Origin of the sequence: Amycolatopsis sp. lyj-112 (assembly GCF_046549055.1) — a bacterium.
Lineage (GTDB): Bacteria > Actinomycetota > Actinomycetes > Mycobacteriales > Pseudonocardiaceae > Amycolatopsis.
Map to the genome: position 1 here is coordinate 506697 of NZ_JAJPWS010000001.1, position 55387 is coordinate 562083.

Below are 55387 nucleotides of genomic sequence, written 5' to 3' on the forward strand. Positions count from 1 at the left end.
ATACGTTCGACAGCGTTAAATGTTCACTGGTTCGGTGCACTCAACGGCGAGGTTCGTCCAATTCCCCGAGCCGGGCGATATTCACCGATTCCTCGGGGTCCGGAGCGATACCGGAAAGAAACGTCGCGGTGATTTCGACGGCGACGTCGGGGGAGAGCCGTTTGAGGCTGAGTGCCAGCACATTGGCGTCGTTCCACTTGCGCGCGCCTTCGGCGATCCACGCGTCCCAGGCCAGTGCCGCGCGCACGCCGGGGACCTTGTTCGCCGCGATGGCCGTGCCGGTCCCGGTCCAGCACATCACGACGCCGAAGTCGGCCTCGCCGTCGGCGACCGCCTTGCCCACCGCCGCGCCGATCTCCGGCCAGGCGTCCGACGTCGCCGGGGAGAGCGCGTCGTGACCCGCCTCGGCGAGGAAAGCCCGGACAGCGTCCGTGGTGGCGTTCCGGTCGTCGCTCGCGAAGGCGATCTTCATGGCCCGGATCGTACGCCGGGCGGCGTCATAACAGGTGTCGGAGCGCGACTCGTGGGAGGATCACCGACGTGGACTCGTCTGCGGAGGCGCACCAGTACGAGCGCGAGCAGATCCAGCGTGACCAGGAGATCGCCAGGACGCGGATCTTCGACACGGCTGCGCGCCTCATCGGCGAGGCCGGATTCGCCCGGCTCAAGATCGGCATGATCTGCGCCAGGACCGGCTATCCGAGCGGCGTCGTCTACCAGCTGTTCGGCTCCAAGGAAACGCTGGTGCAGCGGCTGGTCGAGTTCGCGGCGGAGAAGTTCGCCGACGTCTTCAGCGCCGCCGTCGCCGCCAGGACCGGCGGCCTGACGGCGAGCCCGATGGACATGCTGCGCGCGCTGCTGGACATCTTCTTCGAGCTGCTGACCGACATGCCGCCGCTGAACCGGGCGTTCGTCGTGCTGTGGACCGACGCGACCGTGGGCGATCCGGCGGTGCGGTCCGCGATGACCGAGGCCGACCGCCGGTACCGGTTCGCCATCGCGCAGACCGTCGCCGCGGGGATCGCGGACGGCTCCATCTCCGGTGTCCGCGACCCCGACGCGTATGCGGCGGCGCTGGTCGGGCAGCTGCGCGGGGTCGCCGTGCAGACGATCATCGACCCCGGCGGCATCGATCTGCGTGCCGTCCGCGCGGAGATGGAATACGCCGTCGACCGGCTCGCGATGCGCTAAGCGCTCTTGGTGAGCGCCGCCGCGCCGAAGGAGACGTTGAACCGGTCGCACCAGATGGTCACGCTCGAATACCGCGCCGGATCGACGCCGGCGGGCAGGGTGTAGTTCTGGCTTCCCTTGTTGCCCTTGAGTTTCCCGGCGCTCACGTGCTCGCCGTCATCGAACACGAACCAGCCGTCCTTGCCCGGCAGGACCGGCGCGTCGGTGAGCCAGACCCGCAGATCCGGGCCATTGCTCGTGTCGAGGTTTTCCAGGCGCAGCACCAGGGATCCGTCGGCCGCGCGCAGGATCCGGACGCTGCCGCTGGTCGCGTGCTCGTGGCTGATCAGTTCGCCGGTCGCCACCACCACCGGCTCTTTCGGCGCGGGGGAGGCATTCTTGGGGACACCAGTGGAGACTTCAGTGGAGGGTTCCGTGGTGGACTCCGCCGAGGTCTGGGCGACAGGCGAGGCTTCCTGCACGGTTTCGTTCACCCAGAGCTTCCAGGGCTGGAACCAGTACAGGCTCGCCGCCACTACCACCACCAGCCCGGCCGCCAGAACGGTGAGCACCCGCTTGCGTTTCATGGCCGTCATTCAACCGTGCGATCCGTCCGGAATGCCCGATCGGCACGGTTACCGAACTCTTACGGCGTGAGCACGACCTTGCCGGCGACCGTCCCGGATTCGGCCAGCCGCACGGCTTCCGCGACCCGGCTCAGCGGCAGCCGCGCCGCGACCTGCGCGGTGATCTTCCCGTCCCGCAACGCCGCGAACACCTGGGTGAGGTCGTCGCGCAGGTGGGCTCGGAACCTGTTCTTGGCGAAGGACCGGCCGGCCCAGACGTTGAAGAAGTACGCGCTCCGGCCGTTGGGCAGGCTGTTCCACAGCAGCACGCGGCCGAGGATCTTGAGCACGGGCAACTGCTTGGAGCCCTCGTCGTCGCGGGTGGCGGCGCTGCCGTAGGAGACGAGCGTGCCGCCGCGGGCCAGCAGCCGCCACGACGCGGGCACGCTGGCGCCGCCGACGTGGTCGAAGACGGCGTCCACACCCTCGGGCGCGAGTTCGCGGACCCGGGCGGAGACGTCCTCGTTGCGGTAGTCGATCGGCATGACTCCGAGGCGCCGCAACGCTTTGTGGTGCCGCTCGGAGGCCGTGCCGATCACCTGCACCCCCGCCTGGACGGCGAGCTGGACCAGCAGCGAGCCGACCCCGCCGTTCGCGCCGTGGACCAGGATCGTCTGCCCGGCGCGCACCTGTGCCTTGCGGTGCAGCATCTGCCAGGCCGTGATGCCGTTGACCACCGCGGTTTCCGCCTCCGCGGCGCCGAGGCCGTCCGGGACGGGCACGACGTCGGCGGCGTCGAGGACCACGTGGCTGGCCCAGCTCCCGACCTTCGTCAGCGCGGCGACGCGGCGTCCGATGAGCGAGCGGCCGACGCCGTCGCCGGTGGTGAGCACCGTGCCGACCAGGTCGTAGCCGGGGACGAAGGGGAAGGGCGGCTGGTCGTAGTACTTGCCGCGGCGCATCTGCTGTTCGGCGAACGAGACGCCGGTCGCCTCCATCGCGATCACGACCTGGCCGGCGCCGGGGGCGGGAAGCGGGCGCTCCCGCAGCTCCAGGCCCTCCGGCTCGACCTTGCCCGGCAGTACGACCTCGGTCAGCGTGGTCATCTGGTCCTCCAGAGTGTCAGGTTTGTTAGAAGCTATAACCATAGTGAGCAGTGCTCTCGCAAAAGTCAAGAGGGGTCACGCCTGGGTTTCGGTGCCTTGACGGTGCTGCCCGCGCTTGACACGATTTGCCGATCTGAAAACGGCATATCGGACGGAGGGCCCGGCGATGGGTTCGGCGATGTTTTCGGTTCTCCTGCCAATCGCGCTGGCGCTGGTCATGTTCGGGCTGGGGCTGACCCTGACCGTCGCCGACTTCACCCGGGTGCTGAAATACCCGAAGGCGGCCGTGATCGCGCTGATCTGCCAGATGATCGTGCTGCCTGCCATCTGCCTCGGCCTGGTGCTGTTGTTCGGGCTCGAGGGCGTGCTCGCGGTCGGGATGATGCTGCTCGTCGCGTCGCCCGGCGGCACGTCGGCGAACCTGTTCAGTCACCTCGCCGGCGGTGACGTCGCCCTCAACGTCACGCTGACCGCGATCAACTCCGTGCTGGCGGTGTTCACGCTGCCGCTGGTGGTCGGCCTGTCGATGGCGAACTTCCTCGACGACGGCGCCTCGGTGGGGCTTCAGCCGGTGAAGTTCATCCAGGTGTTCGCGATCGTGCTGATCCCGGTCGTGATCGGGATGGCCGTGCGGCACCGGTTCACCGGCTGGGCCGAGCGCATGCGCAAACCGGTCAAGATCGCCTCGGCCGTGGTGCTCGTGCTGGTGATCATCGCCGCGACCGCCCAGGAATTCCAGACCCTGGTGGACAACATCGGGACGCTGGGCCCGGTGGCGCTGTCGTTGTCCGTGCTCAGCCTCGCGATCGGGTACTACGTGCCCCGCCTGTTCCGGGTGGATCGCGGGCAGTCGATCGCGTCGGCCATGGAGATCGGCATCCACAACGCCACCCTCGCCATCGCCGTGGCGATTTCCGTGCTCGGCAGCGAAGTGATGGCCGTACCCGCCGGGATCTACGGCGTCTTGATGTTCTTCCCCGCGGGGATCGCGGCCTATCTGCTCTCCCGCACCAAGGAGAGCACGGCGCCGGTGCAGGTCTGAGCTAGTTTGGGAGCGTGAAGCGGGCTCCCATCGGCGACATCATCGACGTCGATGATGTCGCCGTGCATGTCCGGCAGGACGGTGCCGGGAAGCCTTTGGTGCTGCTGCACGGGTATTGCGGTTCGGTGCACTGGTTCGACGGGCTCACCCGGCGGCTGGCGGAGGACCACCACGTGATCCGCGTGGATCTCCTCGGCCACGGTTGCACCGGTGGTTCCCTTGGTCTCGACGCGGTTTCTCAAGCGCGAATGGTCGCCGCCGTTCTTTCCTCGCTGGGTTTGACCGAGGTCGCGGTCGCCGGTCATTCCTTCGGTGCGGACGTCGCACTCGCGCTGGCCGGAATTTCGCCGCTGATCGGCGAAATCATCGTGATCGGGCAGGCTCCGGATTACAGTTACGCGACCTTTCCGCCGGGCAGTTCGGTGTTACTGCCGATGGCCGGTGCGGTCCTGCGGAGGATCGCTTACTGGCGTTGGGTCCACTTTGCTCTGCGATTCCGTCGTGGTGCTTTCGACGATCCCGTGCGGGATTTGATCGATCACGCGGCTACTTCGCCCGCCATGGCGCGGGTTGTTCTCGCCGATCGGGCACTGCTGCTGGCTGCGCGGCCGTTGGATGCGCAGATGGCCGCGCTGGGGCTGTCTTGTCTGGTGATCCTCGGCCGTCGGGACCGGTTCTATGACTGTGACAAGACTTCCGCGCGGTATTCGGCTGTGGGGGCGCGGGTGGAGGTCGTAGAGGGTGCGGGGCACTCTCCGTTCCTGGATCAGCCGGACGAGGTGGCTCGGTTGTTTCGGGAGTTTTTGGCTTCCTGTAAGGGATAGCGCGGTTGGAGGCCGTGCGGTACCCCGTGATGATGGCCGGACACGGCTATCTTCCCGCCGAGCTCGGCCGTCACATCGCTGCTGGGCCCGATACCGTGCTGCGGCGGATCATCGCCGACCCGTTGAGCGGACAGGTGCAGGATTTGGGCCGCACTCGGTACCGCCCTGATGCGGCGACGGCGGAATTCGTGCGGGTGCGGGATCGTGAGTGTCGAAGACCGGGATGCTCCCGAGCCGCGCAGGCCTGCGAGCTGGACCATTCGATCCCCTGGCAGCACCAGGGTGAGACCACTGTGGACGATCTGGTCACCTACTGCAAACGGGACCATCGGTTGAAGGATGAGCCTGGCTGGATCTATCGGCTGGATCCCGATGGAACGTTGACCATCACCACGCCGACTGGGCAGACCTACCGCAGTGCGCCGCCACCGTTGCACGATCCGCGGCCGGAACCGCCGCCGTTCTGAGCCGTTGCCGGATTTCGGCAATGCTGTGGTCGGAACCGCCGCTGTTGTCGCTGCCGTACCTGTTGGTTGATGCTTTCGTCGATTTCCGGCAACGGTGGACACGGCTGGTCGTTGCCAAGAACCGGCAACGCACCCATCGGCCGATCCGACCCGACCGTGGCCAGGCCGTCGCCGAAATCCGGCAACGGCCCAGCACCCAGCCGAACTACCTCAGTCCAGCCCGTCGCCGATTTCCGGCAACACCGGCAAACCGGCAACAACCCTCAAAGCCCAAAACGAGCGCAAGCATCCCCGATGGCCTCGTCCAGCACCGCGAGCCCTTCCGAAAGCTCCTCCTCGGTAGCCGTGAGCGGAGGTGCGATCCGGAAGACCCCGCCCATCCCGGGCAACTGCACGATGTTCATGTGCAGTCCCAGTTCGAGACAACGCCGGGTCACCATCGCGCCCAGCTCGTCGGAGCTTTGTTTCGTCGAGCGGTCCACGACGAGTTCCAGCCCGGCCAGGAGACCTCGGCCCCGGATGTCCCCGACGACGGTGTGCCGCTCGGCGATGGAGTCGAGGCCTCGGCGGAGGAAGGCGCCCAGTTCGGTCGCGCGTTCGTCGAGGCGGTCGCGGGTGAGGACGTCGAGCACGGTGTTCCCGACCGCGGCCACCAGCGGGTCCGCCACGTGTGTGGTGAAGAACAGGTAGCCGCGTTCGTGTGCTTCCTCTTCGATCTCCGCGCTCGTGATCACGGCTGCGAGCGGGAGTCCGGCGCCGAGCGTCTTCGAGAGCGTGAGGATGTCGGGGACGACGCCGTCGCGTTCGAAGGCGTACCAGTTTCCCGTGCGGCACAAGCCGGTCTGGGCCTCGTCGAGGATCAGCAGCATCCCGCGCTCGCGGCACTTTTCCCGCAGGGCGGCGAAATACCCGGGCGGAGGTTCGATGACGCCGCCCGAGCTGAGGATCGGCTCGACGAGGCACGCGGCGAGACTGCCGACCGACTGGGCGTCGATCATTTCGAAGCTGAAGTCCAGTTGCCGCCGCCAGTCCAGTTCACCGTCGGACCCTGCGAAATCCGGTCGGTAGGCGTTCGGCGCGGGGATGGCGAAGTTGCCCGGTGCCGCGGGGCCGTAGCCCTTGCGGCCGGCGCTGTAGGTGGCGCTCGCCGCCGCTTGGGTCATGCCGTGCCACGAGCGGGCGAACGACACGATCTCATGCTTCCCGGTGACGAGTTTCGCCATCCGGATCGCGGCCTCGTTCGATTCGGCGCCGGTGGTCAGCAGGAGCGCCTTTTCCAGCGGTGCGGGCAAAGTCTCGGCGAGCCGCCGGGCGAGGTCGACGACGGGACGGCTCAGCATCCCGCTGAACAGGTGGTCGAGTGAGCCCACCTGCCGTCGCACGGTTTCCACGATCTCGGGATGCGAATGCCCGAGGATCGCGCTCATCTGCCCCGACGTGAAGTCGAGGATCCGCCTTCCGGATTCGGTGTACAGATAGCTTCCGGCGGCGTGGTCGATGATCTCGCGGGTGAAGTCCCCGGCCCCGGCATAGCGCACGAGGTGTCGGTCGGCGTCGGCCCAGAAACGGGCGGTGGTCGAAGCTTCAGTGGTCGGAGCAGCCATGTCTCGACGGTAAGGCCACTCCGAGCAACACGTCCAGCTCACAATTCCAGCTTTGCTGTTCGCCTGATCCGTACAATAATGGCCGCATGCTCAATCCCTGGAGGCTCAGCCTGCTGAGCCGGCTGGACACGCTCGGCACCGTCCGAGCGGTCGCGAAGGCGGCCAATCTGAGCGCGTCGAGCGTGTCCCAGCAGCTCGCGGTCCTCGAAGCCGAGACACGGACGCAACTGCTCGAACGCACCGGACGCCGGGTCCGGCTGACCCCGGCCGGGCTGATGCTCGCCCGCCGCGCGAGAGCGATCCTCGACCACATGGACACCGTCGAGTCCGAGCTGCGCAGCCTCGGCGAAGAACCGACGGGGCTGGTGCGGCTTGGCGCCTTCCAGAGCGCGATCCACACCATCGCCGTCCCCGCCGTGACCCGGCTGGCGCGGGCGCATCCGCAGCTGGACGTCGAGCTGATCGAACTCGAGCCGCACGAGAGCATGCCCGCACTGCGGGTGGGGGACGCCGACGTCATCATCACGACCACGGATTTCGTCGAGCAGCCGCTGGGTCCCGACGTCGACCTCGTACCGCTCGCGACCGACCCGATCGTGCTCGTCGTCCCGCAGGGCCATCCGGCGGCGGGTCGCGGCCCGGCCGATCTGGCCGCCTACGCGAGCGAGCCTTGGGCGTTCGACATGCCCCAGTCGTATATGGCGAACCTCGCCACCCGGCTTTGCCGCGAGTCCGGATTCGAGCCCCGCGTGGTGTGCCGGTTCAGCAACTACATGATGACCTTGCAGCACATCGAGGCCGGGCTTTCCATCGCCTTGCTGCCCGGCCTCGCCGTGGACAAGCGCTACCGCGTCGCCACCCGCGAACTCTCGGTACCGGTCACCCGCTCCATCACCGCGGCCATCAGGCGCGGGTCTCCGCCTCGCGCCGCTGTCGACCTGGTTCTCGAGGCGATCCGGAGTCATCCGGAGCTGCCACTGTGAACCCGTGCCGGCGCGCCACCAGCACCACGGCCAGCGTCGGCACCAGCAGCACCAGGACACTCCACGGGAACGACGCGGCGCCGAGGCCGTCGAGCAGCACCCCGCCGGCGACCCCGCCGGCCGCCATCGCGGCGTTCCACAACGTCACGAGCATGGCCTGCGCGATGTCCGCCGCGCCGCCCTTGTCGCCCGCCTGGGCCGCGGCGGTCTGCAGCAGCGTCGGGATACCGCCCCAGCCGAGCCCCCACAGCGTCACCGCGACATAGACGAGCGCCGGGCTTTCGCTCAGCAGAGCCAACATCGTCGCGCCGAGGGCGACGAGAAGAGTTCCCGCGACGGTCAGTGCCCGCAGCCGCCGGTCGATCCGCGCGCCGACGATGCCGATGCTGACCATCGAAGCCAGCCCGAACACCAGCAGGATCAGGTCGACGGCGCCGCCCATCGACACGTGGTCGAGGAAGGTGGCGATATAGGTGTAGAGGATGTTGTGCGCCAGCACGAAGGTCAGCGTGACGAACAGGACCGCGCCCACCCCCGGCACGGCGAGGGTCCTGCGCACCGGGAGCCTGCCGCCCTTGTCCTGTCCCGGGAAATCGGGGACGGCCAGTGCGATCCAGCCGAGCAGGCCTAGCGCGACCACCGACATGATCGAGAACGTGACCTGCCAGCCGAAGACGCCGCCCAGGAACGTCCCGGCGGGGATGCCGAGCGAAAGCGCGAGCGGGATGCCGGTCATCACGATGGCGATCGCCTTGCCCTGCACCGGTTCCGGAGCGAGGCGGCGGGCATAACCGGCCAGCAGCGCCCAGACCACGCCCGCCGCGATGCCGGCGACGAACCGCGCGCCGAGCGTCAGCGGATAGTTCGTCGACAACGCCGTGACCGTGTTGGCGACGGCGAAACCGGCCACACCGGTCAGGAACAGGCGTTTGCGCCGCCAGCCCGCGGTCGCGGCTGACAGGGGGATCGCGGTGAGCGCGGTGCCGATCGCGTAGACCGTCACGAGCTGCCCGGTGGCCGCTTCGCCGACGCCGAGACCGGCGCTCATCGCGGGCAGCACCCCCGCTGGGAGTGCTTCGGTGAGGACGGTGATGAACGCCGCCGTGGTCAGCGCGAGCAGCGCGCCGAGGGGGAGTTTCGGACTCATGCTCCGTATGCTCGAACCATCACACAGGTGTGAAGGTCAAGCCGGACGGGGTGAGGTGGCGCACATGCGGATCGGAGAGCTGGCGGAGCGAACGGGGACGTCGCGCCGATTGCTGCGGTACTACGAAGAACAGAGTCTCATCGTGTCCGAGCGGAGGGCCAACGGCTACCGCGACTACGACCAGTCGTCGGTCGACAGGGTCATCCAGGTCCGGGGCCTGCTCGACGCCGGGCTGCCCACGCGGATCATCAAGCAGATCCTCCCGTGCCTGGACAAACCCCGGCAGATCTACTTCCCGGACGCGACCCCGGAAATGCTCGAGACGCTGGAATCCGAACGCGACCGGATGACCCGGCGCGCCGAATGCCTGCTCCGCAACCGGGACGCCATCACCGAATACCTCGCCGCCGTCCGGGCCTACGACCCGGCCCTTCCTTGACGGGCCCCTTCCTTGACTGACGACGGTTGATCGTTATCCTCTGCTCAAACGGTCAAACGAACAGGCCGGGAATGAACAGGCAGGGGTATGCGAGAGCTGGGTGGCGACCGACGCCGGAGGATTCTGGCGGCCGTCGAGGCGCGTGGGGAGGCACGGGTCACCGACCTCGCCGCCGAACTCGAGGTCTCCGTGGTCACGGTGCGCCGTGACGTCGAGGATCTCGCCCGCGAGGGCAGGCTTCGGCGCGGGCACGGGGTGGCGAAGTCGCTGGTGCCACGTGCCACGACCCAGCCGGCGGTGGAGGCCGGCGGCGGCGCGGTCGCGCTGGTGGTCCCGGAACGGCACGCCTACCTGAACGAAGCCGTGCACGGTGCGAGGTCCGCGCTCGAAGAGGCCGGGATGCGGGTGATCCTGCACATCGCGCCCAGGGCCGAAGGCGGCGCCGAGCACTCGATCGTCGAGCGTGCACTGGCGGACGACGTCCGCGGCCTGCTGATCGCGCCGCGCTGGCGCACCGTCGAGTCGGAAGAGGCGGACTACCGCTGGATCGCCGGCGTGCGGGTGCCCACCGTGGTGATGGAGCGGCGGCCGCGTCCCGGCAGTGTCCTGCACGCGACGGACTCGGTCTGCACCGATCACTGGTACGGCGTCCATCTCGCGGTCGATCACCTCATCTCGCTGGGGCACAAGCGGATCGTGCTCGCCGCGAGGGACGACAGCCCCACGGCGCGGGCGTTGCGGGCCGCCTTCGCGGAGATCGTCGCGAGCCGGCCGGAGATCGAGGAGCACGCCGTGCTCCTCAGCGCCCCGGACGCCGGGCCCGACCAAGATGTTCCGGCGGAAGAGCAGCCCGAACTCGCCGAGCTTGTCCGCGAGCGCGGCTTCACCGGCGCCGTCCTGCACGGCGACGTCGACGCGCTGATGCTGGTCGAACGGCTCGCCGAGGCCGGGCTTCAGGTGCCGCGGGACTGTTCGGTGGTGGCGTACGACGACGTCGTCGCGGCGCTCGGCAGCACTCCGCTCACCGCGATCGCACCGCCGAAAGCCGAGGTCGGGCGGGTGGCGGCCGAGCTGCTGATCCGCAGGCTGACCGGCGGTGCGCAGGCGAGCAGGCGTCCGCAGCGCATTCAGCTGATGCCGGAATTGAAGGTCCGGGGCTCGACGAAGTTGATCTGATCGATTGACCGTGTTAAGCGAAACTATTGACCGTAAAACGCTCAGGTGATCAGAATGCGATATCCGAATCGCAGGAGGCATCGATGCCTGGTCGACCGAGCCGCCGGTCCGTGCTCGCCGCGAGCCTGGCGCTCCCACTGGGAGCGGCACTCGCCGGGTGCACCGCCTCGACACCGCAGGCGGCACAGAGCACCGGCAGGGCGGCCAGGATCGTCTTCTGGTCCGCGCTGCGCGGCAGCCAGCAGGTCGTCGACGCGTTCAACAAGTCGCAGAACAAGATCCAGGTCGTCTTCCAGCAGATCCCGTCCGGTGACTTCGGCGGCTACGCGAAACTGAGCAACGCGGCCCGCGCCGGCAACTCGCCCGACGTCGCGACGATCGAGTATCCGCAGGTGCCCGGCTACGCGATCGACGGCGTGGCAAGCGATATCACCGATCTCGTCAGTGACTCCCTCCGCGCGAAACTCCTGCCGCAGGCCCTGGGGCTGACCACGTTCGCGGGCCGGGTGTTCACCGTTCCGCTCGACGTCGAGCCGATGGTCCTGCACTACCGCAAGGACGTGTTCGACGAGTTCGGTTTCCAGGTCCCGCGGACCTGGGACGAGTACGCCGCACTCGCCCGTGCCGTCCGGGAAAGGCTGCCCGCCGCGCGGCTGGGTGTGTTCGCCACCGACGGCGCGCCGCAGTTCGCCGCGTTCGCCTGGCAGGCGGGCGCCCAATGGTTCGGCACGCGGGGCGGCGCGTGGAACGTCTCCCTCGCCGACGCCCCGACCCGCAAGGTCGCGGACTACTGGCAGCGCCTGAACGACGACGGCGACCTGTTCGTCAACGCCGCCACCGGCAGGCAGTACGACGCCCAGCTCAGCCAGAACCTGGTGCTCACCAAGCTCAGCGGCGCCTGGGACGCGGGCGCGCAGATGAAGTCGCGGCCAGGCCAGAAAGGACGCTGGGCGATCGCGCCGATGCCCCAGTGGGATCCGGCGAAACCGGTGGTCGGCACGCACGGCGGATCGACCTTCGCCGTCTCCAAAGACAGCCAGAACCCCGAAGCCGCCATGGAATTCATCGAATGGCAGGTCTCGCATCCCGACGCCTTGCGAGCCCGGCTCTCCAGCGGGGCCAGCAGCCAGTACCCGGTCGCATCCGCGCTCGTCGACGTCGGCAGGCAGGCCTTCGACCGGGCCTACTACGGCGGCCAGGACATCTACACGCTTTTCGCCGCGGAGGCGGAAAAGATCCGTGACGGCTGGACCTGGGGGCCGCGGATGACCGCGACCAACCGGGTCATGCAGGACGGTTTCGCGAAGGCGAGCGGTGGCGACGGGACGATCCTCGACGCCGTCCGTGACGCGCACAACGGCACCATGCCGGATCTCGCGGCGCTGGGCCTGGCCACCACCGAACACAGTTCCTGAACCGCCGGAAGAGAAAGGTGGTGACCCCTCGATGACCGCGACCCTGTCCCCGCCGGAAACACGACGGCCCGCGCAGGCCGGGCCACGCGTGAAAGCACGGCGCCGTGAGCATTTCGCCGCCGGTGTGCTGATGACACCGTTCTTCGTGCTGCTCATAACGGTCTTCCTGATCCCCGTCGGCACCGCCGTCTGGCTGAGCTTCTTCAGCGACGACCAGCCGGGCCTCGGCTTCGGCCCGGAAGCCACGGTGTTCGCCGGATTCCGCAGCTACGCCGCCGTTCTGTCCGATCCCACCTTCCTCAGTGGACTCGGCGTCGTCGTCCTGTACTGCCTGATCTACATTCCGCTGCTGGTCGTCGGCTCGCTCGTGCTGGCGCTGCTGCTGGACTCCGGCGCGGCGCGGCTGCGCGCGTCGGCGCAACTGGCGCTGTTCATGCCGCACGCGATCCCCGGCATCATCGCCGCGCTGATCTGGATCTACCTCTACACGCCGGGGCTCAGCCCGGTGGTGGACCTGCTGGGCAAGGCCGACATCGAGGTGAACTTCCTCGGTGTGCACGGTGTCGTGCCGTCGATCGTGAACATCGCGCTGTGGAGCAATCTCGGCTACAACATGGTGGTCTTCTATGCGGCGCTGCAAGCGATCCCGCGTGAGGTGATCGAGGCCGCGGTGGTCGACGGCGCCGGACCGGTCCGGACGGCGATGCGCATCAAGGCGCCGCTGATCCGCTCGTCCGTGGTCATGGTGGTGCTGTTCTCCCTGATCTGGGCGCTGCAGTTGTTCACCGAGCCGATGCTGCTCAGCCAGTCCACGCCGATGGTCGGCGCCCGGTTCTCACCGAGCATGTACATCTACGACGCCGCCTTCAACCGCAACAACTACGGCCTGGCCGCGGCGGCGTCGGTGATCCTCCTGGCCTGCACGATCGCGCTGTCCTACGGCGTGACGCGCTGGTCCAACCGAGACCGGGAAGAGGCCGTCTGATGAGCGCTCCCGCACTGCGGCCCCGGTTGCTGGGCCGCTCGGCCGTCAACGTCGTCGTCGGCATTTCCGTGCTGTACACCGTTCTGCCCATGCTGTGGCTGGTGCTCGCCGCGTCGAAGGACCGGGATTCGCTCTTCGGCAGCGATCTCTTCTCCGCCAAGGGGTTCGCGTTCTTCCAGAACGTGGGCGACCTGTTCTCCATGGACAACGGGATCTACGGCCGCTGGTATGCCAACAGCCTGCTCTACGCCGTCATCGGTGCCGCGATCAGCTCGCTGGTGAGTGTCGCCTGCGGGTACGCCTTCGACAAGTATCAGTTCCGCCACAAGGAAAAGCTGTTCGGCCTGGTGCTGGCCGCGGTGATGGTGCCGCAGACGGTCCTCGCGCTGCCGCTGTACCTGATGGCGTCCGAAGCCGGGCTGGTCAACACGTTCTGGTCGGTGTTCATCCCGGTGCTGTTCAACCCGTTCGGGGTGTACCTCGGCCGGATTTTCAGCCAGGGCTACGTTCCCGGCGAGGTCTTGGAGGCCGCGAGGATCGACGGCGCCGGTGAACTGACCATGTACCGGAAGGTCGTCCTGCGCATGCTGGCGCCGGGCGTGGTCACGGTGTTCCTCTTCCAGCTCACCGCGATCTGGAACAACTTCTTCCTGCCGATGGTCATGTTGTCGGACCAGAAGCTCTACCCGGTCAGTCTCGGGCTCTACTCCTGGAACAGTTCGGCCTCGGTCTCGCCGGAGTACTATCCGGTGGTGATCATGGGTTCGCTGCTCGCCGTCGTCCCGCTGGTACTCGCTTTCGCTCTGCTGCAACGCTTCTGGCGTTCGGGGCTGACGGCGGGGGCGGTCAAGTGACCGTGCTTCCCCGTGCCGCGCTGGCGATGAGCAAGGAGGCCGCCGCGGCCGTGCTCACCCCGGAACCGCTGGCAGAGCTGAGCCAGGTCTGTGTACTCATCGCGGATCCGGTGCTCGACGACTTCACCACTCCCGAGGCGCTCGACGTGCTCAGGGACGTGGAGGTTCTGGTCACCGGCTGGGGATGCCCGCCGCTCGACGCCGCCGCGCTGGCCGCGGCGCCGCGGTTGCGCGCCGTCGTCCACACCGCCGGTTCCGTGCACGGGCACGTCACCGAGGAATGCTGGGACCGGGGGATCGAGGTCGCGTCCGCCGCCTCGGCGAACGCGTTGCCGGTCGCCGAATACACGATGTCGATGATCCTCCTGACCGGGAAGCGCGTGCTCGAAAACGCGCGCGAATACCGCGCGGCCCGCGACCGGAAGGACTGGCTCTCGACTCCGCCGGACGTCGGCAACTTCGGCCGTACGGTGGGGATCCTGTCGGCGTCGCTGATCGGGCGGCGGGTGATCGAACTGCTGCGGCCGTTCGATTTCCGTGTCCTGCTGCACGATCCCTACGTGACCGGCGCGGAGGCCGCCGCGTGGGGAGTCGAAGCGGTCGGGCTCGGCGACCTGTTCGAGCGCAGCGACGTCGTCAGCGTGCACACCCCGCTCCTGCCGGCCACGCGTGGCCTGGTCAGCCGGGAACTGCTCACTTCGATGCGCCCGGACGCCGTCCTGATCAACACCGCACGCGGGGCCGTCGTCGATCAGGACGCGCTCGCCGACGTCACCGGCGCCGGGCGGATCAGAGCGGTCCTCGACGTCACCGATCCCGAGGTGCTGCCCTCGGATCATCCTTTGTGGACCAGCGACAACGTCTTGATCACCCCGCATCTGGCCGGTTCGCAGGGCAACGAGTGGCGGCGGCTCGCCGATCTCGCCGTCGCCGAGGTCGCCCGCTGGGCTTCGGGCGAGAGTTTCGCCCATCCGGTCCGACGGGACAGCCTGGGAAGGATCGCATGAACGTCCCCGACGACGACAGGAAGCTGAGCCCGCGCACCGGATACACGCGGCAGCATTGGGAGGCGGCCGCAGACGGTCTGCTCGACGCGGCGTGGCGCTGGGCGAGCCCGCGCGGCGCGTTCCTCGATCTGCCGGGCAGGCCGTCCGCCAGCGGCGTTCGCTCGGATGGGCTGGAGGGATACGCGCGCACCTTTCTCGCCGCCGCGTTCCGGGTGGCCGGCGGCAAGGGCGAAGACCCGAACGGCTGGCTCGACCGGTACGCCGGGGGGATCGCCGCCGGGACGAGGAATCCCGGCCGTGAGGACGCCGAATCGTGGCCGCTCATCCTGGATCACGACGTCCAGGGGCAGCCGATGGTCGAATCCGCCTCCGTGGCGCTGAGCCTGCGCCTGACCCGGGAATGGCTGTGGGACCGGCTCGATCCGTCCACTCAGGACCGTGTGGAGCACTGGCTGCGCGGTGCACTGCGGCATGTGCCCGCACCGAACAACTGGTATCTCTTCCCTTATACCGTGGCGGGCTTCCTGGAGTCGGCAGGCCGTGGCGACGCGGAAACCGCTCGCGCTCGGGAGCGGGCTCTGGAACTGCTGGAGACCTGGTATCGCGGCCAGGGCTGGTACGCGGACGGCGACGGCCGCGCGTTCGACCAGTACAACGGCTGGGCCCTGCATCTGTATCCGGTGCTGGACGGCCATCTGGCGGGGGAGACCTCGCGGTATGGGCAGAGGCTGCGTGAGCACCTGGAGAGCTTCGGCCTCCTCTTCGGCGGCGACGGCGCCCCTGTCTACTTCGGACGGTCACTCACGTACCGGTTCGCCGCGGCGTCGGCGATCGGTCTCGGGGCGGTCACCGGGCACACGCCGCTGGCGCCCGGTGCCTCCCGGCGACTGATGAGCGGCACGTTGCGGTACTTTCTCGACCGGGGATCGGCGGGTGAAGACGGCCTGCTGAACCTTGGCTGGCACGGCCCACACGACGCCTCGTTGCAGCACTACTCGGGGCCGGGTTCGCCGTATTGGGCATCGAAGGCGTTCGTCTGCCTGCTGGCCCCGCCCGAAGATCCTTTGTGGACCGACGTCGAAGAGCCCGCGCCGAGCGAGGGCCCGGACACGGTGCTGGCCGTACCGTCCGCCGGTCTGCTGGTGCAGACGACGCGGGCCGACGGGGTCGTCCGGCTGCACAACCACGGCAGCGATCACGTCCGCCCGCACGAGGCGGACGCGGCCGAGGGTGAGGACCCGCTGTACGCCAGGCACGCCTATTCGACCCGGACCGGGCCGACGGCGGCGGGCAACGTGCGGGACAACCACTTCGCCGTCGTGGTCGGCGGCGTCCGGAGTGCCCGGCGTCGTATCCATCCGCTCGGCGCCGGGAACGGGGACGGCTGGGGCTGGGCGGCGTCGGAACACCGGCCGGTGTTCGGTTCCGGCCCGCCGATGGTTCCCGGGCTGAAGGTCGAGAGCGTGACGGTCGCGCGGGGCCGGTACGAACTGCGGGTCCATCGCGTCTTCGGTGTACCGCGCGGGGCGCACGTCGAACTGACCGGCTGGGCCACCGCGCCGGGAGAGTCCTTCCTGCGGCCGCTCCACGGCTGGACCGCGCAGGACGAACTCCGCGCACCCCAGGGCACGGCGTTCACCCGGTGGGCGGTGGTCCCGCGGCTCACCGCCGGTGCCGAGGGCACCGGGATCTACGCCGCCCTCGCGACGCTCTCCCCCGAACCGCCGGAGGACGTCGAGGTCACGGCCGGCCCGACCACCCTCCGAATCCAGTGGGCCGACGGCTCGGTCACCCAAGTCGCCTTCGACCCGATGACCGTCACCCACTCATGACGTCACCCTCATGACCGCCGCGTTTCGTCCTCTAGTCGCGGTAGATGCACGCGCAAGTACCGCAACTAGAGGACGAGAGTTCCAGTAGAAGGCGCCCGACACCTATGCCTATCTCGATGGCGGCAACGCGGGCTGGGTCGCGCTGGCAACCTGCCGCGGAGGTCTCGTGTGGGGAAAGTCCCCTTCGGTTCCGCTCACTTGACACAGTGAGAAAGCGCTTTCAGGATGGGAGGCGATCGGCCGGAGGAGGCTATGTGGAACGACGGTTCGCCGTGAGCACGCTGGGTATGCCCGGTGTTCCCGTGGCCGTGGCGGCCGAGGTGGCCGCGGCCCACGGTTGTCACGGGCTGGAGATCCGGGCCCACGCCGACGAGGTAGTCCACTTAGGACTTACCGAGCGGAAGTCGGCGCAGGTAAAGGCGTTGATCGCCGACGCCGGACTGGAAGTGGCCTGTATCGCCGGCTACGCGAAGGTGTGCGCGCCCGGCCCGGACGAGCCGGTGGTCGCCGAACTGCGGGCGCTGATCGACCTCGCCCACCGGCTCGGCGCTCCCTCGATCCGGGTCTTCCCGGGTGGCGACGGCCGGGCACACGACCGCATCGCGGCCGTGCTCGACGACCTCGATGCCGCCGGGATCCGCCTGCTCGTCGAGACCCATGACTCCCATCCGACCGGCAAGGCGGCGGTGAGTCTCGTCGAACCGTTCGGTGACCCCGCCCGCGTCGCGGTGCTATGGGACGCGCTGCATCCGTGGCGCTCCGGCGAAACACCTGCCGAAACCCGGGCCGTGCTCGGCGAGTACCTCGGCTATTTCCAGGTCAAGGACGCCGTTTCGGCCGTCGACACCACGCCCGTCTCGCCGGGGGAGGGCGCGGTTCCGCTCGGCGAATGCGCCGCCTTGCTGCGGGATTGGCCGGGCTGGATCTCCCTGGAGTGGGAGAAGGCCTGGTATCCGGATATCGCCCCGGTCGCCGCGCCGCTGCGCGCGGCCGCCGCCTGGTTCAGAGACCTCGATACAGAGAAAGCGCTTTCAAAGGAGAACGGATGACCACGCGGACACTCGGCGTCGTGATGAACGGCGTCACCGGGCGGATGGGCTACCGGCAGCACCTGGTGCGTTCGGTCCTGGCGATCAGGGAGGCGGGCGGCGTCGAGCTTTCCGACGGCACGCGGGTCCAGCTCGAGCCGCTGCTGGTCGGGCGCAACGCGGACAAGCTCGCCGAGATCGCCGGCCGGCACGGGCTGACCCGCTGGACCACCGACCTCGACGCCGCGCTCGGTGACGACGACTGCCCCCTCTACTTCGACGCGCAGCTGACCGCGGTGCGGGAGAAGTCGATCGTCCGCGCCATCGACGCGGGCAAGCACATCTACACCGAGAAGCCGGTGGCCGAGTCGGTCGAAGGCGCGCTCGCCCTGGCCCGCCACGCGAACGAGGCCGGCGTCAAGAACGGCGTCGTCCACGACAAGCTGTACCTCCCCGGCCTGCTCAAGCTGAAGCGCCTGATGGACAGCGGCTTCTTCGGCCAGGTGCTTTCCGTGCGGGGCGAGTTCGGGTACTGGGTCTTCGAGGGCGACTGGCAGAGCGCGCAGCGGCCGAGCTGGAACTATCGCGTCGAAGACGGCGGCGGCATCGTCGTCGACATGTTCTGCCACTGGAACTACGTGCTGGAGAACCTCTTCGGCGCCGTGAAAGCGGTGACCGCGAAGGCCGTCACCCACATTCCGGAGCGCGTCGACGAGAAGGGGCAGCGCTACACCGCCACGGCCGACGACGCCGCGTACGCGATCTTCGAGCTCGAAGGCGACGTCATCGCCCAGCTCAACTCCTCCTGGGCCGTGCGGGTGCACCGCGACGAACTGGTGGAGTTCCAGGTCGACGGCACCCGCGGCAGCGCGGTCGCGGGCCTGCACAAATGCGTGATCCAGCCGCGCGAGGCCACGCCGAAGCCGGTGTGGAACCCGGACCTGGCCGAGACCCGGTCGTACCGCGCGCAGTGGCAGGAAGTGCCGGACAACGAGGACTTCGGCAACGGCTTCCGGGCGCAGTGGGAGCAGTTCGTCCGGCACCTCGAAGAGGACGCGCCGCACCCGTACGACTTCATGGCGGGCGTCCGCGGCATCCGGCTCGCGGAGGCCGGGCTCGAATCGTCGAGGGAGAACCGCCGGATCTCCCTCGCCTAGCGGCCGAAGATCGCCGCGGGGTCTTCGACGATCAGTACGGAGATCTCGCGGATCTTCCGGTTCGTGCGCTGCGACGCCTCGGTGAGCCAGCGGAACGCGTCCTCGGCGTTCACTTCCAGGCGTGCCATCACGATGCCCTTCGCGGTGGCGATGACGTCCCTGGTCTCCAGCGCGACGACCAGGGTCTCCGCCTGTTTCTCGGCGGCCGACCAGCGGGACGCGGTCAAGATGATCGCCGAGATCGCCGAGGTGAGCATCGCGATCAGCGTGGACTCGACCGGGTCGAAGGCGTTCTCGGTGAAACTCCAGACGTTGAGCGAGCCCGACAGAGGCTCGGTCGCACGCCGCCGGTAGCCGTGCCCGTCGTCAGGGAGGAACAGCGGGCAGGCCAGCCCGGTCTTGACGCCGAGCTGCTCGGCGGTGGCCGCGAAATCCGGCCAGCGCTCGGCCGCGGTCTCCAGCCGCGTCCGGACGATCGTCCCGCTGTTCGCCGCGGTCAGGCTCGGCCCCTCGTCCGCGCTGTACTGCGCCTTGTCCAGGGGAAGCACGGTGTCGTCGGTGGTGGCGACGGTGCTCGGCTCGTTGTCGAGGTACAACGTGACGGTGGCCGCGTCCGCCCCGGGGAGCAGGCCGACCACCTTCTTCGCCACCCGCGCCAGCAGCTCGTCGCGGGACTCGTCGAGCCGCATCGACTCGGTGAGCTCCCGCAACGCCGAGGCGGTGTCGCGAAACTGATCCATCATGTCCCTTTCCCGCGGCCGGCCTGGGTGCGCCGACCACCAGAACGTACTCGTTCCGGCTGCCCGGACCTTGGCCGATTCGGCCTAACCCTCGGCCGGTAGCCGCCGAGCTCGGCGCGGTCGCCGCGCAGGACGGAGCCGGTGCTGACGTACCCGGTTCATTGCTGAAGTGCGGAATCCGTGCTTCACTCCTTGACGTGCCGTACCGACGTACCCCGAAGACGCAGGCCAGGCTGGACTCCCAGCGTGGGGAGATCCTGGCCGCCGCCATCGCGTTGCTGGCCGAGGCCGGTTACGCGGGCTGCTCCATGGCCGCGGTCGCGGCGAAGGCGGGCGTAGGCACCGGCAGCGTCTACCGGCAGTTCCCGTCGAAGGCCGATCTGGTCGTGGAGGTCTTCCGCGAGGTGGTCTCCCGGGAGATCGCCGCCGTTGAGGCCGCCGCGGCGCAGGGCGACGTCCGGGAGCGGGTGGTCGCGGTGATCGAGACGTTCGCCGGCCGGGCTCTGAAGGCGCCGCGGCTGGCCTATGCGCTGCTGGCCGAATCGGTCGACGCCGAGGTGGAGGCCGAGCGGATGGTGTTCCGCCGCGCGTTCCGCGACGTCTTCGCCAAAGCCATCGCCGACGGTGTGGCCAGAGGCCTGTTGCCTCCGCAGGACCCGCAGGCGACCGCCGCGGCACTGGTGGGAGCGGGCGCGGAAATGCTGGTCGGGCCCCTGGCCGGAGACGGCGGCCCGGACACGATCCCCACGCTGGCCACCTTCACCCTTCGCGCGCTGGGCGGCTTTGACGGCCCGAGCGTGCTTCCCGATTCGAGGAGGTCGTCATGACCGCGAACGCCGAACGCGAACGTGTCGCCGAACGCCTGCAGCGCTCGTCCGTCAGGCATTCCTACGACCCGGACGTCGACGTCGACTGGCTCGCACCGCTGGTCGAGGGTGCTTATGGCAAGGCGCCGGAACGGTGTTCCCTGTACGGGACCGAGTTGTGGGACCGGCTCGACGAGGAGCAGCGTGGCGAGCTGAGCCGCCAGGAGGCCGCGGCCGCCGCGGCGTCGGGGATCTGGTTCGAGCTGATCCTGATGCAGGGCCTGGTGCGTCACGTGTACAACAGCGACCCGACGACGCACAACGCCCAGTACGCGCTCACCGAGATCGCCGACGAATGCCGCCACAGCACCATGTTCGCCCGCTCGATCGCGAAGACGGGCGGCGTCGTCCGGCGCCCCAGCCGCTCGGCGCACCGGGCGGGCAAGGTGTTCGGCGCCCTCTGCGGCCCGGCGCTGCTGTTCGCCGGGGCCATCTACGTCGAAGAACTCGCTGACGGGATGCAACGCGAGATGATGCGCGACCCCAGCCTGGAGCCGATGATCCGGATGATCTCCCGTATCCACGTGCTGGAAGAGGCGCGCCACATCAGCTTCGCCAAGAACGAACTGGAGCGGGCCTGGGCCCGTCACGGGCGCGTCGGGCGCGAGCTGATCCGCTGGGCGATCGCCGGGATGGCGTTCGTGGCGACGTCGGAGTTGTTGCACCCCAAGACCTACACCTCAGTCGGGCTCGATCCCCGCGAGGCCCGCCAGGTCGCGGAGACGAACCCCCACTGGCGCCGGACCAAGGCGTCGTGGGCGGCCAAGGCCATCGAGCACTTCACCGAGATCGGGCTCATCCGCGGCCCGAGCCGGAGGCTGTGGCGCCGCGCCGGCGTCCTCGGCTGAACACGAACTCCGAAAGGAACACCATGTCCTCACGCACCGGCCAGGTCCTCGGCCTCGGCATCGCCGCGACCGGTCTCGCCCACTTCGCCGCCCCCGCGGCCTTCGAACCCGTGACGAAGATGGCCTTCGCCGCCGACGTCCGCAAGTGGACCTACCGCAACGGCGCCACCGAACTCGCCATCGGGCTGGCGATCGCGGCCACCCCCACCCGCAAGGCGGGGGTGGCCGGGCTGGCCGTCTACGCCGGGTGGCTGGCCAGGAAGGTCCTTGCCCGGCGCTGAGGGATCACCGCAGCCGGTCCTGATTGGCCTCGGCTTCGGCACGGACGGCGGCTTCGAATTCGACGTCGAGTCGTTCGGCGAGTTCTTCCGGGTCGTCGTCGTACTCGGAGTACTCGTGGAAGAGGAGGCGGCAGCCGTGTATGCCGTCGAGGAGGTCTTCGAGCAGGTCGTGGGCAGGCCGCAACGGGTCCAAGAGGCTGATGCGCGCCTGGTCGGGGAGGGACGTCGTGTCGGCGATCCGGCCTTCGGCGGCGGTCATCGCGGTTCGGATCAGGTCAAGGACGACGTCGCGGGGCGTCTCGCCTGAACCAAGCCGCTCCAGGACCCGCGTCGGCGTTTCGACAGCGAGCGCTTCAAGCTCGTCCGCCGCGACCACGACCTCGGACGGATCGCACTCCATGAGGCCGGCGCTGATGGTGGCGGCGGCCTGAAGCCAGTGCGCTGCCGCTACCGCAGCGGCTGTCGGGTCGACTTCGTGGAGAAGCTTTTCCGAGCCGATCGGCTGCTCGCGAAACAGGTCATGGGCGGCGTTCACCTGAAGTGGGGAGGCGTCGGCACGCGTGAGCATCACAGCTTGTTTCGCCCGTTCGGACAGGTCGCCGCGTTCGGCGTGTTCGACGGCGCCGAGCTCGGCTTCGACGTCTGCGATCACCTGCTCGGCCAGGGCCGCGTCGTCGAATTTGTGGAGCGCGCGGCCGACACGGTGTGCCGCTTCCTCGACGCGGATGTAGGACTGGGTCAGGTAGCCGTCCTTCGGAAGGTTGGGTTCCTTCAGGGCCTGGATCACCGTTCCGAACGCGTCGTGCTCACCTTGCCGACGCCAGCCTTCGGTGTTCACCTCCAGGCTGTCCGTGGCGCCGGCCGGATGCGTGTACGTGCGCCACAGCTGGCGGGACAAACCGGTGAGAGTGTCGGCGAGACGCAGCGCGTCCTCCCGAGTCGCTGTCAGGGGAAGTTCGGCGACACCGGCCGCGACGCAGCCGAGACCCGTGTCCCAGGTGCAGATCAGAAGTCGTCGTGTCTCGTCGAACGCATAAACCGTCACGACGATGATCCTGCCGGTAAGGACTCCCGACCGGTCGTGTCGGGCTCGGTGAGCCCGGCGACGCAGCGCAGCAGCGTGGTCGTGTCGCAGCCGCTCGGGCCGAGGAGTGCGATCAGTTCGCCCGGTTCGATGTCAGGCTGACGTCGTCGAGGGCGGTGAGGCGCCCACCGCCTGTGTGCTCAACAATGCCCTGCTCACCAAGCATTTCCTGGGTCAGTCCCAACCGGGAACCTCGCCGTTGTGCCGGTAACTGCTCGGCGGCAGGCCGAACTCGCGGCGGAACGCGCGGCTGAAGTGGAACTGGTCGACGTAGCCGACGGCGCCGGCGACCGCGGCGACGGACATTCCCGTGCCGGTCAGCAGCCGAGCCGCGCGGTGCAGGCGGCGGGTGCGCACCTCCTGCATGGGGCTGTGGCCGGTGGCCCTCGCGTAGAGGTGACTGAAGCGCGACGGTGACAGCCCGGCGGCGGCGGCGAGCGAGTCCAGGGTGTGCGGGGCCTCCGGGGTCTCGGCAATGAGCTGCCGCACGCGGGCGATGCGCGGGTCAGGGCCCGGCGGTGCGGCGGGAGCACCGGCGAGGTCGGCCAGGCGCACGATCTCTTCGAGCGCGCACAGGGCGAGGGCCTGCTGCTCGGGGCGGGTGGCGAAGGCCGGGAGGTGGACCGGCGACGGCGGGATGTGATCACCGGTGAGCCGGGCGTAACGGCGGAGCCGGTCGAAGGCGGCGTCGATGGCCTCCGCGGCGCCACTCGCCGCCGGTGTCAGATGGCGACTCGTCCCGAGCCAGTTTCCTTGTGGTGCCCGGAAATGTGCCCACAACAGCGACCATTCACCGGCGTCGGGCGCGACTCCGTAGGTGTGCCGCACGCCGGGCTCGATCAGCACGAGCTGCCCCGCGCCGGTTGTCAGGGCCGTGTCCCCGTGGTGCACGACGCCGCGCCCCCGCGTTGTCCACATGAGCAGCCAGCTCGGCGAGCCGATCGGCCGGATCGCCTCGATGCGCTTGGTGAAGGTGCTCTCGCCGACGACGAGCAACCCGGCCGGAGGCGAGGGCGTCGCAGCAGGATCTGTCATCTCCCCGCCAGGTTCAGCCATGTCCGCGATGCCCCGCCCTTCGTACAGTCGAATCCGTCGAGACCCCTACGGCGGAGGCAGAACATGAAGCAGTTGATCGATTCCAGCGACATCGCCGACGACGTCGCGGCGCTACGGGAGCGCATGTCCGAGGACGGCTACCTCTACTTTCCCCGCCTGCTGCCCAGCGACTACGTCACCGGTGTTCGCGCCGACCTCGCGGCCGTGCTCCACGACAGCAGGTGGCTGGCCTCCGGCACCGAGCCGCACGAGCTGCGGGCGTCCGACCGGGCGGTCGAGGAGGGCAAGTCCACCTTCTTCGGCATGTACTCCGCCGTGCAGGCGACGCAGTCCTTCCACGAGCTCAGCGAACGGGAGGAGCTGCGCGGCCTGGCTCAGCGGCTGCTCGGCGAGGAGGTCTTCTGCCACCCGATGCACATCGCCCGCATCACGGCGCCGACGCCTCGGGCCACACCCACGCCCGCTCACCAGGACTACCGCCTCATCCAGGGCGCGGTCGACACCCTGACCATGTGGATCCCCCTCGCCGACTGCCCCTCCGACGCCGGCGGGCTCGAGGTCCTCGCCGGGTCGCACAAGCTCGGCGTGCTCGGTGTGTCCCGGGCGGAGGGCCCCGGCGGGGTCACCGCGCAGGTGGCGGGCAGCGGCGTGGACGACTGGCGCAGCACCCACTTCGGCCAGGGGGACGTGCTCATGTTCACCAGCCTCACCGTGCACGGGGCCCGCCCCAACCTCAGCGACCGGCTGCGGTTGTCGGCGGACATCCGGTGGCAGGCGAGGTCGGAACCGGCCGCCTTCATCGACGGCTACGAGCCGTTCCGGCCGCACTTCCACCCCGACGTGCCCGACTGGCCCACCCTGACCCGGGGCTGGACCTCGACGACCAGCGTCGAGATCCCGGAGGGGCTGACCTATGTCCGCAAGTTCGACTCGATGAGCGAACACGTGCCAACCCCTCCGTCCCGGTTCAGGTGAGCCGGCGCTTAACGGCTGTTTCCAGGTGCGGGCCGGACCCGGTCGAGCTTCGGCGGCCGGACCGGCGACCGCGCCTCCAGGTACTTCCAGAGCGCGTCCGCACCGGAGTAGATGCTCCGATCCTGGTTCCTGGCATCGAAAAGCGCCGTGAACCCGGGTGTGGCGTTGCGGGCGAAGAAGTTGTTGGCCAGAGTCGCGATCCGGTACTCGCGGCCGGCCTTCACCGGCTTCCCGTTGATCCGGATCTTCTTGATGTCGACGTGCTGCCCGAGCGGGGCGCCGGGGTCGTAGGTGTAGGAAACGTTGCCGGAAACGGCCATGTGCCGATACGTCACGACACCGTCGGCCCTCCGCTGCCATTGGCTCTCGATCAGCTCGTCGAGTTTCTCGCCGGTCACCGTCCCGCGCACGACGGCCGGGCCGATGCCGTTCTCGTAGACCGTGCCGAAGACCAGTTCGGAGAACAGCACTCGTCCCGGCGCGTCCGCGGGATTGGCTGGATTGGGGGCGAAGGGTATGTCGCGCAACAAGATTCCCGGCATCGCGACCGCGAGCTCGGCCTGTCCGTCCTTGTTGGCCGCCCAGAGGAACGCATCGGCGGTGACGTTGCCGAGCGTGGACTCCTCGTCGGTGCCGGAGGTGCGGGTGAGATCACCGGTGACCGTGGCGACCTGCTGGTTGCCCCGCGCGGGGAGCCGGTCCTTCCAGTACTTCGCCATCCGCTGCACCTCGGGATCCGGTGCGACATCACGGGTGTTGGCGTGGCTGACCGACTTCGTCCGGTCTCGGCGGACATCGCCGGTCGCCGGGTCCAGCTCCAGGTTGATCTCGTTGATCAGCCTGCCGTGGTTCGCCGCGTCCACCACCGGGCGGGGATTACCGGCCGGGTCGGGCAGCATGCAGTTCACCAGCGCGTGCCAATGCCCGCCGACGATGGCGTCCACCGCCGGGCTGATCTGCTTGTTCATGTCGGCAAGCGGGCCGAACGGTGCGGTGCAGTCGTTGTACCCCGCCCCGTTCGCTTGCGAGAACCCTTCGTGCACAACGGCGACGATGGCCTGGACGCCCCGCCCGCGCAGCTCCTCGGCGTAGCGGTTGATCGTCTCCGCCTCGGGCAGGAACTTCAGTTCGCTCGGCCAGTAGGAGAGCTGCTCTTCCGGTGTGTGGGTGGTCGTGGCGTGGATGAATCCCACCGGGAGCGTGCCGCCGCGACCGTCGTCGACCTGCCGCACGTGGTACGGCTTGACCAGCGGCCGGCCGGTGGCTTCGGTGATCACGTTCGCGGAGTAGTAGTCGAAGTCCGCGCCCTGGAAGCGTTTCCCGGTCGAGTCGGTGAAGCAGAGGTCGCGGTCGGGGCGGCCCTGGCAGGTGCCCTCCATCATATGCTTGAGGTAGGCCGGTTTCCGGTCGATCTCGTGGTTGCCCACGGTGGAGAACTCGACGCCGATCATGTTCATGTACTCGATCGTCGGCTCGTTCCAGAACCACGCGGTCTCCGACGGCCAGCCGGAGAAGTCGTCGCCCGCGGAGAACAGTACGGAGTTCTCCGGTGCGCGCAGCCGGTCGAGGTGCGAGGCGAGATACGCCCCGCCACCGACGGTTTTCGCGGGCTCACCGGCACGCGAGCCGGGCACGGTCGTGGTGTACTCGCCGAAGTAGCCGTGCAGGTCGGTGATCGACAGCAGCTGCACGGGCACCCCGGGCGCGGGCTCGGCCGTCGCGGCCGGTGCCAGTGAGACGGCCAGCGACGCGGCGGTGGCGATCGCCGCCGCGCGCCATCTCTTGGGTGATGCGGACATGGCAGACCTCCTTACTTCTCGGGGCGGAGCAGAGCGTTGCCCTGTTTGACAGCCTCTCCGGCGGCGTCGGGGACGTTGACCGATCCGAGGTACATGTCGTTGAAGATCTGGTTGATTTTGGGTTCCGCCGCGGCGAAGCCGGACACGATCGGGAAGTTCACCGTCTTGCCGCGCGCCTCGTCCAGGAACGGCTGGGTGTCGATGCCCTTGGCCTTCCAGTGCTCGACGTAGCGCGGGGCGAGGTCGTTGATGGCAGGGAAGACATAGCCGCCCTCGGCCATGATCGCCTGCGCCTCCGGGGTGGCCAGGAACGACACGAGCTGCTTGGCCTGGTCGGGATGCTCGGTGCGGGAGTAGACCGCCTCGCCGAGGCCGTTGATGATCACGACGCGGCCTGCCTTGCCCGCGGGAAGCGATGCGGTGCCGATCGGGAAGGTCGAGCTGGGGGCGACGAAGGGCAGCAGCGCGTTGTTGGCCGGGAAGACCGCGACCTCGCCGCGCTGGAACATCTCGGTGGCACGGCCCGCGGGCGGATTGGTCTGCTCGGCGGGCGGGGACACGTGCCACTTCTTGATCAGGTCGACGCCCCACTGCAACGCCTCGACCGAAGCGGGCTCGTTGAAGTTGAACATGCCGTAGGGCTTGGTGATCGTCGTGCCGCCGTTGCTCGGGATCCAGTTCAGCCACTGGGTGCCCGAGTGGTTCCAGGAGGCGAAGCCCCACCGCTTGACCTTGGCCGGGTCGAAGCCGGATTCATTGGGGTGCTTGCCGTTCACGTCGACGGTGAGCTTCTGCATCAGCGGCAGGAACGTCCCGGATCCGTCGGGCGCCCAGGTCAGTGGCTCGGTGGGCATCTCGACGCCGGCCTCGGCGAAGACCTGCTTGTTGTAGAGCATCCCCGGTACGCCCCAGTCCTTGGGGACGGCGTACATCTTTTCCTTGTAGGTAAAGGAATCCACGACGTTGGGGTGGTACTTGTCCTTGGTCAGGCCGGACTGCTCCACGGCGGCGGAGACGTCCATCAACGCGCCCTGCGTCGCCAGTTCGGGGAAGTTCGCGGGCGTCATCCAGAACACGTCGGGCGCGGTGCCGGAGACCATCTCGGTGACGAGCTTGGTCCAGTATTGGTCGTAGGGCTGAAGCTCGATCTTGACGTCGATGCCGGGGTGCTTGGCCTTGAACGCCTCGAAGACCTTCTCGTAGCCCTTCTGCTGCTGCTCGTCCCAGATTCGGTAGGTCAGTGTCGTCTTGCCGTTGCTGTCGCCGCTGCCGCCGCAGGCGGCGACCAGCCCGACCAGTGCGCCGGCTGTCAGCGCGCTGAGCATCTTCCGCCGGAAATTCGAGAGCTTCATGGGGACACTCCTTTGTGTCACTTGAGTCCGGTCAGGGCGACCGACCGGACGATGTAGCGCTGGAAGAAGACGAAGACGAGCAGCATCGGCAGCAGCGTGAGCAGGCTGCCTGCCATCATCCGGGTGTAGTCGATGCCGATCTCCGAGCGCAGGGCGGCGATCGCGACGGTGACCACGCGGGTGTCCTCGCTGCTGGTGATGATCAGCGGCCACAGGAAGTTGTTCCAGGACGAGATCACCGTGACGATCGCCAGCGTGGCCAGGATCGGCCTGCTCAGCGGCAGGATGATCCGCCACAGGATGGTCAGGTGCCCCGCGCCGTCCATCCGCGCGGCCTCCTCGATCTCGCGCGGGATGCTGCGGAAGAACTGGCGCATCAGGAAAATCCCGTATGGCGTGCCGAAGACGTACGGCGCGACGAGCCCGTACCAGCTGTTCACCAGGTCCAGCTCACGCATGATCAGGAACAGCGGGATCAGGGTCACCACGTTGGGCACCATCAGGGTGGCCAGGTACAGCCAGAACAGCGCGTTGCGGCCCCGGAAGTCCAAGCGCGCGAACGCATACGCCGCCAGCGTGGTGAAGATCAGCTGCCCCACGGTGAGGACGGTGACGAAGATGAAGGTGTTGAGGATGGACTGCGCGAAGTCCGAGCTCAGCAGCGCGCCGAGGTTCTCCAGCGTCGGCGAGGACGGCGGCGCCCACGGTGCCGCCTCGAAGAGCTCACCGCGCGGTTTCAACGCGGTCGAGACGATCAGCCAGTACGGGAAGACCGACATGGCCGCCCCGATGATCAGCGTCGCGTAGAGGGCGGCGCGGCGGGAGGGCCGCCGCCGCCGGGTGGTCGTGGTCACGGTCGGCCCCTCTCAGGTCAGGTCGTAGGTCGTGGTGCGGTTGAAGTACCGGACCTGCGCCATGGTGACCGCGAGGATGATCAGGAACAGCACCATCGCGATGGCGGAGGCGTAGCCGAATTCGAACTGCCGGAACGCGGTCTGGTAGATCGTGTAGTTGATGACCTCGGTGCTGTTGCCGGGACCGCCGTTGGTCATCACGAAAACGGTGTCGAAGACCTGGAACGAGCCGATCACGTTGGTGACAAGGACAAAGAACAGCGTCGGGCGCAACAGTGGCAGTGTGATCGCGAAGAACTGCCGGACCGGCGACGCCCCGTCCAGCGAGGCCGCCTGGTAATAGTCCTTCGGGATGGACTGCAACCCGGCGAGGAAGAACAGCATGTTGTAGCCCGCGAACTGCCACACCTGCGTCGCCGCCACCGAGGGCAGCGCGAGGCTGGGCGAGGACAGCCAGCTCGGCCCGTCGATCCCGAAGATCCCCAGGAAGGAGTTGACCGCGCCGTTGGCCGGGTCGAAGATCCAGCCCCACACCAGGCCCATCACCACCGGCGTCGCCATCCAGGGCAGGACGAACAGCGCGCGAAAGATCTTCACGCCGCGCACTCGCTGGTTGAGCAGCAGCGCGAGCAACAGGGCCAGCCCCGTCTGCACCGGGATGGTCAGGACCACGTAGGCGATGGTCACCAGCAGCGAGTGGCCGATCCCGCCGTCGGCGAAGAGCCGCTCGTAGTTGGCCAGCCCGACGAACTCCGGCGTGGCCAGCAGCTTCCAGTCGAACAGGCTCAGCCCGGCGACGATCAGTACCGGCAGCAACAGGAACGCGACGACGCCGAACAGGCTCGGGGCCACAAAGGCATACGCCGTCAGGGTTTCCCGCACCCGCCGCCGACGTCCCCGTGGTGGCACCGGCCGGGTCGAGACCGGTGGCGGTGGGGTCGGCACCGTGAGGACCTGAGCCATGGTGGACTCCCTTCCGGAGAGATCAGGCAGGATCGGTTGACGGCGTGAGCAGCTCGCGGGTGCGCGTGGCTCCCCACTCGTCGAGGTCGGCGAGGCGATCGCTCGAACACCTCCACCCACCGCTGGAGGCCACGTGATCCGCCCAGCCGGCGCGGTCTTCCACGCGCGGAGACACCAGCAGGCAGTCGGGATCGTTGACCCACAACCGGCCGTGCATGAACTCCCGCGCGGCCCCGGCGAGCCGCGCGCCGAGCTGCGAGGGCTGACTGACGTCCCCGGACTTGGGTTCGACGGCGACCGCGGTGTCCGGGCTGACCCGCATGGCGTCGACGAGTCCCACACTGGGCAGCATCGGTGCGCCGCAACCGAGAACGGTCGAGTCCGGCCCGACCGCCTCGCGGATGATCCGCATCCCCGCCACGTAGGCGTCGTGCGCCGACGCGTCGGCGTGCCGCGGGCCGGGGTGCGCTCCGGCGTAGATGTAGTCGATTTTGAAGAACGAAAACCCGGTCGCCACAAGGGATCTGAACACGCCGCCGAGATGCTCCGCCGCGCCCGGGTGCGTCACGTCGAGCACCGCGATGTCCCGGTCCCACTCGCGCATCGCGGGCGTGCCCCGCACCAGCCAGTCCGGATGCTCGGTCGCCACCCGGCTGTCGGCGGCGACGAAGAACGGCGTCAGCCAGATGCCCGCGCGCCGCCCGGTGTCGGCGACGCGTTTCGCCACTCCTTCAAGGGATCCGAAGCCCGGCCGGATGTCGAGCCAGTCCCCGATCGCGCTCTGATAGCCGTCGTCGAGCTGGATGATCTCCAGCGGCAGCTCCAGTCGTTCGGCGTGCACCAGGGTGTCGGCGATGTCCTGCTCGGTGACCTTGTTCCAGTGCCCGTACCAGCTGCTCCACCCCGGACCGAGCGGACGGACCGCCGTCACGCCACCGGCGGCCGCCACCTCCTCAGCCCAGGCGACGAGCGCGCGCGGGAGGTCGGCGTGCTCGGTCTCCCGGACAGCGCCCAGGCTGGAGACGACGAGCCGGTCCCCGAGCGCGTGCACGCGGATGGAGGGGACTTCGGCGGAGTGATCCACCGCGGACCACGACCGCACCGGGCCGCCGTCGCCCGGGTCGATCACGATAAGTCCCTCGCCCTGGAAGCCGGACTCCGGCATCGGCCGGTCGAAGCGGAAGCAGCTCGCCGCGACCTGCGCCGAGGACGGCCGGGGCGAGGTCGCGTCACCCGGGTAGGTGCCGGTGGGACTCCAGGACTGCCAGCCCTGCTCGAAGACGCGCGCCCGGGCCGGCACGCAGGCAACCTCGGCGATCGGAAGGTACATCGGCGTCCCTTCGTGGTGGTTTTCGTTCATTTGTGTGCATACTAGCCACAGAATGAGCAATATATGCTCACTCTAGACGGTAATTGAACAGAAAGAAACATGTATACGCATACAGGGAGGCAGTGATCATGAGCCACGACGACGCACGAGAGCGGGCGGCGCACCTCGTTCCCCGACCGCGCTCGGTGCTGCTCGGCGCGGGGGTGCTCCAGCTTCCGGCCGAACTCCCGGTGCGCCTGGACGTGCCGGCGGAGGAACGGGCGGCGGTCCTGCGGGCGATCGCGCTGCTGCCCATGGCCGGCAAGGTCGTCACCGAACCCGCAGGTCTGCAGGTGCTGCTCCGCGCGGGCGCGACCCCTCCCGAGGGTTACGTGCTCGACGTGACCGAGGCCGGAGTGACCATCACCGCGGCGGACCGTTCCGGTGTCGTGTATGCCGTGCAGACCCTGCGCCAGCTCCTTCCCGACGCCGCTTACCGGCAGGCCGCGCCGTCGGACATCCTGTGGGTCGCACCGGTCATCCGCGTCGAGGACAGCCCACGATTCCGCTGGCGCGGAATGCTCCTCGACGTCGCCCGGCACTTCCTGCCCAAGCGGGAGGTGTTGCGCCACATCGACCTGATGAGCGCGCACAAGCTGAACACCCTGCACCTGCACCTCAGCGACGACCAGGGCTGGCGGGTGGAGAGCCTTCGCTTCCCGCGCCTGCACGAGGTCGGCAGCTGGCGGGCGACGAGCCAGGTCAGCCACTACTCCGACGAGGTCGTCCACGACGGCACACCGCACGGCGGCTACTACACCCGCGACGACCTCGCCGAGATCATCGCCTACGCGGCGGACCGCGCGATCACGGTCATCCCGGAGATCGGCGTTCCCGGCCACACCGGCGCCTTGCTGGCCGCCTACCCGGAGTTCGGGTCCCCGTCCGTGCCAGATCGCGCGGTGCACCCGAACTGGGGCGTGCACGACGCACTCCTGGCTCCGTCGGAGCAGTCCCTGGAGTTCCTGCGCCTCCTGCTCGACGAGCTGCTTCCGCTGTTCCCTTCCCCTTACGTGCACGTGGGTGGCGACGAGTCCGTCCTGCGGGCGTGGGACAACGACCCGGTGGTGCGTGCGTTCGCCGACAAGCGGGGGCTTTCCGGGAGCGCCGAGATCTTCGCCGCCCTGATGGCCGAAGTGCGGCAGATGCTGGCTGAGCACGGCAAAACACCGATCACGTGGGACGACAGCTTTGCCGCGCAAGGAACCGCCGCCGACGCGGAATCGACCACCACGCTGGTCATGGCGTGGCGTGGCGCGGAGGTCGCCCGCCGGGCGGCGGCAGCCGGTCACGACGTCGTGCTCTCGCCGGTCATGCCGACCTACTTCGACTACTTCCAGGAGGCCCACCCCGACGAGCCACTCGCGATCGGCGGCCCGGTCACCCTCGGCGACGTCGCCTCGTGGGAGCCGATCCCGCAGGACTGGTCCGAGGCCGAAAGTGCTCGTGTGCAAGGGATCCAGTGCCAGATGTGGACCGAGTTCGTCGAGGACCCGCGACTGGTCGACTACCTCCTGTACCCGCGAACGTGTGCCTTCGCGGAGATCGCTTGGGGCTCCCGCACGCAGGATCTCCACCGGCGGCTGCCCCGCCACCTTGACCGGCTGGCGGCGGCCGGAGTCGAGTTCCGCCCGCTGACCGGCCCGGCGCCGTGGCAGCGCGGCGGCACCGGCCGTCGAGCCCATCGCGCCGGGGTCCCGATGGCCGAGCGTCTCGCGAACTACGCCGACGCGGCCGCGACCGGAACCGTGGCGGATAGCCCTGATGTGTAAGGAATCCCGTGCGCGGTGACGGTGCACAGACGCCGTCACCGCGGCGGAGTCCGGATCGATCGGGCGAGATCCAGCGCGGCGACGTGGTGCGGGTCCCCGGCCAGCAGCGCGGCCAACCGATCACCTGCGCGTACGTGCTGCCCGTCGAGAATGTCGAGCTGCGCCCGCAAAAAGCCAACTCGGCGCAGCTGTGCAGCGACCAGATCCTCGGTGAACAACAACATCGACGGCAGCGAAGTCGCGAAGTAGTCCACGGTCGCCGGGCTCGCCTCCAACGTGTCGCAGAAGGCGCGCAACGCCTCGGTGAGCCGGTCGGCTTCCTCGGTGCGACCAAGCCTGCGCAGCGCGAGCACCGAAGAGTAGGTCGCCTCGGAGTAGGGCTGGGTACTCATCCCCAGGAAGTCACCCTGCTGCGCGGCGGCCAGCTCCCACGCCGCCCGGTCGCCCAGCACGTCACCCCGTATCAGGTGCAGCTGCGCGGTGTTCGCGAGCGGATGCCTTGCCTCGCTGAGGGATTCCGGCGGCGCGAACGCATCGTCCACTGTGGATTGCAAGCGGCACAGCCGGTCCCACACGCGTAGCACGTCGCCCTCACCGCCCTCCCACGGTTGGAAGGTGCGGCCGAGCAGCAGTTCGCGGGCCTCGTCGAGCCGGTCGGCGGTGATCAGCAGGTGCGCGAGCTCAAGGGTGGCGTCGTCCCGCGTCTCGACCAGGGCGCGGTTCCGCAGGAGCCAGTCCAGTCGTTGCCCGGGCGGCACGCCGCGCCTCGCACTGAGCTGGTCACGCTCGAAGATCAACCTGGCGTCGTCCCCCGCGACGGCGAGCGCGGAGTCGTAGGCCGCGCATGCCTGGTCGGCGTCACCGAGGTGGTTGAAGGCCGCGAGCCCCAGATTCCGCCACACCACGGGATCATCCGGGACGATCGCCGCTGCGGCATTCCAGGCCGTGCACGCGTCATCAGGGCGTCCGTTGGCGTAGAGCCAGTGTCCGAGCAGCGCGCGAGCCCGCGCGTCCGTGTCGTCAGAGTTCGCCGCACGCTCCAACGTCGACGCGTCGTCCAACCGCGAAGGAAAACACCACGTCGCGTCGAGAGTTTGCGCCCTCCCAACGGCTTCACGCGCCTCGTGGTCCCTGCCCAGCCTGCGCAGCACCTCGGCTCGGTGGTACTCCAGCAACGGCCCGGCCGCGGTCTGTCCGATCGCGCGAGAACTCTCCCGCTCGCGGGCGACGTCGAGCACCCGCAGCGCCGCATCGTGCTCACCAACGCCGACGTACTCCAGCGCAAGGTCAAGGCAGGTCTGCGCGTCCGTGGTGAGAGGCAGGCCAAGCAGATCGCGCGTCCACCAGTCCAGGGGATCAAGCGCACGGGTGGCTTCGGCAAGTTCTGCCGCTTGACCGTCTTTTCCGTTACGACGCAACACAATCACCTGGAGCGCACGGGCCTGTAGGTGCTCCGGCTCGGTGCGCAGCACATCCTGAAGCCTGGCCAGCGCCTCCTTGTTCCGCCCGTGTGCGGCGTCGATGCGCGCCATGCGATAGCCCGCCGGTGCCCGCCACGCACGCGCCCAGGAGCTGGAACCATATACGTCGTAAGCCTCTTCGGCCCGGCCGAGTCGCTCCAGCACGAGACCGAGGCAGTACAGCGCGGTCGTATCGACCGGGTTGGGGTTCAGCGTCGTCAGCCGGGAAACGGCTACCCGCAACAACTTCTCCGCCTCCGCGAAGTCACCACGCTGATACGCGCGCCCAGCGAGCCCGACATTGGCCGCGACCTGCGCGGGATCGCGGCGCACTGCCTCACGCCAGTACAGCTCCGGCGAGCGCGTCGCGTGCCGGTACTGATCGAGGTGCGCGCCGATCACGGCCAGCTCTTCCACGGTCGGCACGTCCTCGGGCGCGGCGGGCTCGCGTGCCGGGGTGACTTGATCGTCCGCACTGGGGACCAGGGAATCCCACTCCACCAACAGTTCGTCACGGTGGAGGACGCGCAGCACGAGTCGATCAGCGGGCCGCGTCAGCGGGATGTTCTCCTGGAAGGGTTTGCCCGGCGCGATGTCGGCGCGCACCTCGGCGACCTCGGCCCCAGTGCCGTCGACGAGCGACAAGCGGCATCCGGGGCGGTCAGCCGTCACTGCGACTCCGACCCGCGCGCTCGTTCCCCGGAGGTCCACCCGCACCGCGGCGTCCACGGTTGCCGCCTGCACCGGACCGATCTCCTGAATCGGATACCAGAACTGGGAAAACACCTTCGTCTCCCCGGGCGCGACGAAGGAGAAGTCCGGCTGGTTGTCGGTGAAAACCCCGGCCATCAATTCGACATAGGCCGAACCGTCGTCGGTCAGATTGCGGCCCCACGCGTCACCGAACTCCGAAGCGCCCCAAGTCCACTGCTTCTTCCCGACAGCGATCTGCCGATCGGCGACGTGCACGAACCCGGCCCGCGCGGCATGGTCATAGCCGCCGAAGAACGTTTCCTTGCTGCCCACACACATGTACGAGGTCGGCACCGGGATGGTGCGGTACCAGTCAAGGCGGTCGCCGCGGACCCGCACGCCACCGGCGACCGTGTCGACCTCGTCGTGCCGGGCCGGGTAGTCGACCCCGTAGTAAGCCCGATCCGCGGCGGGGAAGCCGGTCGTCGCGCGCTTGGCGTGATCGGCGACCACGCGCACGTCACGGGGGAAGAACGACTGGTAGTTCTCATCCGCTCGCGCGGCGATATTGGTCCACCACAAGAACGTCCGGGTCCGCTCGCAGCGGTTGTACAGCCGCACCCGCAACTCCAGGACGGCGCTGTCGGGCCGCATCCGGACGCCGTGCATCCCCTTCATCCGGTCGAAGGGGTCGTGGTCGGAGCACCACACGGTCACGGCGCCATCGGGCTCGTGCTCGATCTCGACGTCGGTCGGCAGGAACGTGGCGGGGCGATGGTGCTGCGGCCAGTTGAACTCGACTCCGCCGGAGATCCACGGGCCGGTCAGGCCGACGAGAGCGGGCTTGATCACCGGGTTGCGGTAGAAGAAGTCGTAGTTTCGGGTGCGGTCGAAAGCAACGTGAATGCGGCCACCGAGCTCGGGCAGCACCATCAGCCGCAGCCAGCGGTTCTCCAGGTGCACCGCGTCCCACTCCGCCGGGGCCTTCACCGGGCTGATCCGGTCATGGAACGGCAGTGGATACACCCGCCCGGAGGAGCCCTGATAGACGCGCCGGTCCAGGTAGGCGGGATACCGGTCGGGGGCCTCGGGAAGGTAGCTGTCGATCATCACCCCCGCCCGCCACGCCGCGACCCCGGCCTCGGCGTGCTCGGCGGGGCGGGACGGCAGGATCAGCGTCGATTCACCCTGTGACATGCGGCAACGCTATGCCCGGGCACCCGTTCGGCGGGATGGCCGAATCGACCGAGTCACCTGGACGATTCGACGGCCGGCTGTACGGTGTGCGGATGCTGCTGCCCGATGGCTTCCCAGGTCAGCGGTTGCGCGTGCTGCCGCGGCCGCTGGTGGCGTCGGCCCTGCGCAGAGCCCCGACCTCGGGCCTGCTCGTCACCGACGCCGGGTACTTCCCCAGCGCGGCCAACCACGGCATGCACCGTCCGCGCAGCGCACCAGAAGCCATCGTGATCGTCTGCACCGACGGGGTCGGGCACTGCGAGGTCGACGGCAGGGTGAGCGTGATCAGGCCGGGAAACGCCCTCGTCCTGCCCCCGACCCGCCCGCACTTCTACTGGGCGGACTCGCGCGACCCCTGGACGATCTGGTGGCTGCACGCCGCGGGCTCCCAGGTCTCGGAGCTGCTCTCGGTCGTCACGCCGGACGGCGGAGAAGCCATCATCGAGGTGTGCGACGCCTACCGGGCCGTCTCGGCGATCGACGACGCCATCGGCTTCCTCGAACGGGACGAGACCTTCCCGCACCTTATCTCGGCCTCCGGCGCGGGCTGGACCCTGCTGGCGCAGCTGGCCGCGGACGCACTGACCGAAACCCACCAGCCCACCGAGCCGGTTCGCCAGGCGCAGGAGTACCTGCGGCACAACTTCGCGAAGCCGGTGATCGTCAAAGAGCTGGCGCGCACGGCGGGCCTGTCCCCCTCGCACTTCGCGGCCCTGTTCCGGATGGCGGCGGGCTGCGGCGTGGTCGAATACGCCAAGCGCCTGCGGATGGCCCGAGCGCGCGAGCTGCTGGCCACCACGTCCCGCGACATCTCCGAGATCGCCAGGACCATCGGCTACAACGACGCGTTCTACTTCTCGCGCACTTTCCGCAGAGAACACGGTTGCAGCCCCAGCGAGTACCGCCGCGGGAAGAACTAGGGCGTGTCCTGCGGATCTTGTTCATGATCGTGTGCTGACAATTGGGTTGTGGTTGGTCGTGGTGAGCTGACGGATAAGGCGTGGGCGGTGATCGCGCCGTTGTTGCCTGCGGAGACGGGGCAGCGGGGTGGGCGGTGGCGTAGTCACCGGCAGGTGATCAACGCGATTCTGTGGCATGAGCGCACAGGTGCGCCGTGGCGTGATCTGCCTGAACGGTATGGGCCGTGGAAGACCGCGCATGAGCGGTTGCGGAAGTGGACCGCGGACGGGACGTGGGATCGGGTCCTGGAGCAGGTGATCGTCAAGGACGACTCGCTGGGAACGTTGGAGGACCATGTCGAGTTCGTGATCAGTGTGGATTCCACGAGTGTCCGGGCGCATCAGCACGCGGCCGGTGCCCGGAAAAAAAGGGCTGCGCGGACTGGATCGAAGACCTCGCGATCGACGGGGAATGCCTCGGACGCTCCCGAGGCGGACTGACCACCAAGCTCCACCTGGCCGTCAACGCGGCCGGTCTGCCGTTAGCGGTGATCCTCACGCCCGGTCAGGCCGGGGACAACCCGCAACTGCTGCCGCTGCTGGACGACATCCGTGACATCGAGGTGGACGGGCAGAAAGTGCGGGTCGGGCGGGTGCTGGCCGACAAGGCCTACACCCACCCGAGTACCCGGAAGGCGCTGCGGGAGCGCAGGATCAAGGCCACCATTCCCGAACGCGGCGACCAGATCGCCCGCCGCAAAGCGAAGGGCAAGGCCGGTGGCAGGCCACCGGCCTTCGACCCCGACCTCTACAAACTCCGCAATGTCGTCGAGCGATGCTTCAACCGCCTCAAACAATTCCGAGGCCTAGCGACCCGATACGCCAAACGAGCTGCCTACCACCGCGCCGAGATCATCCTCGCCTGCATCATCCTGCACCTCCGATGAAGATCCCCAGGACACACCCTAGTGACTTTCCCTGTTCAAACCCGTAGGCGGAAAATCTCCAAGATTCTTTTGAACCGCATCGAGCCGCCGTCCGTGTTGGTGGCGCGGGGAGTTCCAGAGGGCCTGGAACCAACAGGTGCAGGGGAGAAACGTGCTTCGCAAACGAACGGGTTCCGACGGGACGGCCAACATCGCGGACCAGATAGTCGCCCGTCAAGGATCTCGCCAAGGTGGGCTTTGACGACACGGTCACTTCGATCTTATTCGGCTGAAGCAGAACAGAGACGGGAATGGTGTGATGAAGCGTCGGTCCGGCTGGACGATCCTGGTGAGTCTGTTCGCTTCCACCCTGTTCCTCACCGGTTGTGCCGCGACTGTAGGGGGAGCGGCACAACCGGTGGATCCCACCCAGGTCGCCGGGCTCGCGGTCAGCGACGGCCCGAGTGGTCTCAAGCCCGGCGTGCTCGACGCCGGTCTCCCGGTCACCGGCGGGGACGGCGGCGCGATCGACAAGCTCGCGGCCAACGCGGTCGCCGACGTCCAGCGGTACTGGCGGGAGCACCTGCCGGCGATCTTCGACCGCGAGTTCCAGCCGTTGGCCAACCTCGTGTCGTACGACTCGGCGGGCCGCGGCCGGGTGATCTGCGGAACGTCGACGGCCGGGCTGGTCAACGCGTTCTACTGCTCCGGCGACGACGTCGTCGCGTGGGACCGCGGCGAACTGTTGCCCATGCTCGAAGACTCCATCGGCCCGGCGGCCGTGATGGCCGTGCTCGCCCACGAGATCGGTCACGCCGTCCAGTTCCGGCTGGGTCTTGCGGCGGCCACCCCGTCGATCGTCAAGGAACAGCAGGCCGACTGTTACACCGGCTCGTACCTGCGTTGGGTGGCCGAGGGGAAGTCGCCGATGTTCCAGGTCTCCACCGGACGCGGTCTCAACGAGGTGCTCACCGCGCTGTTCCAGATCCGCGACTCCGCCGGAGTGGCCTTCGACGACGACGGCGCCCACGGCAACGCGTTCGACCGCGTCTCGGCGTTCCAGTTCGGGTTCACCGACGGGCCCGCCCGGTGCTCGATGATCGACGAGGCCGAGGTCGAAGGCCGCAGCACCCAAGGCGGCTTCGGTTCGGCCGCGGCGAACGAGGAAGCGGCGGCGGAGAACGTCCGCCTCGACAACCGTGAAGCGCTGTCCGACCTCACCACCAGCCTGCGCCAGGCGTTCCGGCTCGCGGCCACCCCGCCGACGCTGACCACCGGTGCCGCGTGTGGTGTGACGACGGAGGACGCGCTGGCGTCGTACTGCTCGGAGTCCAACCAGATCAACCTCGACCTCGACGGCCTGGTCCGCATCGGCACCCCGCCACGCAGAGGACGTCAGGGCGGCATCGGTGACTTCGCCGCTTTCGCCGAGGTCGCGTCGCGCTACACCCTCGCGGTCCAGCAGGAAGGCGGATTCCGCCTCGACGGCCCGGTGGCCGCGCAGCGCACCGCCTGTCTCACCGGGTTCTGGGCCTCGACCATCGTGGACGGCAAACGCGGGTCGCTCTCGTTGTCGCCCGGCGACCTCGACGAGGCCATCGCCGAAATGCTGACGCAGAACAGCCTGATCGCCGCGGACGTCCGGGGTCGGACGCTCCCGGCGGGCTTCGCCAGGGTCGCGGCCTTCCGCGACGGCTTCTCCTCCGGCAGCCAAGCGACCTGCGGCGAGAAGTACCGCTAGCAAGGCGCGTGAAGGCCCCCTTCCCTCTGCTGAGCCGAGGGAAGGGGGCCTTCACGCGCAAGCGGTCAGATCACACGAAGGCGCTTTGGCCGGTGATGGCTTTCCCGACGATCAGGGTGTTCATCTCGCGAGTGCCTTCGAACGAGTAGATCGCCTCGGCGTCGGTGAAGAACCGCATGATGTCGTTGTCCAGCACGATCCCGTTGCCGCCGAAGATCTCGCGGCTCCAGGCGACGACCTCACGCATCCGCGACGTCACGAACGCCTTGGCCAGCGACGAGTGCTCGTCCTTGAAGATCCCCGCGTCCTGCAGCCGGGCCAGTTGCACCAGCATGCCCCACGACGCGGTGATGTTGCCGAGGCTCTTCACCAGCAGGTCCTGCACCAGCTGGAACCGCGCGATCGGGCGGCCGAACTGCTTGCGCTCCTTGGCGTAGTCCAGCGCGAGTTCATAGGCGCCGATCATCACGCCCAGCGCCTGCCAGCCCACTCCGCCGCGGGTCGCCCGCAGGATCTCCGCGACGTCGCGGAACGAGTCGATGCCCTGCAGCCGGTCGGCCTCCGGGACCCGAACGTCGGTCAGCGTGATCTCCGCGTTCTCCACGATCCGGAAGGCGAACTTGTTCTCGATCTTGACCGGGACGAACCCGGGCGAGCCCTTCTGGACCACGAAACCCTTGACGTTGTTGTCGTCCACGTCCCGGGCCCAGACGATCACCAGGTCGGCGAAGGTGGCGTTGCCGATCCACTTCTTGGCACCGTTCAAGATCCAGGTGTCGCCGTCCCGCTTGGCTGTTGTTCGCATGCCGCCAGCGACGTCGGAGCCGCCGAGCGGCTCGGTCATCGCGAACGCGCCGATCTTGTCCATCGCCGCCATCTGCGGCAGCCAGCGGTCGCGCTGCTCCTGGTCGCCGCCGGCGTAGATGCTGTACATCGCGAGTCCGTTGTGGACACCGAAGAACGTGGCCACGGAAGGATCCGTGCGGGTCATTTCCATCGCCATCATGCCGTTCAGCAGGTGGCTCGTCGCGGGAAGGTGCTCGCCGTAGCCCTCGTAGGGCAGGCCGGTCAGCCCGAGTTCGCGGAACTTGCCGATGAGTTCGTGCGGGAACTCGCCCTTCGCCCAGTACTCGTTCACGAGCGGCTTGACCTCGGTGCGCATGAAGTCGCGTGCCTTGAGCAGCAGCTTGCGCTCCTCCTCCGGCAGCAGCGTCTCGTAGTCGTAGAAGTCGGCGGTCAGCTGGTCTTCGAGCGTGCTGGTCATCTCAGTTCTCCTCCTTGCGGGTGCTGCCGGCACTGTCCAAAGCGGACAGCACCGCGAGCTGCTTGCGGTCGCGCGCCTCGGAGAGTTCCGAGTACGTGGAGGAGCCGTAAGCGGATTCCACGGCTTCGATGAGCCGTTCCTGTTCTTCCGGGTTCTGCGAGGGCTGGCCGAGACCGGCCCACATTTTCTTCATCGACTTGCCGATGTGCTCGGCCATGTGCCGGTAGCCGCCGGGGCCACCGCCCAGGTGCGAGCCGAGGAACGGCCCGACGGTCGACCACCGGATACCGAGCGAGTTCGTCATCACCGCGTCCACTTCGGACGGCGACACGACACCCTGCTCCACGAGGTAGATCGCCTCGCGGCTCAGCGCGTTCTGCAGCCGGTTGCCGACGAACCCGGGGATCTCCTTGCGTTCCACCACCGGGGTGCGGCCGACGAACCGGTAGAACTCGACGGCGCGGTCCACCGACTCGGCGCTGGTGCGCTCACCGGGGACGACCTCGACCAGCGGGATCAGGTGCGGCGGGTTGAACGGGTGTCCGATGAGGACACGCGACGCGTCGTCGAGTTCGTCGGCGAACGCCGTCGAGGGGATCGCCGACGACGAGCTGAGCAGCAGCGTGTGAGCGGGGGCCTCGCGGACCAGGGTCGCGAACAGTTCGCGCTTGAACTCGACGTTCTCGGGCCCGTTCTCCTGCACGACATCCGCGTGGCGGACGGCCTCGGCGACGTCAGCGGCGAGGTGGACGCGAGGGGCGAGGTCCGCGACGTCCCGGCCGAGGTGCGGGGCGAATGCTTCCAGTGCGCCGGCGACGGCGTCGGCGAGGTCCGGCCGCGGGTCGGAGACCCAGACGTCCATGTCGTGCGAGGCGAACAACGCCGTCCATGAAAGGCCGATGGTTCCGGCGCCGATCACCGCGACGGTACGAAAAGTCATGACCGTGCTCCCTTCAAGTAGTCGAAGACCGGCTTGACCGGAGCGAGCGTCAGGTCGGTGAGGATGTGGCTCGCGGAAACGACCTCCAGCACCGGGAGATCGGCCAGCGGAGCCAGGACGTGCTGGAACAGCTGCAACCGCGCCGGGCCGGTCCACGCCTCCTTGACCACCACGTCGGTGATCTCGGTGCGGACCAGTTCGAAGACCCGGGGCGAACCGTCGTAGTCCGGGATGGTCTTGAGCATGAACGTCGGCACGGTGATCTGCGCTTCCGCCTCGCGGACGTCCAGCCGGTTGTGCTTGTAGCCCATGGTCGCGGTCGCGACCCGCTGGCTGCCGTAGTCGAGGGTCCCGAGGAGCGCGCCGTTCTCGGCGAACAGCTTCGGTGAGCCGATGGTCTTCGGGTAGGCGCTGATCTCGCGACCGGACGCGGTGGCCGGGAAGTTGTCGAGGTACATCGCGTGCAGGTACTCGCCACGCTCGCCCTCGAAGCTCACCGGGATCGCCTGCCCGGACTCGGTGTAGGGCCCGTAGCCGCTGACGTCGCCCATTTTCATCACCTCGAACCGCACCAGCGGCTCGTCGATTTCCAGGGGCTCCGGGACGACGGCGCGCAGGGCGTCGGCGTCGGTGCGGTAGACGATGTTGAGGTATTCGCGGTTCGTGAACCGGGGCACCACCGGCGCGTACGCCGGATTCGTGAGCGGTGTGGTCACGTGCTGGAGGACTTCTTGCTGCTTCATCTCACTCACCGGTCCCTCTTACTTGCCAGTCCACTGTGGAGTGCGGCGTTCGGCGAAGGCCTGCATGCCTTCCCGGACGTCGGCCGAGTTCATCAGCGCGGGCATCGCCGCACGCTGGGTCGCAAACGCTTGCGCGTCGGGGACGCCGTCGGCGGCGCGGACGATCTTCTTGACCAAGGCCAGCGCCAGGGGAGCGTTGGCGGCCACCTGCTCGGCGAGTTGCAGGGCGACGGCCGCGGCCTCGCCCGCCGGGACGACCCGGTTCGCCAGGCCCAGCCGTCCGGCGCGCTGGGCGCTGATCGGCTCTCCGGTGAGCAGGAACTCCATCGCCAGGTGGTGCGGGATCCGCTTCGGCAGCCGGATCACGCCACCGCCGGCGGCGATCAGCCCGCGCTTCACTTCGGGCAGCCCGAACTGCGCGTCCTCGGCGGCGACGATCAGGTCGCAGCCCAGCGCCAGTTCGAACCCGCCGCCCATGGCCCAGCCTTCGACGGCCGCGATCAGGGGCTTCGACAGTTCCGCCTCGGTCAGCCCGCCGAATCCGCGGCCGGGGATCTCGGGCGATTCGCCCTTCAGCGCCGCCTTGAGGTCCATGCCGGCGCTGAACGAGCCGTCCGCGCCGGTCAGGACGCCGGCCCGCAGTGCGGGGTCGGCTTCCAGGAGCTCGAGTGCTTCGGCGAGTCCGGCGGCGACGGCGGCGTTGACCGCGTTGCGGGCTTCCGGCCGGTCGATCGTGATCAGCAGGGTGCTGCCGACCCGTTCTGTCCTTACTTCAGTGGTGCTCATGATCTTTTCCTCAGTTCACAGTGGCGAGTTCGCCCAGGACCTCGGCGGTGTCCTGGCCCGGCAGGGGAGCCAGGCGCCGCACGGAACCGGGGGTCGCGGAGAACTTCACCGGGATGCCGATGGTGCGGATCGCGCCTTCGCTCGGGTGGTCGACGACGTCGAGCAGGTGGCCGTCGCGGACGTATTCGTCGTCCTGCGCGGTGTCCAGTTCCAGCACCGGGGCCATCGGGATGCTGTGCTTCGTGCAGACCTCGGTCCATTCCGCGGTGGTCAGCACCGGGGCGCATGCGGCGATCAGTTCGGCCAGCGCCTCGTGGTCGGCGCCGTCGATCGCGTCGCCGTTCACCCGCGGGTCCTCGGCCAGGTCCGGTCGCCCGGCGGCGTGGAAGAAGTCGCGGAAGTTCTGCGGGTTGTAGGGGATCACGCAGGCCATACCGTCCTTGGTGTGCACCGCCTTGTGACCCGGATTCATCGACGGGCCGAAGCCGGTCGGGCCCTCAGCGGGCTCGAAAACGTGGCCGGCGAGGTGCTCGACGAGGTTGAACGCGAGAAGTGTGTCCGTCATCGGGATCTCGACCCGCTGGCCCTCGCCGGTCTTGTCGCGGTGCACCAGCGCCGCGAGCACGGTGTAGGCGATGGTCAGGGAGGAGACCTTGTCGCCGATGATCGTCGGCAGGTAGACCGGCTTGCCCAGTGCGCGGTTCGCGACGTCGACCAGGCCGGAAGCGGCCTGCACGGTCTCGTCGTAGGCGGCGTTGCCGGCGCGGTCGGAGTCGCTGCGGAACCCTTGTGCGTGGGCGTAAATGAGGCCGGGGTTGCGCTCGGCGACGTCGGCGTAGTTCATGCCGAGCCTGCTCAGCGCCCCGGGGCGCATGTTCGTGATCAGCACGTCGGCGGTGTCGATCAGCTTGAGCGCCTGTTCGCGCTGCTCCTCGTCCTTCAGGTTGAGGGCGACGCTGCGCTTGTTGCGGTTCACGTTCAGGTTGAGCGGCGTCATCCCCGGCGTCGTGCGGAACTTGCCCACCCGCACGGTGTCGGCGGGGGACTCGATCTTGATCACGTCGGCACCGAGGTCGCCCAGGATCTGCGCCGCGTACGGGCCCATGACCACTGTCGAGAGGTCGATCACGCGAACGCCGTCCAACGGGCCGGTGGCGGTCTGAGTGACGTCCATCTTGCTTCCTTTCGCCGTTGTTCGATCTACCTTCGAAGTTAGGCGCGAAGAGCGGGAAAGGGAATGATCAAGAAACGAAGAATGGTATGACCGCAGCGGTCATACCATTCTTTATGTCGGGATTGAGGTGTTATGTCGAAAGCGGTTCGGCGAAGATCTCGCGGACGGCGGCGACTAGTTCGGCGAGGTCGCCGTCCTCGGCGCGGTCACGGCGCCAGACCAGGGCGGTCTCCAGCTGGGGCTGGAAATCCGCGAACGGCAGGATGGTCGCGCCGTCGACGAGGAACAGATGCATCGGGCTGGCCGGGTCCAGCATCGTGATCGAGAACGAAGACCCGTTCGCGACCAGTTCGGAAATGCCGGAATATTCGGTTCCGCCGACCTTGAGTCTTTTCTTGATCCCCGCGTTCGACAATTTCCGGTCCATATCGTCCGAATAGGCCGGAATGCTTTCCGAGGCGGACGCGATGTAGGAGAGATCACTCAGTTCGGCGATGTTCACCGTCTCCCGCCCGGCGAACCGATCGGCGGGCACCACGGCGCCGAGCCGTTCGACCTGCACCGGGATCATCTCCAGCGCGGGATCGGTCACCGGCATCCGGACCAGTGACAACGCCAGTTTCGCCTCGTGCACCGCGGCGACCAGATCGGGCGTCGTCCCGGGCCAGCGCTTGAGTTCGAACCGGTCGTGACAGCGTTCTTCGAGCTGTTTGACCTGTTCCCGCAACGCAGGGTGCACACCGGCGGGCATTCCGACGAACACCGTGCTCCGCCGTGGTTTCACCGCGTCCTGCAGACGCCAGGGAATCGCGTTGACCTGTTCGAGGATGTCGCGCGCGATCGGCAGCAGCGCGGAACCCGCCGCGGTGAGCGTGACGTGATGCGTGCTGCGATCGAACAGCCGGTGGCCCACCTCGTGTTCGAGGTCCTTGATGCGCTGGCTCAGCGGGGAAGCGGCCATGTGCAGCTTCCGGGCCGCCTGGGAGAAGTTCAGCTCCTCGGCGACGGCCACGAAATACCGCAGGTGCAACATCTCCACCTGATCACCCTAACCGGAACACGACGGTGAACGCCGCGCCACCTTCCGGCGCCGGGCCCGCGGTCAGCGTCCCGCCCATGCGCGTGACCAGGCCGTGTGCCAGCGCGAGCCCGATCCCGGAACCTACCGGACGGCTGTCGCGGTACCGCTGGTTCAGCACGCCGCGTTCGAAGGCGACCGGGTAGTCCTCCGGCGCCAGCCCAGGGCCGCCGTCGCGCACGGCCAACCGCGCCTGGCCCTGGGCGGCGGTCAGGGAGAACACGATCGGCGCGCTCGCCGGGGTCACCCGAAGGGCGTTCTCGGCCAGGCCGTCGACGACCTGGCGAAGCCGTCGCGGGTCGGCGACGACCGGCACGTCACCGGGCGGCCGCTCCACCCGCAGGGTGACGTTCTGCCGGTCACAGCGCAGCCGCCAGACGTCGGCGCATTCGTCGACGAGCGCGGCCAGATCGAGCCGCACCGGGTCGAGGCGGAACTCGTCGGCGCCGAGCCTCGCCAGCTCCAGCAGGTCGCTGACCAGGCGTTCCAGGCGTACGGCCTCGCGGTGGATGGTCTGCCCGGCGCGCCGGGCCTCCTCGCCTTCGGCCACGCCGTCGCCGATCGCCTCGGCGAACCCGGTGACGGCCGTCAGGGGCGTCCGCAGTTCGTGCGACACCGAAAGCAGGAACTCACGTTGCCGCGCCTCGCTGTACTGGAGCGCGTCGGCGAGTTCATTGACCGACTTCGCCACGTCCGCCACCTCGGACGGGCCTTCCACCGGAACACGCAGGTCACGACGTCCGGAGCGCATCCCGTTCGCGACCGACGCGGCCCGTCGCAGCGGCCGGGACAGCATCCGGCTCAGCACCAGGCCGGCGATCGCGGCGACGCCCAGCCCGGCGCCGAGGGCCAGCACGGTGTTCCGGATCAGCATCCGCCAGCCGGCTTCGCCGGTCTCCGTCGACTGGACGAGGGCGAACGCGGCACCCCGCGCGCCGACCGTGCGGATTTCGACGAGGTACTGCCGGCCTTCGACGAGCACGGTGTCCGAGCCCGAGCGGGTGAGGCCCGCCTTGGACGCGGCGATCGCGCCGACCGTCCCGCCGTTGTCGAGTGTCCCGTTCGGACGGCGGACGACGACGTCGATCCCTTGCCCCCGAACGACTTCCGCGACCTTGCCGACGCCGAGCCGGTTACCGATCCCGGTCTCGTCGAGCTGGCTCGCGACCACGTCGGCCTGCGCGGACAGCGACTGCCGGAGCACGTCGGTCCCGGCCGTGCGGATCAGCCGGGCCGCGACCAGCCCGGCCACCACCACCGCGACCGCGGCGATCGCCAGGCACACCAAGGTGATCCGCAGCGCGAGCGAGGTCCGCCTCATCCGGCGTCCGCCGCGTAGCCGATTCCTCGGACCGTCCTGATCGGACTGTGGTCGCCCAGTTTCCCGCGCAGCTGGGCGATGTGGACGTCGACGGTCCGTGTGCCCGCCGAAGCCGCGTAGCCCCAGACGGAGCTGAGCAGTTGCTCGCGGCTGAACACCTGACCTGGCCGCCGCACCAGGTGGGTGAGCAGGTCGAATTCGGTCGAGGTCAGCGCGACCTCGGCTTCGGCGGCCCAGACGCGGCGCTGGGTGACGTCGACCCGGACACCGCCCGCGGCGTAGGTCTCCGCGGGTGGGGCGGAACCGGCGGCCCGGCGCAGGACGGTCCGGACCCTGGCTGAGAGTTCACGCGGGCTGAACGGTTTCGTCAGGTAGTCGTCCGCGCCGATCTCGAGCCCCAGCAACCGGTCGAGTTCGTCGTCGCGGGCGGTCACGAAGAGTACCGGCGTCCAGTCGCCGTCCGCGCGCAGCCGACGGCAGATCTCGATACCGTCCATTCCGGACAGTCCGATGTCGAGCACGATCGCGACCGGGCGGAGCCGCCGGATCGTGGCCAGCGCCGCGCCGCCGTCCCCTTCGACCTGCACGCCGAACCCGTCCCGCCGCAGGTACAGCGAGGCGAGTTCGGCGATCGCGGGGTCGTCCTCGACGACCAGTACCAGCCCGCGTCCCGGTTGCGTCGTCACCGCCCGATCCTGTCACGGGGCCGGGTCGCCGGCCATGTCCTGTTCGATCGAGTCGAGGGTGCGCTGGACGTCGCCCAGTTCGCCCGGCGCCGGGTTCTGAGAGTTCGGGGCCGGGCTCGAAGCGGCGTCGTCGGTGCAGGCGGTGGTGCCGAACAACGCCAGCGCGGTCAGCGTGGCGGCGAGAACGCGTTTCACTTGCCCGCCTTGCAGTGCGCGCCCGCGAACGCGTCCAGCTTCTGCTTCGCCGCGGTGAGTTCAGGCAACCGTCCGCTGCGCTTGTCGGCCCGCTTCTGGAGCCTGTCGGCGGTGTCGTTGTGGTTCTTCTTGCGCTGACCCTCCGCCCTGGCCTTGAGGTTCGCGACGGAACCGCGGATCTCGGGGCCGCCGTTGATCCGGTCGGTCAGTTTCGCGGTGCGCTGAGTGAGCTTTGGCAACCACTCGGCGCACAGTTGCTGGGACTCTTCCGGGCTGAGGGTGATCGGGGCGGTTTGGGCCGAGGCGGCCGGGGCGAGGGCGATGAGGCCGGCCGCGGTCAGGCAAACGGCGATGGTGTGTTTCAGCATGGGAGAGAGCTTCGCGTGGCCAGATGCGAGGAGTGTGGGGGCGATGTTCGGGTTGTGTAAGGGTGCTCAGCGCACGATGGGCACGTCCACCTTGGTGCCGCCCAGATCGAAGGTCACTCGCGGCTTCGGCTGGGGGAGCGCCGGATCGAACATGTCGGCGTCGGTCCCGCCGAGGACGAGCGCGAGCCGGTGCCCGGCCGGGACGACGTGGTCGAGACTGCTCAGCCGGAACGTCATCGTGTACGCCTTGCCGGGTTCGAGCCGTTCACCCCGCCAGAGCGACCGATGATGACCGAGGTCCGCCCAGCCGGTCGCCACCACCCGAGTGTCCACAGTGGTCAGGTCGGCGACGGTGTCGAGGAAGCATCCGGTGTCTGCGGTAGTTCCCGCGCCCCAGCACGAGCGGGTCGTCAGATCCTTGGTGCCCATGGCCGGGAATGTCGTGTTCCGGACCGTCGCCGGCCCGTAGTCGACCAGAGCCGCGCCCAGCCGGGCGCTCGGCTTGTCCGCACTGGCGGTCACCGTCACCGTGGCCGTCCCGGCGACCCGCGTGTCCGCGCGCACCGGTCCGGTCGAGAACACGAGGCGTTCGGGGCTGGGCCGCGACGGGTTCGCCACCCACTGGGTGACCCCGCGCGCCGGATCGTCGGTCACCGACGCCGTCCCGTTCGCCGGGCGGTTCCCCAGCGTGCCCGCCGCGCCGGGCCAGAAGGTGGCGGCCCGCGTTCCGGCCGGCGGCCAGCGGCGTTCGTCGGTCCACCGGTCCGGGCTGTGCTCGACCCGGATCGCCGGTTCGGACTCGATCCCGTTGCGGACGCCGAGCAGCCACCGGTCGAACCAGCGGTGCAGGGTCCGCACGAACAGCGAGCGGTCGAGGTCGAACGGGTCGACGTGCGCCGCCTGGTGCAGCCATGCCTTGCGCGGCACGCCGTCCGCGTTCAGCGCCTCCCACCAGGGCCCGAGCTGGATCGGGTTGACGTTGAGATCGTGGAAGCCCTGGGCCGCGAAAACGCTTGCGCGCACCTTCCCGGTCTTCGCGACGTAGTCCAGCCCGCGCCAGTGCTGGTTGAAGTTCCCGTCCGTTCCCGCGCGCCTGGCCTGGTCCTCCTCGAACGGCTGACACAGCTTCAGGGCCCGTTCGTTGTAGAGCCCTGGCCCGCCCGCCCAGCCGAAATACGCGCCGTGGGAGTTGTGGACCTCGTAGTAGGAACTGACCCCGGCGATCGGCACGATGGTCTTCAGCCCGTCGATCCCGGACGCCGCCATCCCGATCGCCGTCGCCCCGTCCTGCGACTTCCCGATCGCGCCGACCGACCCGTCCGCCCAGCCCGCACGGACCCGCTCCGGCCCGAACGGCGTCCGGAACGCCTTCGCGCGGCCGTTGAGCCAGTTCACCACCCCGTTGCCCGAGGCGACGTCGTCGAAGCACCCGGACGAGCGATTGGTGCCCCCGACGTCGACCAGCACGACCGCGTACCCGCGCGGGACGAAGTAGTTGTCGTAGAAGAGCGGGAACTGCGACGGCGTGCCGTCGGGGAGGTAGGTCTTCGGCTGGCGCTCGTTGCCGCGCCCGATCTTCTCGAAGTACGGGCTGACGTCCATGATCACCGGCACGCGCTGCCCGCGCGCGGCCGGTTCCGCCGGGCGGATGATGTCGGCCGCGACCCGGTCGACCTGGCCGTCGCGGTCGAGGTCCTGGCCGGTCTCCACCCAGGCTGTCTCGCGGATGGCCTTCTCGTAGGAGAACACCGGTTCGCTGACGCCGTCGCGGAGGGTGAACGCGGGTGGCGTGGCGGCGGCCGGTGTCACGGTCGCGACGAGTGCCGTGACGACGGCGGTGATCAGAGTCTTCAGCCCCATCAGCCGAGTATGGCTCGTGAGTGGTATTGACGGTTAGAACCATCATTACCACTCACGAGGCGAGGTGCTCTACGCCCTCCTCGAAGACCGCGAGCGCTGGCCCGACTGGTCGCCGATGGGCTCGTTCCGCCTGCTGGAGAAGGGCGACGAGAACGGCCTCGGCGCCGTCGGCGTCTTCAGCACCTCCGGCGTCAACAGCTGCGAAGAGGTCATCGCACTCGAACCCGGCAAACGCTTCGGCTACACGCTGCGCAAGGGCTTGCCGCTGCGCGACTACCGCGCGTACGTCGACCTAACGCCGTCTCTCGGCGGCACCGACGTCCACTGGCATTCGTCGTTCACCGGCAAGATCCCCGGCACCGGCGGGTTCTACCGCTGGTTCCTCGGCCGCTTCATCGGGCGCATGGTCGAGAGCCTCGTGGCGCGCGCCTCGCGAGGCGCCCCATAAAGTAGGCGCATGGCAGCCCCACGACGCACGCAGGAGGAACGCAGCGCCGCGATGCGGATCAGGCTGCTCGACGCCACGATCGACTGTCTCGTCGAGTACGGCTACGCGGGCACCACGACCACCCGCGTCGCGGACCGTGCCGGGGTGACCCGGGGTGCCCAGGTGCACCACTTCCCGACGAAGGCCGATCTCGTCACTTCCGCGATCCGGCACCTCGCGGCCAAGCGCACCGGGGTCGCGATGGCCGAGATCGACCGCCTCAAGGCGTCGGCCGACCCGGTCGGTGACGCGCTGCAGTTGCTGTGGGAGATGCACCAGGGGCCGGTCTTCTCGGCGACCGTGGAGCTGTGGGTGGCGTCGCGGACCGACCCGGAACTGCGCGCGCAGATGGCGGTGGTGGAGCCGATCGCGACCAGCAGCCTGGTCGAGTTCGGCAAGGCGCTGCTCCCGGATCATTCGGCGCATCCGGAGTTCCTGCACGCGGTGTACACGGCGATGGACGTCGTCCGCGGCATCCTCATCGCCAGCTGGGCGACCCGCGATCAGGCCGAGCTGGAGGCCCGCTGGGACCGCGGCCGCCGTCATCTCATCCTGTTGTTCGCGGCGTTGATGCAGCCCAGTCCCTCTCGCTGAGCGTGTTACTCTCCCCAGGAGAGTGAGGAGGTCACGTGCTCGGAAACCCGTACGACCCCGACTGCCCGACCCGCGCGTTGCTCGACCGCATCGGCGACCAGTGGACCGTGCTCATCGTCGGCGCGCTCGGCGACGGCCCGCTCCGGTTCACCGTGATCGGCAAACGCGTGCGCGGCATCTCGCAGAAGGTCCTCACCCAGACGCTTCGCAGCCTGGTCCGCGACGGCATCCTGACCCGCACCGCGTACCCGGAGATCCCGCCGCACGTCGAGTACGAGCTGACCCCGCTCGGCCGCAACCTGGCCGAACCGCTGGAGATGCTGGACAAGTGGGCCCGCGTGCACATGGGCGAGGTCCTCGACTCCCGCAAAACCTACGATGGGCAGCTCAGCGCTTGACCAGTCCGGCCTCGTGCGCCAGCAGGCCGGCCTGGGTCCGGTTCGCGCAGTCCAGTTTGACCAGCATCCGCGACACGTAGCTCTTCACCGTCGCCTCGGCGAGATGCAGCCGCGCCGCGATGTCCGCATTGGACAGTCCTTCGCCGAGACAGGCCAGCACGTCGGTCTCGCGTTCGGTCAGCCCGTCGGTCTTCCGCCGGGCGTCGTCCCCGCGCCGCCGTCCGTCCGACGACATCGCCACCAGCCGTTGCGCGGCCTCGGGGGAGAGCACGGTGTGCCCGTCGGCCGCGACCCGGACCAGGCCGATCAGGTCCTCCGGCGGGGTCGACTTCACGAGGAACCCCGCCGCACCCGCCCGGAGCGCGCGGATGACGTAGGTGTCCGCGTCGAACGTCGTCAGCGCGACGACCGCGGGCGGTTCCGGGAGTTTCGCGATCCGCTCGATGGCGGTCAGCCCGTCGACGCCGGGCATCCGCAGGTCCATCAGCACCACCCGCGGCCGGTGCCGGATCACCGCTTCCACCGCCTCGGCACCGTCCTGCGCCTGCGCCACGACCTCGATGTCGGCCGCGGAACCGAGAATCGTCCGCAGATGCGCGCAGACCATCGGCTCGTCATCGACGACGACCACCCGGATCACGGATCCCCTTCCGCAGTCGGAACGTAGGCGGGAAGTATCGCATCGACGCGGTAGCCGCCGCCCGCGCTCGGGCCCGCGTCGAACCGGCCGCCGATCAGTTCGACGCGTTGCCGCAGCCCGGCGAGCCCCGCGCCGGAGCCGCTGCCCGCCAGCGCCGGATCCGGCGCCGCGCCCGCCCGCGTGTTCTCCACGGCGACGTCCAGCCCCTTCGCGTGGTAGCGGAGCTGGACGGTCGCGGTCGAGCCCGGCGCGTGCTTGCGGACGTTGGTCAGCGCCTCCTGCACGACGCGGTACGCAGTACGCGCGACGGTGGGGGAGATCCGCCCGGGATCACCGTCCACTCTCAGTTCGGTCGGGATACCCACCGACGCCGATTCCGCGACCAGCGTCGCCGGATCGCCCGCCGTGCCGCCGTCGATCGTGGGGGGCGTGGCGTTAGCGCCGTTGCGCAGCACCCCGACCAGGTCGCGCAGTTCGTCCAGGGCCAGTGCGCCCTCGCGCCGGATGTCCTCGGCGGAGGACCGCACGGCCTCGTCGGCCGAGACCACGCCGAGCGCTCCGGCGTGCAGCACCATCAGGCTCAGCCGGTGCGTGACGACGTCGTGCATCTCCTCGGCCAGTTTGCGCCTTTCCTCGGCACGGGCGCGTTCGGCGAGCAGATGCTGTTCCCGTTCGGCGCGTTCCGCCCGGTCCCGCAGAGAGCGCAACAGCTGGCGCCGAGCCTCGAAGTACAGCGAAATCGACGTGGGCAACGCCGTGCCCAGCAGACCGAACGGGGTGGTGCTCCAGTGCGGGTCCCACGGCCGCGACGCGCAGATCACCAGGATCGCGGTCAGCCAGAGCAGGGTCCGCCGGTCCATCAGGCGGGCCAGCTGGCTCAGCACGACCGGGGTGATCGTCGGGACGGTCATCAGCGTCAGCTGCTGCTCAGGCACCAGCAGTCCGGGCGCGAACAGGTCGGAGGCGAGCATCAGCAGCGCGCCTCCCGTGATCAGGCCTCCGACCAGCCGCGGGAACCGGAACAACACGATCAGCGAGAGATCGAGCAGCACCTGCAGGGTGACGCCCGCGGCGGGGCCCGCCCAGCCTGTCGTCGGTTCGCCGAACACGAACAGGGAGACGTCCAGGCCGATGAACGCGAGCGCCGCCAACGTGAGCCAGACGGTGTCGACGACACCGGGCCGGAACGGCCTGCTTTTCTCCACGGGGTCACGGTAGCCAGCCGTCGGCCGCGTCGCCCGATGTCGGCGACCATCGGCGGGGTGGCCCGCAACTTTCGTCTATCCGGCGCCCCTCCTTACCCGGTTTCCCCGGATCGCCGTCTCCGGTGGACTGATCGTCATGAGCACTGCGACGCAGACGGTCCACACAGGACAGCAGGAGACGGCTTTCGCGCGCCTGCCGGTGTTCGTCGTCGCCGCGCTGGCCGGCGCCGCGCTGCTGGCCACCAGCGGCCGGTACGCGCACGGCTTCGACGAGCTCTACTTCCTGATGGCGGGCCGGGAACATCTGGCCTGGGGGTACTTCGACCAGCCGCCGCTGATCCCGGCGCTGGCCGGGGCGATGGATTCGCTGTTCCCCGGTTCGCTGGTGATGCTGCGCCTGCCGATGACGCTGGCCGCGGCGGCCGGGGTGGTGGTCACCGCGCTGATCGCCAGGGAACTGGGCGGGGGACGCGGCGCGCAGGTGCTCGCGGCCGGGTTCTCCGCGACATCAGGCGTGATCATCGTCAGCCACTGGATCGGCACCTACGTCTTCGATCCGTTCCTCTGGACGGTGATCATCTGGCTGGTGGTCCGCTGGGTCCGGACCCGCCGCGACGGGCTGCTGGTCTGGGCGGGCGTGGTCACCGCGGTGTCGCTGCAGACGAAGTTCCTCATCCCCGCCTTCTGGGCGTTCGCCCTGATCAGCGCGCTCGTGCTGGGCCCGCGAGAACTGGTGCGACGGCCGAAGTTGTGGCTGGGCGCGGGAATCGCCACCGTCGTGACCGTGCCGACCTTGGTCTGGCAGGCGAAGAACGGCTGGCCGTACCTGATCATGAACGACGTCGTTTCGGCGGAATTCCCCGGCACCTGGCCGTTTCTCCGCGACGGCTTCCTGACGGCGGGCGTCGGCGCGGGGGCGCTCGCGTTCGTCTACGGGATCGTCCGGCTGATCTGCTCGCGCGAGCTTCGCGGCTATCGTTTCCTGGGGGTGGCGATAGCCGCGATCATCGTGGCCTTCCTGCTGCTGCACGGGCGTTCGTACTACCTGATGAGCGTCTTCGCGCTGCCGTACGCCGCCGCGGCGACAGGATTCGTGAAGCACGTTCCCCGCTGGCGCTGGATGGCCTGGCCCGCGCTCGTGCTCTCGGCCGTGATCACCGTCGCGGGGCTGCCGATCTACCCGGCGGGTATGACGCGGACCAGCATCGGCCCGGTGAACTTGGGCAGTGCCTTCGCGGGCGGTGAACTGCCGCAGCAGGACCTGGTCAAGGCGATCGGCGAGACGTACGCCGCGATGCCACCGGAGCAGCGGGCACGCACGGCCGTCTACGCGGAGATCTATCCGTTCGCCGCGGCGACCGAGTTCTACGGTCCGCGGTACGGGATCACGAACGTCTACAGTGGCCACCGGGGCTACTGGTATTTCGACCGGCCGCCGGAATCCGCGGACAGCGTGCTGTTCGCCGGGTTCGACCCGGACCTGCTCCGGCCGTACTTCGCCGAGGTGACTCCGGTGGTGGAAGGCCTGCTGTGGCGGTATGACGGCAGGCGAGGTTCGTGGGACGAGATCTGGCCATCGCTGGAGAGGCGCTGACAATGACCGAACTTTCGTTGCCCGCCAAGGCGTACCTGCTCGCCTGCGACGTCACCAAGGAACGGCTTCGGGACAGGCGACGGGCCGGCCTGCTGGTCCGTGGCGCCGCACTGACCGATCTCGTGCTGCGCGAGCGCGTCGCGGACGCGGACGGCCGGGTCGGCGCGACCGGCGCGGGCCCGACCGGAGACCTCGTCCTCGATGAGATGCTCGCCGAGATCGCGGGGGAAAGCCCCCGCAAATGGAAGTGGTGGGTGCGCCGGGACGTGCGCGGAACCCTGGAGGCGCTGGAATCCCAGCTCGACGCGGCAGGCGTGATCGAACTGAAGACGGGCCGG

At 68.9% G+C, this 55387-nt stretch carries 52 protein-coding genes and 3 pseudogenes (1 of these 55 running past the window's edge); 27 read left to right on the top strand and 28 right to left on the bottom strand.

What is annotated here, in order from left to right; all coding sequences use genetic code 11:
• Nucleotides 1–40 precede the first annotated feature (40 nt).
• A complete protein-coding gene (locus ACLJRL_RS02415; RefSeq protein WP_410654312.1) occupies nucleotides 41–472 on the bottom strand; it encodes an RpiB/LacA/LacB family sugar-phosphate isomerase in 432 nt (143 codons plus the stop codon).
• Nucleotides 473–540: 68 nt separating this feature from the next.
• Here ACLJRL_RS02415 and ACLJRL_RS02420 point away from each other — a divergent pair, with 68 nt between their 5' ends.
• Entirely contained in the window at nucleotides 541–1191 is a 651-nt protein-coding gene (locus tag ACLJRL_RS02420; RefSeq protein ID WP_410654313.1) for a TetR/AcrR family transcriptional regulator, read from the top strand.
• Here the strand turns inward: ACLJRL_RS02420 and ACLJRL_RS02425 are convergent.
• Both ACLJRL_RS02425 and ACLJRL_RS02430 read right to left on the bottom strand, forming a co-directional pair.
• Nucleotides 1188–1757 carry a DM13 domain-containing protein gene (locus ACLJRL_RS02425; protein WP_410654314.1) on the bottom strand — a complete coding sequence of 190 codons (570 nt, stop codon included), beginning with the start codon at nucleotides 1755–1757 and terminating at the stop codon, nucleotides 1188–1190. The genes ACLJRL_RS02420 and ACLJRL_RS02425 overlap by 4 nt on opposite strands.
• A 59-nt stretch (nucleotides 1758–1816) precedes the next feature.
• A complete protein-coding gene (locus ACLJRL_RS02430) occupies nucleotides 1817–2842 on the bottom strand; it encodes a medium chain dehydrogenase/reductase family protein (protein WP_410654315.1) in 1026 nt (341 codons plus the stop codon).
• A gap of 115 nt (nucleotides 2843–2957) precedes the next feature.
• Here ACLJRL_RS02430 and ACLJRL_RS02435 point away from each other — a divergent pair, with 115 nt between their 5' ends.
• From ACLJRL_RS02435 to ACLJRL_RS02445, 3 genes and pseudogenes are all read left to right on the top strand, one after another.
• Nucleotides 2958–3884: a bile acid:sodium symporter family protein gene (locus ACLJRL_RS02435; RefSeq protein WP_410654316.1), complete on the top strand. Its 927-nt coding sequence runs from the start codon at nucleotides 2958–2960 to the stop codon at nucleotides 3882–3884.
• A 14-nt stretch (nucleotides 3885–3898) separates the two neighbouring features.
• The gene (locus ACLJRL_RS02440) at nucleotides 3899–4708 is read left to right on the top strand and encodes an alpha/beta fold hydrolase (RefSeq protein ID WP_410654317.1); all 810 of its coding nucleotides are present in this window, start codon (nucleotides 3899–3901) and stop codon (nucleotides 4706–4708) included.
• Nucleotides 4709–4731: 23 nt separating this feature from the next.
• Nucleotides 4732–5175, top strand: a pseudogene (locus ACLJRL_RS02445) (HNH endonuclease signature motif containing protein); the annotation flags it as partial.
• Nucleotides 5176–5438: 263 nt separating this feature from the next.
• Here the strand turns inward: ACLJRL_RS02445 and ACLJRL_RS02450 are convergent.
• Nucleotides 5439–6779 (bottom strand): aspartate aminotransferase family protein, encoded by a 1341-nt coding sequence (locus tag ACLJRL_RS02450; protein ID WP_410654318.1) that lies wholly within the window; start codon nucleotides 6777–6779, stop codon nucleotides 5439–5441.
• An 86-nt stretch (nucleotides 6780–6865) separates the two neighbouring features.
• Between ACLJRL_RS02450 and ACLJRL_RS02455 the strand changes: the two genes are divergently transcribed.
• On the top strand, nucleotides 6866–7762 hold the full coding sequence (locus ACLJRL_RS02455) for a LysR substrate-binding domain-containing protein (protein WP_410654319.1): 897 nt from the start codon (nucleotides 6866–6868) through the stop codon (nucleotides 7760–7762).
• On the opposite strand, the gene ACLJRL_RS02460 is transcribed toward ACLJRL_RS02455, so the two are convergent.
• The gene (locus ACLJRL_RS02460; RefSeq protein WP_410654320.1) at nucleotides 7683–8909 is read right to left on the bottom strand and encodes an MFS transporter; all 1227 of its coding nucleotides are present in this window, start codon (nucleotides 8907–8909) and stop codon (nucleotides 7683–7685) included. The genes ACLJRL_RS02455 and ACLJRL_RS02460 overlap by 80 nt on opposite strands.
• Before the next feature lie 64 nt (nucleotides 8910–8973).
• On the opposite strand from ACLJRL_RS02460, the gene ACLJRL_RS02465 reads away from it, so the two are divergent.
• The 9 genes from ACLJRL_RS02465 (at nucleotide 8974) to ACLJRL_RS02505 (ending at nucleotide 18802) form a co-directional block, all read left to right on the top strand.
• On the top strand, nucleotides 8974–9348 hold the full coding sequence (locus ACLJRL_RS02465; protein ID WP_410654321.1) for a MerR family transcriptional regulator: 375 nt from the start codon (nucleotides 8974–8976) through the stop codon (nucleotides 9346–9348).
• 87 nt (nucleotides 9349–9435) lie between these two features.
• Complete coding sequence (locus tag ACLJRL_RS02470; RefSeq protein ID WP_410654322.1) at nucleotides 9436–10524, top strand: substrate-binding domain-containing protein; 1089 nt, start codon at nucleotides 9436–9438, stop codon at nucleotides 10522–10524.
• Nucleotides 10525–10607: 83 nt separating this feature from the next.
• Nucleotides 10608–11939 (top strand): ABC transporter substrate-binding protein, encoded by a 1332-nt coding sequence (locus tag ACLJRL_RS02475; RefSeq protein WP_410654323.1) that lies wholly within the window; start codon nucleotides 10608–10610, stop codon nucleotides 11937–11939.
• Between the two features lie 31 nt (nucleotides 11940–11970).
• Nucleotides 11971–12924, top strand: coding sequence for a carbohydrate ABC transporter permease (locus tag ACLJRL_RS02480; protein ID WP_410654324.1), 954 nt, complete (start codon nucleotides 11971–11973; stop codon nucleotides 12922–12924).
• The gene (locus ACLJRL_RS02485) at nucleotides 12924–13778 is read left to right on the top strand and encodes a carbohydrate ABC transporter permease (RefSeq protein ID WP_410654325.1); all 855 of its coding nucleotides are present in this window, start codon (nucleotides 12924–12926) and stop codon (nucleotides 13776–13778) included. The genes ACLJRL_RS02480 and ACLJRL_RS02485 overlap by 1 nt, the downstream gene beginning before the upstream one ends.
• The gene (locus ACLJRL_RS02490; RefSeq protein ID WP_410654326.1) at nucleotides 13775–14785 is read left to right on the top strand and encodes a hydroxyacid dehydrogenase; all 1011 of its coding nucleotides are present in this window, start codon (nucleotides 13775–13777) and stop codon (nucleotides 14783–14785) included. Before ACLJRL_RS02485 ends, ACLJRL_RS02490 begins: the two co-directional genes overlap by 4 nt.
• Nucleotides 14782–16617 (top strand): DUF2264 domain-containing protein, encoded by a 1836-nt coding sequence (locus ACLJRL_RS02495; protein ID WP_410654327.1) that lies wholly within the window; start codon nucleotides 14782–14784, stop codon nucleotides 16615–16617. Before ACLJRL_RS02490 ends, ACLJRL_RS02495 begins: the two co-directional genes overlap by 4 nt.
• A gap of 254 nt (nucleotides 16618–16871) precedes the next feature.
• Nucleotides 16872–17666, top strand: coding sequence for a sugar phosphate isomerase/epimerase family protein (locus ACLJRL_RS02500; protein ID WP_410654328.1), 795 nt, complete (start codon nucleotides 16872–16874; stop codon nucleotides 17664–17666).
• A complete protein-coding gene (locus ACLJRL_RS02505; protein ID WP_410654329.1) occupies nucleotides 17663–18802 on the top strand; it encodes a Gfo/Idh/MocA family protein in 1140 nt (379 codons plus the stop codon). The genes ACLJRL_RS02500 and ACLJRL_RS02505 overlap by 4 nt, the downstream gene beginning before the upstream one ends.
• Here ACLJRL_RS02505 and ACLJRL_RS02510 read toward each other — a convergent pair.
• Nucleotides 18799–19545 (bottom strand): GAF and ANTAR domain-containing protein, encoded by a 747-nt coding sequence (locus tag ACLJRL_RS02510; RefSeq protein WP_410654330.1) that lies wholly within the window; start codon nucleotides 19543–19545, stop codon nucleotides 18799–18801. The two genes, ACLJRL_RS02505 and ACLJRL_RS02510, sit on opposite strands and share 4 nt — an antisense overlap.
• 194 nt (nucleotides 19546–19739) lie before the next feature.
• Between ACLJRL_RS02510 and ACLJRL_RS02515 the strand changes: the two genes are divergently transcribed.
• Genes ACLJRL_RS02515 through ACLJRL_RS02525 form a run of 3 tightly spaced genes read left to right on the top strand, consistent with a single transcriptional unit; the run spans nucleotide 19740 to nucleotide 21537 of the window.
• On the top strand, nucleotides 19740–20369 hold the full coding sequence (locus ACLJRL_RS02515; RefSeq protein ID WP_410654331.1) for a TetR/AcrR family transcriptional regulator: 630 nt from the start codon (nucleotides 19740–19742) through the stop codon (nucleotides 20367–20369).
• Complete coding sequence (locus ACLJRL_RS02520; RefSeq protein ID WP_410654332.1) at nucleotides 20366–21256, top strand: AurF N-oxygenase family protein; 891 nt, start codon at nucleotides 20366–20368, stop codon at nucleotides 21254–21256. The genes ACLJRL_RS02515 and ACLJRL_RS02520 overlap by 4 nt, the downstream gene beginning before the upstream one ends.
• Nucleotides 21257–21279: 23 nt before the next feature.
• Nucleotides 21280–21537 (top strand): hypothetical protein, encoded by a 258-nt coding sequence (locus tag ACLJRL_RS02525; protein ID WP_410654333.1) that lies wholly within the window; start codon nucleotides 21280–21282, stop codon nucleotides 21535–21537.
• A gap of 4 nt (nucleotides 21538–21541) precedes the next feature.
• Here ACLJRL_RS02525 and ACLJRL_RS02530 read toward each other — a convergent pair whose 3' ends face one another.
• From ACLJRL_RS02530 to ACLJRL_RS02540, 3 genes are all read right to left on the bottom strand, one after another.
• Nucleotides 21542–22582, bottom strand: coding sequence for a hypothetical protein (locus tag ACLJRL_RS02530; RefSeq protein ID WP_410654334.1), 1041 nt, complete (start codon nucleotides 22580–22582; stop codon nucleotides 21542–21544).
• Nucleotides 22579–22713 (bottom strand): ATP-binding cassette domain-containing protein, encoded by a 135-nt coding sequence (locus ACLJRL_RS02535; RefSeq protein WP_410655136.1) that lies wholly within the window; start codon nucleotides 22711–22713, stop codon nucleotides 22579–22581. The genes ACLJRL_RS02530 and ACLJRL_RS02535 overlap by 4 nt, the downstream gene beginning before the upstream one ends.
• Nucleotides 22714–22795: 82 nt before the next feature.
• On the bottom strand, nucleotides 22796–23656 hold the full coding sequence (locus ACLJRL_RS02540; protein ID WP_410654335.1) for a helix-turn-helix domain-containing protein: 861 nt from the start codon (nucleotides 23654–23656) through the stop codon (nucleotides 22796–22798).
• A gap of 84 nt (nucleotides 23657–23740) precedes the next feature.
• Here ACLJRL_RS02540 and ACLJRL_RS02545 point away from each other — a divergent pair, with 84 nt between their 5' ends.
• Nucleotides 23741–24652, top strand: coding sequence for a phytanoyl-CoA dioxygenase family protein (locus ACLJRL_RS02545; protein ID WP_410654336.1), 912 nt, complete (start codon nucleotides 23741–23743; stop codon nucleotides 24650–24652).
• A gap of 8 nt (nucleotides 24653–24660) precedes the next feature.
• Here ACLJRL_RS02545 and ACLJRL_RS02550 read toward each other — a convergent pair whose 3' ends face one another.
• Genes ACLJRL_RS02550 through ACLJRL_RS02570 form a run of 5 tightly spaced genes read right to left on the bottom strand, consistent with a single transcriptional unit; the run spans nucleotide 24661 to nucleotide 30980 of the window.
• A complete protein-coding gene (locus tag ACLJRL_RS02550) occupies nucleotides 24661–26451 on the bottom strand; it encodes a bifunctional metallophosphatase/5'-nucleotidase (protein ID WP_410654337.1) in 1791 nt (596 codons plus the stop codon).
• Between the two features lie 11 nt (nucleotides 26452–26462).
• Nucleotides 26463–27803: an ABC transporter substrate-binding protein gene (locus ACLJRL_RS02555; RefSeq protein WP_410654338.1), complete on the bottom strand. Its 1341-nt coding sequence runs from the start codon at nucleotides 27801–27803 to the stop codon at nucleotides 26463–26465.
• Between the two features lie 17 nt (nucleotides 27804–27820).
• On the bottom strand, nucleotides 27821–28657 hold the full coding sequence (locus tag ACLJRL_RS02560; RefSeq protein WP_410654339.1) for a carbohydrate ABC transporter permease: 837 nt from the start codon (nucleotides 28655–28657) through the stop codon (nucleotides 27821–27823).
• A gap of 12 nt (nucleotides 28658–28669) precedes the next feature.
• A complete protein-coding gene (locus ACLJRL_RS02565) occupies nucleotides 28670–29620 on the bottom strand; it encodes a carbohydrate ABC transporter permease (RefSeq protein WP_410654340.1) in 951 nt (316 codons plus the stop codon).
• A gap of 22 nt (nucleotides 29621–29642) precedes the next feature.
• Nucleotides 29643–30980, bottom strand: a complete 1338-nt coding sequence (locus ACLJRL_RS02570; RefSeq protein WP_410654341.1) for a glycoside hydrolase family 36 protein — start codon at nucleotides 30978–30980, stop codon at nucleotides 29643–29645.
• Between the two features lie 98 nt (nucleotides 30981–31078).
• Here ACLJRL_RS02570 and ACLJRL_RS02575 point away from each other — a divergent pair, with 98 nt between their 5' ends.
• Complete coding sequence (locus ACLJRL_RS02575) at nucleotides 31079–32761, top strand: beta-N-acetylhexosaminidase (RefSeq protein WP_410654342.1); 1683 nt, start codon at nucleotides 31079–31081, stop codon at nucleotides 32759–32761.
• Between the two features lie 35 nt (nucleotides 32762–32796).
• On the opposite strand, the gene ACLJRL_RS02580 is transcribed toward ACLJRL_RS02575, so the two are convergent.
• The gene (locus ACLJRL_RS02580; protein ID WP_410654343.1) at nucleotides 32797–36111 is read right to left on the bottom strand and encodes a DUF5107 domain-containing protein; all 3315 of its coding nucleotides are present in this window, start codon (nucleotides 36109–36111) and stop codon (nucleotides 32797–32799) included.
• Nucleotides 36112–36203: 92 nt separating this feature from the next.
• On the opposite strand from ACLJRL_RS02580, the gene ACLJRL_RS02585 reads away from it, so the two are divergent.
• The 3 genes and pseudogenes from ACLJRL_RS02585 to ACLJRL_RS02595 all read left to right on the top strand — a co-directional run bounded on the left by ACLJRL_RS02585 (nucleotide 36204) and on the right by ACLJRL_RS02595 (nucleotide 39716).
• On the top strand, nucleotides 36204–37070 hold the full coding sequence (locus ACLJRL_RS02585; protein WP_410654344.1) for a helix-turn-helix domain-containing protein: 867 nt from the start codon (nucleotides 36204–36206) through the stop codon (nucleotides 37068–37070).
• Between the two features lie 48 nt (nucleotides 37071–37118).
• Nucleotides 37119–37996: pseudogene (locus tag ACLJRL_RS02590) on the top strand (IS5 family transposase).
• A gap of 298 nt (nucleotides 37997–38294) precedes the next feature.
• Complete coding sequence (locus ACLJRL_RS02595) at nucleotides 38295–39716, top strand: neutral zinc metallopeptidase (RefSeq protein WP_410654345.1); 1422 nt, start codon at nucleotides 38295–38297, stop codon at nucleotides 39714–39716.
• A gap of 70 nt (nucleotides 39717–39786) precedes the next feature.
• On the opposite strand, the gene ACLJRL_RS02600 is transcribed toward ACLJRL_RS02595, so the two are convergent.
• The 11 genes from ACLJRL_RS02600 to ACLJRL_RS02650 form a co-directional block, all read right to left on the bottom strand.
• Entirely contained in the window at nucleotides 39787–40980 is a 1194-nt protein-coding gene (locus ACLJRL_RS02600; protein WP_410654346.1) for an acyl-CoA dehydrogenase family protein, read from the bottom strand.
• A gap of 1 nt (nucleotide 40981) precedes the next feature.
• The gene (locus ACLJRL_RS02605; RefSeq protein WP_410654347.1) at nucleotides 40982–41920 is read right to left on the bottom strand and encodes a 3-hydroxyacyl-CoA dehydrogenase NAD-binding domain-containing protein; all 939 of its coding nucleotides are present in this window, start codon (nucleotides 41918–41920) and stop codon (nucleotides 40982–40984) included.
• The gene (locus ACLJRL_RS02610; protein ID WP_410655137.1) at nucleotides 41917–42663 is read right to left on the bottom strand and encodes an acetoacetate decarboxylase; all 747 of its coding nucleotides are present in this window, start codon (nucleotides 42661–42663) and stop codon (nucleotides 41917–41919) included. The genes ACLJRL_RS02605 and ACLJRL_RS02610 overlap by 4 nt, the downstream gene beginning before the upstream one ends.
• An 18-nt stretch (nucleotides 42664–42681) precedes the next feature.
• Nucleotides 42682–43449, bottom strand: a complete 768-nt coding sequence (locus ACLJRL_RS02615) for a crotonase/enoyl-CoA hydratase family protein (protein WP_410654348.1) — start codon at nucleotides 43447–43449, stop codon at nucleotides 42682–42684.
• A gap of 10 nt (nucleotides 43450–43459) precedes the next feature.
• Nucleotides 43460–44623 (bottom strand): CaiB/BaiF CoA transferase family protein, encoded by a 1164-nt coding sequence (locus ACLJRL_RS02620; protein ID WP_410654349.1) that lies wholly within the window; start codon nucleotides 44621–44623, stop codon nucleotides 43460–43462.
• A gap of 130 nt (nucleotides 44624–44753) precedes the next feature.
• Complete coding sequence (locus ACLJRL_RS02625; RefSeq protein ID WP_410654350.1) at nucleotides 44754–45662, bottom strand: LysR family transcriptional regulator; 909 nt, start codon at nucleotides 45660–45662, stop codon at nucleotides 44754–44756.
• 4 nt (nucleotides 45663–45666) lie between these two features.
• On the bottom strand, nucleotides 45667–47022 hold the full coding sequence (locus ACLJRL_RS02630; protein ID WP_410654351.1) for a sensor histidine kinase: 1356 nt from the start codon (nucleotides 47020–47022) through the stop codon (nucleotides 45667–45669).
• Nucleotides 47019–47708 (bottom strand): response regulator, encoded by a 690-nt coding sequence (locus tag ACLJRL_RS02635; protein ID WP_410654352.1) that lies wholly within the window; start codon nucleotides 47706–47708, stop codon nucleotides 47019–47021. The genes ACLJRL_RS02630 and ACLJRL_RS02635 overlap by 4 nt, the downstream gene beginning before the upstream one ends.
• Nucleotides 47709–47720: 12 nt before the next feature.
• Entirely contained in the window at nucleotides 47721–47903 is a 183-nt protein-coding gene (locus ACLJRL_RS02640; RefSeq protein WP_410654353.1) for a hypothetical protein, read from the bottom strand.
• Complete coding sequence (locus tag ACLJRL_RS02645) at nucleotides 47900–48271, bottom strand: hypothetical protein (protein ID WP_410654354.1); 372 nt, start codon at nucleotides 48269–48271, stop codon at nucleotides 47900–47902. The genes ACLJRL_RS02640 and ACLJRL_RS02645 overlap by 4 nt, the downstream gene beginning before the upstream one ends.
• Nucleotides 48272–48337: 66 nt before the next feature.
• Nucleotides 48338–50131: a CocE/NonD family hydrolase gene (locus ACLJRL_RS02650; protein WP_410654355.1), complete on the bottom strand. Its 1794-nt coding sequence runs from the start codon at nucleotides 50129–50131 to the stop codon at nucleotides 48338–48340.
• Between the two features lie 64 nt (nucleotides 50132–50195).
• Here ACLJRL_RS02650 and ACLJRL_RS02655 point away from each other — a divergent pair, with 64 nt between their 5' ends.
• Genes ACLJRL_RS02655 through ACLJRL_RS02665 form a run of 3 tightly spaced genes read left to right on the top strand, consistent with a single transcriptional unit; the run spans nucleotide 50196 to nucleotide 51610 of the window.
• The gene (locus ACLJRL_RS02655) at nucleotides 50196–50579 is read left to right on the top strand and encodes an SRPBCC family protein (RefSeq protein ID WP_410654356.1); all 384 of its coding nucleotides are present in this window, start codon (nucleotides 50196–50198) and stop codon (nucleotides 50577–50579) included.
• A gap of 51 nt (nucleotides 50580–50630) precedes the next feature.
• On the top strand, nucleotides 50631–51212 hold the full coding sequence (locus ACLJRL_RS02660) for a TetR/AcrR family transcriptional regulator (protein WP_410655138.1): 582 nt from the start codon (nucleotides 50631–50633) through the stop codon (nucleotides 51210–51212).
• Between the two features lie 35 nt (nucleotides 51213–51247).
• Complete coding sequence (locus ACLJRL_RS02665; RefSeq protein ID WP_410654357.1) at nucleotides 51248–51610, top strand: winged helix-turn-helix transcriptional regulator; 363 nt, start codon at nucleotides 51248–51250, stop codon at nucleotides 51608–51610.
• Here the strand turns inward: ACLJRL_RS02665 and ACLJRL_RS02670 are convergent.
• Nucleotides 51600–52217, bottom strand: coding sequence for a response regulator (locus tag ACLJRL_RS02670; protein ID WP_410655139.1), 618 nt, complete (start codon nucleotides 52215–52217; stop codon nucleotides 51600–51602). The genes ACLJRL_RS02665 and ACLJRL_RS02670 overlap by 11 nt on opposite strands.
• Nucleotides 52218–52224: 7 nt before the next feature.
• Nucleotides 52225–53455: pseudogene (locus ACLJRL_RS02675) on the bottom strand (sensor histidine kinase).
• 136 nt (nucleotides 53456–53591) lie between these two features.
• Between ACLJRL_RS02675 and ACLJRL_RS02680 the strand changes: the two are divergent.
• Nucleotides 53592–55049 carry an ArnT family glycosyltransferase gene (locus tag ACLJRL_RS02680; RefSeq protein ID WP_410654358.1) on the top strand — a complete coding sequence of 486 codons (1458 nt, stop codon included), beginning with the start codon at nucleotides 53592–53594 and terminating at the stop codon, nucleotides 55047–55049.
• Nucleotides 55050–55051: 2 nt separating this feature from the next.
• On the top strand, nucleotides 55052–55387 hold the 5' portion of the coding sequence (locus ACLJRL_RS02685; RefSeq protein WP_410654359.1) for a GOLPH3/VPS74 family protein. The gene runs 318 nt beyond the window's last position; only the first 336 of its 654 coding nucleotides appear in the window; the start codon lies at nucleotides 55052–55054; the stop codon falls past the right edge of the window.

Bases quoted from the DNA above. Each gene is read 5' to 3' on its own strand.
- ACLJRL_RS02415 (WP_410654312.1), bottom strand. From the start codon at position 472: ATGAAGATCGCCTTCGCGAGCGACGACCGGAACGCCACCACGGACGCT.
- ACLJRL_RS02425 (WP_410654314.1), bottom strand. From the start codon at position 1,757: ATGAAACGCAAGCGGGTGCTCACCGTTCTGGCGGCCGGGCTGGTGGTG.
- ACLJRL_RS02430 (WP_410654315.1), bottom strand. From the start codon at position 2,842: ATGACCACGCTGACCGAGGTCGTACTGCCGGGCAAGGTCGAGCCGGAG.
- ACLJRL_RS02450 (WP_410654318.1), bottom strand. From the start codon at position 6,779: ATGGCTGCTCCGACCACTGAAGCTTCGACCACCGCCCGTTTCTGGGCC.
- ACLJRL_RS02455 (WP_410654319.1), top strand. From the start codon at position 6,866: ATGCTCAATCCCTGGAGGCTCAGCCTGCTGAGCCGGCTGGACACGCTC.
- ACLJRL_RS02460 (WP_410654320.1), bottom strand. From the start codon at position 8,909: ATGAGTCCGAAACTCCCCCTCGGCGCGCTGCTCGCGCTGACCACGGCG.
- ACLJRL_RS02465 (WP_410654321.1), top strand. From the start codon at position 8,974: ATGCGGATCGGAGAGCTGGCGGAGCGAACGGGGACGTCGCGCCGATTG.
- ACLJRL_RS02470 (WP_410654322.1), top strand. From the start codon at position 9,436: ATGCGAGAGCTGGGTGGCGACCGACGCCGGAGGATTCTGGCGGCCGTC.
- ACLJRL_RS02475 (WP_410654323.1), top strand. From the start codon at position 10,608: ATGCCTGGTCGACCGAGCCGCCGGTCCGTGCTCGCCGCGAGCCTGGCG.
- ACLJRL_RS02480 (WP_410654324.1), top strand. From the start codon at position 11,971: ATGACCGCGACCCTGTCCCCGCCGGAAACACGACGGCCCGCGCAGGCC.
- ACLJRL_RS02485 (WP_410654325.1), top strand. From the start codon at position 12,924: ATGAGCGCTCCCGCACTGCGGCCCCGGTTGCTGGGCCGCTCGGCCGTC.
- ACLJRL_RS02495 (WP_410654327.1), top strand. From the start codon at position 14,782: ATGAACGTCCCCGACGACGACAGGAAGCTGAGCCCGCGCACCGGATAC.
- ACLJRL_RS02505 (WP_410654329.1), top strand. From the start codon at position 17,663: ATGACCACGCGGACACTCGGCGTCGTGATGAACGGCGTCACCGGGCGG.
- ACLJRL_RS02510 (WP_410654330.1), bottom strand. From the start codon at position 19,545: ATGATGGATCAGTTTCGCGACACCGCCTCGGCGTTGCGGGAGCTCACC.
- ACLJRL_RS02520 (WP_410654332.1), top strand. From the start codon at position 20,366: ATGACCGCGAACGCCGAACGCGAACGTGTCGCCGAACGCCTGCAGCGC.
- ACLJRL_RS02525 (WP_410654333.1), top strand. From the start codon at position 21,280: ATGTCCTCACGCACCGGCCAGGTCCTCGGCCTCGGCATCGCCGCGACC.
- ACLJRL_RS02540 (WP_410654335.1), bottom strand. From the start codon at position 23,656: ATGACAGATCCTGCTGCGACGCCCTCGCCTCCGGCCGGGTTGCTCGTC.
- ACLJRL_RS02545 (WP_410654336.1), top strand. From the start codon at position 23,741: ATGAAGCAGTTGATCGATTCCAGCGACATCGCCGACGACGTCGCGGCG.
- ACLJRL_RS02550 (WP_410654337.1), bottom strand. From the start codon at position 26,451: ATGTCCGCATCACCCAAGAGATGGCGCGCGGCGGCGATCGCCACCGCC.
- ACLJRL_RS02555 (WP_410654338.1), bottom strand. From the start codon at position 27,803: ATGAAGCTCTCGAATTTCCGGCGGAAGATGCTCAGCGCGCTGACAGCC.
- ACLJRL_RS02565 (WP_410654340.1), bottom strand. From the start codon at position 29,620: ATGGCTCAGGTCCTCACGGTGCCGACCCCACCGCCACCGGTCTCGACC.
- ACLJRL_RS02570 (WP_410654341.1), bottom strand. From the start codon at position 30,980: ATGAACGAAAACCACCACGAAGGGACGCCGATGTACCTTCCGATCGCC.
- ACLJRL_RS02575 (WP_410654342.1), top strand. From the start codon at position 31,079: ATGAGCCACGACGACGCACGAGAGCGGGCGGCGCACCTCGTTCCCCGA.
- ACLJRL_RS02580 (WP_410654343.1), bottom strand. From the start codon at position 36,111: ATGTCACAGGGTGAATCGACGCTGATCCTGCCGTCCCGCCCCGCCGAG.
- ACLJRL_RS02585 (WP_410654344.1), top strand. From the start codon at position 36,204: ATGCTGCTGCCCGATGGCTTCCCAGGTCAGCGGTTGCGCGTGCTGCCG.
- ACLJRL_RS02595 (WP_410654345.1), top strand. From the start codon at position 38,295: ATGAAGCGTCGGTCCGGCTGGACGATCCTGGTGAGTCTGTTCGCTTCC.
- ACLJRL_RS02600 (WP_410654346.1), bottom strand. From the start codon at position 40,980: ATGACCAGCACGCTCGAAGACCAGCTGACCGCCGACTTCTACGACTAC.
- ACLJRL_RS02605 (WP_410654347.1), bottom strand. From the start codon at position 41,920: ATGACTTTTCGTACCGTCGCGGTGATCGGCGCCGGAACCATCGGCCTT.
- ACLJRL_RS02610 (WP_410655137.1), bottom strand. From the start codon at position 42,663: ATGAAGCAGCAAGAAGTCCTCCAGCACGTGACCACACCGCTCACGAAT.
- ACLJRL_RS02615 (WP_410654348.1), bottom strand. From the start codon at position 43,449: ATGAGCACCACTGAAGTAAGGACAGAACGGGTCGGCAGCACCCTGCTG.
- ACLJRL_RS02620 (WP_410654349.1), bottom strand. From the start codon at position 44,623: ATGGACGTCACTCAGACCGCCACCGGCCCGTTGGACGGCGTTCGCGTG.
- ACLJRL_RS02630 (WP_410654351.1), bottom strand. From the start codon at position 47,022: ATGAGGCGGACCTCGCTCGCGCTGCGGATCACCTTGGTGTGCCTGGCG.
- ACLJRL_RS02645 (WP_410654354.1), bottom strand. From the start codon at position 48,271: ATGCTGAAACACACCATCGCCGTTTGCCTGACCGCGGCCGGCCTCATC.
- ACLJRL_RS02650 (WP_410654355.1), bottom strand. From the start codon at position 50,131: ATGGGGCTGAAGACTCTGATCACCGCCGTCGTCACGGCACTCGTCGCG.
- ACLJRL_RS02660 (WP_410655138.1), top strand. From the start codon at position 50,631: ATGCGGATCAGGCTGCTCGACGCCACGATCGACTGTCTCGTCGAGTAC.
- ACLJRL_RS02670 (WP_410655139.1), bottom strand. From the start codon at position 52,217: ATGGTCTGCGCGCATCTGCGGACGATTCTCGGTTCCGCGGCCGACATC.
- ACLJRL_RS02680 (WP_410654358.1), top strand. From the start codon at position 53,592: ATGAGCACTGCGACGCAGACGGTCCACACAGGACAGCAGGAGACGGCT.